This window comes from Streptomyces sp. YIM S03343, assembly GCF_054729195.1.
This window is the reverse complement of record NZ_JBPUKX010000001.1, coordinates 6,683,842-6,739,978: the sequence shown is the minus strand read 5'-3', so window position 1 is coordinate 6,739,978 and position 56,137 is coordinate 6,683,842. Positions and strand designations below refer to the sequence as shown.

Sequence of the window (56,137 nt, the reverse complement as noted above, 5' to 3'; positions counted from 1 at the left end):
CATCTGGCTGGTACTCCTGGCCCTGACGGTAGCCGGTGGCTGCGACATGGTGAGCGGGATCTTCCGGGGCGTGATGTGGAACCAGACCATCCCGGACGAGCTGCGCGGTCGGCTCGCCGGGATCGAGCTGCTGTCCTACTCGGTCGGCCCGACCCTGGGCCAGGTCCGCTCGGGCGGTATGGCGGCATGGCTCGGCGTGCGGGCCTCCGTATGGTCGGGCGGGCTGCTGTGCGCGGGCGCAGTGGGGTTGCTGGCCCTGGGCCTGCCGAAGCTGATGACGTACGACGCCCGCACGAACGAACACGCGGTGCGCCTGCGCGAGCGGTGGAACGCGACGCACCCTGAGCCGGCCCCCCGCCCCTGATCACTCATCGCTCTCGCGCACCGGGCTGTCGTGCCACCGGGGATCGTTCTCCCACTCCAGATTGCGCTCGCGGGCGGTCTCCATGGCGTGCTGGGCCTCCTCGCGGGAGGCGTACGGCCCGAAGCGGTCCTTGGCGGGACACTCCGGCCCCTCCTCGACCTTCTTGTGCTCCAGGCAGTAGAACCACTCACCGGGCTTCCCGGCCGTCCGCTTCTTGAACAGGGCCATGACCAGCTCCTCTCGCCACCCACATATTCCCCCACGCCCCCTGGTTAGACTCGCTGGCATGTCAGGCCAGTCACTGCTCGTGCCCGGGGAACTCTCCCCCATCCGTCAGGTACCGGGGAACATCCGCCGCCCCGAGTACGTCGGCAAGCCCGCACCCACGCCGTACACCGGCCCGGAGGTACAGACCCCGGAGACGATCGAGGCGATGCGGACCGCCGGCCGGATCGCCGCGCGGGCGATGGCGGAGGCGGCGAAGATCATCGCCCCCGGTGTGACGACGGACGAGCTGGACAGGGTGGCGCACGAGTACATGTGCGACCACGGCGCCTACCCCTCCACGCTGGGCTACCGGGGCTTCCCCAAGTCCCTGTGCACATCGGTCAACGAGGTGATCTGCCACGGCATCCCGGACTCGACGGTGCTGAGGGACGGCGACATCGTCAACCTGGATGTGACGGCGTACATCGGCGGGGTGCACGGCGACAACAACGCGACGTACTTGGTGGGCGAAGTAGACGAGGAATCAAGCCTGTTGGTGGAACGCACCCAGGAGGCCCTCACCCGCGCCATCAAAGCGGTCAGGCCGGGCCGCCAGATCAACGTGATCGGCAGAGTGATCGAGTCGTACGCGAAACGCTTCGGCTACGGCGTGGTACGGGACTTCACAGGCCACGGCATCAACTCGTCCTTCCACTCAGGCCTGATCATCCCCCACTACGACAGCCCACACGCGACGACGGTCATCCAGCCCGGCATGACCTTCACGATCGAACCGATGCTGACGTTGGGCACCCACGAGTACGACATGTGGGACGACGGCTGGACGGTCCTCACCAAAGACCGCAAACGCACGGCCCAGTTCGAACACACCTTGGCGGTAACGGAATCGGGAGCGGACATCCTGACCCTCCCGTAGTGATCCCCCACGCCGGACCACTACCTGCCCTCCGTTGCTCTGCACGAAGGGCAGATTCTCGTCGGCCGTGGTCAGCGCCACCGGCGCCGCCTCGATCGCGGCGACCGTGCGACCGCGGCGGCGTCGCTGGCCTTCGGTTCTTCAGCCAGGCCGTCAGACGGTTCTGGCCGTTCCAGTACAGGTGGCCGGAGACTGATATCCCGTCAGCAACACCAGCGATGCCTTGGAGGCGCTGTGTCGAAGGCGCGTTGCAAGGCCGGGAAGTGCTCCAGCATCTGGGCGCGCATCCGGTTGGTCGCTGGGGTGCGGTCCGCAGCCATCTCGTGGCGGCGGGCGGTGAGGATCCGCAGGTCAACTGCGATCTCGTTGCTACCTCCCGCCGACTGGCCTGATCATGGACTACTTGAATATTACATTTCCATTACATTCAGCGGGGGGCGTGAGAGCGTCCATCCAGAATCCACGGGGACGACAATAGCTACTTCTCGGTAGATTCTGGAATCTGATTGTTGGTCAAATCAGACGCTAAGATCATGTTAGCTTGGTCCAGACCGAGCTGGACCGAAGAAGCAAGATGTCGCATACCTGCCGTGTGTGATGATTCGTAAACCTGCACTGCTGACAGTGGTCTTTGTGAAACTCCCCATGCCGGACGCCCTTTGCCCGGCACGAACAGGGGAGGGGTCGCTGATGCGACACAGATACAGGCCAACGCACACAACGGTCGTCACCGCGGCGCTGCTGGTGCTGGCCCTGGCCGGTGGTGCTTTATCAACTGTCGGACAGGCTGCCGCCGATGACACGCCCTCGGACACCGCTGCTTCGGCTGCGACCGAGCAGCGGGACTTCGGTCCTGCGGAGGCCGCCGATGAGAGCACGGCTCGTGTGCTGGCCCAGGCCGAGAACCGCCGTATCGAGATCCTCTCGGAGCGTAACGAGACCGGCTCCACCTATGCCAATCCCGACGGTACGCTCACCGCAGAGGCGTTCGCCGCTCAGGTGCGGGTGAAGAAGGACGGCAAATGGGAGGACATCGATACCACGCTGTCCGACACCGGTGCCGACCTCACGCCGGAGACCGCGGCCGCGGACATCGCGGTCTCCGACGGCGGTGACACCCATCTGGCCTCGGTGTCGGACGACGACAAGACCTTTGGGCTCGGTTGGGAGGACAAGCTGCCGACTCCCACGGTGGACGGCGACACCGCCTCGTACGCGCTCGGCGGGGGCGAGACGCTCCAGGTGACCGCTCTGCCCCAGGGATTCTCCCAGAGCGTGCTCCTCGACCGGGCGCCGGACGGACCGGTGTCGTACCGAATCCCCCTGGAACTGCACGGACTCCGCCTCTCCGAGGCCGACTCGGGGCACCTGCTGCTCAAGGACTCCTCCGGCGACCTGGTGGCCGAGGCGCCCGCGCCGATGATGTGGGACTCCAGCAAGGACGGGCTGTCCGGCGAGCCGGAGAACCAGGCCCGGGTGGACGCCGACATCGAGACCGCCGCCGACGGATCGCAGACCCTGGTCCTCACGCCGGACGCGGACTTCCTGGCCGCGGCCACTTACCCGGTGGCAGTGGATCCGACCTCCACCCTCGCGGTGACCACGGACACCTGGGTGGCCACCAACTACACCGACTCGCAGGTCTCTTCGACGGAGTTGAAGTCGGGGACGTACAACGCGGGTTCTACCAAGGCCCGTTCGTACCTGAAGTTCGACGTCTCTGACTTCGCGGGCAAGCACATCACCGACACCAACCTGGCGCTGTACTCGTACTGGTCCTCCTCGTGCTCGACGTCGGGCGCGGGCACCCAGGTGCGGCAGATCACCTCGTCCTGGTCCTCGTCGAGCGTCACCTGGGACGACCAGCCCTCGACAACCACCACAGGAGCCGTCACCAACACCGCCGCCAAGGGCTACTCGGATGACTGCCCAGCCGGAACGATGAACTTCGACATCGACGACATCGTCCAGTCCTGGGCCGACGGATCCACGAACTACGGGATCCAGGTTCGGGGCGCGAGCGAGACCGACTCGCTGACCTGGCGCCGCTTCCGGTCGGCGAACTACGCCTCCGGCGACAACTCCGCCGAGCCTCACCTGACCGTGACGTACAACTCGTACCCCAGCACGGCCACACAGATCCTTCCCTTCGCCTCGGCCGTCACCTCGGACGCCACTCCCACCCTCCGGGCCCGTGCGACGGACGCCGACTCCGACCAACTCCGCTACACCTTCGAGGTGTGGGACAGCGGGCTGACGACCCGGAAGACCACCGGCAACTCCAAGTACGTGCTGTCCGGCCGGATCGGCACCTGGACTTCCGGGACGCTGGCCGCGGGGACCTACAAGTGGCGGGTCAAGGCGTACGACACGACCGACCTGTCGAAGGCATGGTCGGCCTGGCGGACCCTGACCGTCGATCCAACGGCTCCGGCCGCGCCCGTCATCACCAGCAGCAGCCACGGCTCGTCCGCCAACTGGTATGCGGCGGACGACTTCACCGGCACGCTCAGCGCCGACGACATGAGCGGCATCGACGGGTATGCGGTCAAGGTCGACAAGAGCCCGGCCACCAGTGCGGGTACCACGGTCACCCAGACCTCCGCAACTGTGTCCGCCACGGACCGGACCGACGGCACGTGGTACGTCCACGCGGCGGCCAGGAACGCGGCAGGACTGTGGTCACCGACCCAGACCTTCCCGTTCAATGTCGACACAACGGCCCCGGGCACGGCGACCGTCATGTCGTCCACGCACCCACTGAGCGCGTCCACGTACGCGAGCCGGACGGCCTCCTTCACCTGGACCGCCCCGAGCGACACCTCCGGTGTGTCCGCGTACGCGGTCACCGTGGACCAGAGCGGCTCGACGCTGCCCAGCAGCACTGATACCACTCAGAGCGCCGCGTCCTTCACCAGCACGGTGAGCGGCGACGGCACCTGGTACCTGCATGTCCGGGCCAGGGACAAGGCAGGCAACTGGTCCGCGTCCGCCGCCCACTACGCCTTCACGGTCGACTCCACCCTGGGCCTGCTGCCGGCGGTCACTTCCTCCACCCACCCCGACCAGACGGCCGCCTACACGGCGACCGGCTTCAAGGCGACGTGGACGACCAGCGCCGCCGCGGCCGGCTACAGCTGCACCGTGGACTCCAGTGCCACCACCGTCCCGGACACCACGGTCGGCTCCACGACCGCGAGCTACACCGGCACCGTCGCGCAGGGCACCTGGTATCTGCACGTCCGCGCCGTCAATTCGGCCGGCGCCTGGGGCCCCGCGGCCCATTACCGCTTCACCGTCGACACCGCCGCGCCCGCCGCGCCCACGGTCTCCTCGCCGGACTTCCCGGACGACGCCTGGGCCGGTGACGCGGGCGACACCGGGACGTTCACGCTGACGTCCGCCGACAAGGGCCTGGACACCTTCGCCTACACACTGGACGGCGGTACGGCCACCACGGTCGCCGCCTCCGCCGCGGCCACCACGATCGACCTGGCCCCGGCGAGCGAGGGCAGCCACAAGCTGACCGTGACCGCCACCGACAAGGCCGGCAACACCTCCGCCGCGACTGTCTACACCTTCCACGTCGGCGCCGCCGGCATCACTGCGCCGCTGTCCGGCGAGGAGATCGGCCACGCGGTCACCCTCACCGCGGCGGGGCCCACTGACCTGACCGGGGCCACCTTCCAGTACCGGCGCGGCGACAGCGACAGCTGGTCGGACATCCCGGCCTCCGCCGTCACCCTTGCCTCGGACGGCACCGCCGTCACCTGGCCGGTCGCCATGACCGACGGTGTCACCCCGGCGCTCACCTGGACCACCGACGGCGTCACGGACGACGGAGACCTCCAGATGCGAGTGACCTTCACGGGCGCCAATTCCCCGGCGCCCTCCGCACCCGTCGCCGTCCTGCTGAACCGGGTCGAGGTCACCGACGACGGCACCGACCTCGACAGCCTGGCCTCACCGACCTCCGTCGAGTCGTACGCCCTGGAGGCGGCCGAGGACCGGGCCCAGGCGTCCCCAGACGCCCTCGCACCGCCCTATCTCGACCAGGACACCGGCAAGATCGTCGCCCCGGTCACCGACAGCGACGCTAAGGCCGACGCCACTGCGACGATCTCCCTGACCGATATCCCGGTCGACGAGGGCGGCGACGACACCACGGTGGAGGACGCGGACGAGGCCGCCGACGGCACCACCACGACCGAGGACGACGTGGCCGACGCGGTCACCACCACCGACGCCACCGTGGTTCCCGCAACCAAAGTCGTCGACCACAGCCAGGCCGAACTCGACTCCATCGCCGACGAGGTCCTGCTGCTCGACGAGGATGACCTTCCCGGCGCCTCCGCACTCGCCAGTGCAGAAGTCGATGCCGAGACCGACAAGGTCATCGTAGAGATCGCCGCAGACAACGCCGAACTCGCCGACAGGCTTGGTCAGCGGTACGGCACCGACGCCGTCACCGTCCGGGTCAACCCCGGCGTCACCCAGATCGAGGAGACGTCGACCCGATGGACTGACAAGAACCCCTACAAGGGGGGAGCCGGCTACGAGTCTCACTGGTACGACGGAGACCAGAAGAAGAAATTCAATGTATGCACCACCGGCTTCGCTTGGACGTACAAGGGCAACCCTTACATCGTGAGTGCCGGCCACTGCACTTACGCCGACGGATACATGGACAGCTGGGACAACAGCGGCACCGACAACTCGGTCACCGTCGGCTTCGTCAACGTCGACAACTACGCCAACGGCAAGGGCTCTGTGAAACTCTCCGGCCAGAACTACTGGTCGGGAGACCTTTCACTGATCAAAGTCATCGAGAACAAGTACAACGTGTCCGCTCGCATCTACCAGCACGACAGTGTGATGCGACGGGTGGACAACCGGTTCACCACGCGGTCGTCGAAGGGACAGAAGTTCTGCACCGGAGGCGCCCGCTCCAGCGAGGTGTGCGGCTGGAAGGTGACGGAGACCAGTTTGCGATACAAGTACGCCAACGGGGACGTGGCGCACAACATAACCAAGGGCCAGAAGAACTCGGGATCGTGCCTCATCCACGGTGACTCCGGCGGCCCCGTCTACACCGTGAAGTCCAATGGGCACGTCAACGCCAAGGGCATCATCTCGGGTTCGGGCTGCGACTCCATGGATGACGACGGCGAGTGCAGCGACGCCTGGGACGGCAAGTGCACGGTGTACTTCACGGACATCGCACTGGCAGAGAAGGCACTCCCGGGAGGGGTCAAGAAGTGGTGAAACGAACGACCAGACTGGGAGTCCTCGCGATCCTGTCCACCGTGGCGGTGGCCACGTCGGCCTGCAGCAGCTCCAAGCCGTGCGCCGACGTCGGCGTCACATCGCAGATCGGCGTGATGTTCCTCCAGCAGGGCTATACCGACCTGGCTGGCGCCTCCTACGAGCTGTGCGCAGGGGGCAAATGCGTAAAGGATCAGCTCGAACAGGAAAACATCACGCAGGTGAGCCTGCGCCTTCCCGACGACGTGAACCCCGACCTCGGCACGGTCCACTTCCGAGTCACCCCGAAGGGAAGCAGCAGTCCCGAGATCGACGCTTCCTACGACGTGAAGCTCACGCGCCAGTCCGACGGCTGCGGCGGCGGCGCCTACAGCCAGGGTCTTGCCTTCACCAAAGAAGGCGGCCTCACCACGAAGATCCCGCCAAGTGTGACCACCGCCTGGCGGGATCACCTCAAGTCGCTGGCCTCACCCTCCGAATCCCGCTGACACACGCGCCCCTCCACAGCGGACAACCGGCTGTGGAGGGGCGCCGATCAGACCGGCACCCCGCTCCGCGTCGCCACGACGCACCTCATTATCCGACTCACTCCCCCACCCGTACGGCCAGCGGTTCCACCGGTGGCACGCGCAGCGGCGGGCCGTCATCGAGTTCCAGCACCACAACGCCGGGCCCGCTCTCCACGCCGACGACGGTCCGCCACGTGTTCCTGACCCGCACTTGCTGCCCGGGCAGGACCAGTACCGCAGCCGTCTCCCGCGTTTCGGGTCCGGCAACGATGTCAGAGGCTTTCAGCTCGGCGAAGACCGTCTTCCCGATCCCGCCCGGGCGCGCCTCGTAACCCCAGCGGTGCGCCAGAGCCGCCACGAGCAGCAGCCCCCGCCCACTCGTCTCGTCCTCACCCGGCTCCCGGACCTCGGGCGTGCCGACCCCGGCGTCGCTCACCTCGATCCGCAGCAGCCCCTCCGGCACCCGGCGCTCGATCCGCACCCCCACCTGCCGGTCACTCGGCACCGGCACGCGCAGGGCGTTGGTGACAAGCTCGGAGAGCACCAACTCGGTGTTGTCGAGCACCTCTTGCGCAACTCCCCAGTCACCGAGCACCGAGTGCAGCAGTGCCCGGGCTCTGGGAACGCTTCGGCGGCTCCGCGGGAGCAGGAAGGAAACCTCGTTCGGCGGGGTCATGGGGCAGTCTCCTCAAGGTTCGGAGTGGGTGACGAACCCCTCCCGGCACAACTCCCGACGGGGCACGCATTCCACAGGCTGCCCGCACCCGAATCGACCTCGCAACGTTGCGCAAGAAATCCGCGGCTTATCTCATCCTTTCGAGTGAGACCCGAATTCGGAGATATACGTCTCTGCTAAAAGGTAGGCATGAACACTCGAGCTACGACCGATCGCCCCTCCACCGTCCTGGGGCGGCAGTTGGGCGATGAGCTGCGCCGCCATCGCGAGGCCTCTGGCCTCACCACCGCTCAAGCCGCTGAGGCGCTCGACTGCACCAAGGGCAAGATCAGCCGTATGGAGAACGGCCGAGTTGTGGTGCGCACGCCGGACGTGGCGGCCCTGTTGCTTGCCTACGGGGTCAACGATCCCGAGACCCGCGAGCGGCTCACCCGTCTCACCAGAACGGCCAACCGACGCCGTCGAGAGGGATGGTGGCACCAGTACAGCGGCGTGCTGGCCGATACATACAAGGACTACATCGAGATGGAGTCAATCTGTCGGGAAATCAGAACATTCCAAGCTCAATTGATCCCCGGGCTGCTCCAGACTCCGGAATACAGCCGCGCTGTGACCGTTGCGTCGCGCGCGTGGCAGTCGTCCACGGAGATCGATCAGTTCGTTCAGGTGAGGGTCGCCAGGCAGCAACGGCTCACCGGTGAAACGTCGCTGTCGTTCTGGGCAGTGCTGGCCGAAGGCGTGCTCCACCAGCGGGTCGGGGGACCGGATGTGATGCAGACGCAACTGAACCATGTGATCGCCATGGCCGAGCGCCCCAACGTCACGGTCCAGATCCTGCCGTTCTCGCGCGGGGCACACTCAGGTATGTTCGGCCCGTACTTGCTGATGAGCTTTCCTCAGGAGACGGCGCAGGAACTCGTGCTGACAGAGATGCCCACAGGCAACCTCTGGATGGAGCAGGAGCCCCAAGTGACCTACTACCGGTCCCTCTTCGACGATGCGCGCACCGTGGCGCTGCCACCGACGGAATCGCTCGCACTCATCCGCCGCACCGCTGAGGAGTTCGTTGCATGAACCTCGAAGGCTCTACAACCTCCACCCTGGCCGAAGCTATATGGTCCAAGAGCAGCTACAGCGGCGGCCAGGGCGAGTGCCTCGAACTCGCCCACGGCATCGCTGCCCTCGCCCCCGTCCGCGACAGCAAAAGCCCCACCGGGCCGGTGATTCCCTTCACCCGGAATGCCTGGCGGGCCTTCGTTGCGCACCTCGGCTGAGACCCCACGCGCTGGATGGCGGTGAAACGATCTCCATGGGGTTCACTGCCAGTGATGCCCCGTCAACGCCCAGATCAGCGCGCCCGGAACAGCGGTCAGGGTGAACGCGGTTCCGCCCAGGAGGAGGGGGACACTGATGATCAGCACGAGTGGAGTGAGGAACAGGTCCATGGAAGTGATCAGCTTGGGATCGCTCCCCTCCACCAGCCACAGCCGACGTTTCGGCAGCGGCGCGAGGGACTCGCTGGGCACCCCGCGCCGATAGGTCAACTCCCGGCCGTCGCCGTCCACGTGGACGTAGCGCTGTTCCCACGGGTCGCCGCGGGAGAAGGACTTCTCGGTGCGGACGTACTCGGCCTCGACCCGACGTCCCTTGATAGCGCCCCGGATCTGGACGATCGGCACCGCGCTGATGATGAGCCCGCCAGCCGCGAGCCCCACCCCGACGTACGTCATGAGGAGACAGATGCCCGCCACCGTCCAGCCGGCCATGAAGCCCACCACCACACAGTAGACGGCCCCAGCCAGGAGACCTGCCCTCAGCGCCAACTGCCCCGGAGTGTAACGATCCCTCAGCCGCGGCTTCGCCCGGTCGCCCACGTCGGGCCGCCCGGAACCGGCCGTACCGGCCCGCCCGGACGGCTGCACAGCCCCGGAGCGCGGGAATGCCCGCGACGCCCTGTCGATCGCCGACCCGGTCGGCCGCCGCTCCGTTCGCCGCTCGCCCTTTGCCTCGCGGTCTTTCGGAGCACGAATCCTCGGCGTTCTGTCCTGCGCGCTCCGGTCCCGCTCCTCCTCCGCCCCCGCTTCGGTGGGCGCCGCTCCGACGAGATGGGCGTTGAGCCGGTTCAGCGCCGCGAGGCCCTCGTCCAGTTCCCGTCTCGCGAGCGCCGGGTCACGGACGGCCTCCAATGTGGCCTTCTCATAGGCGTCCAGGGCGCGGGCGAACTCGACGGCCATCACATGCGTGCTGCCCGGACGATCCGTGGCGAACGGATGCCCGGCCAGCATCTCGCCGAACACCGTCAACTGCCCATCGAAACGAGCGGTTTCCTCCCGCGCCCTGCGCCGCCGCTGCCCCAGTGACATCACCCGGCCATCATGCTCCTGGGGATCACTCGGGGCCAGTGCGTTCACCGGTCGGTACCTCGTCCCTCCTTCGGCAGTAGGTCCTGCGGATGGTGCGCGCTGCATCGCTGAACAGAAACGTGTGCTGATCAAAACAGTCCGCAAGACCGGCCCACATCAGGCGATAATGATCGTTAACTGACCGTGCGTATCACTTGGGGAGGTCTTGTGAGTCTGAGTCCGCGCGAGGTGTTTCTCCGGCTTGTTCATGGGGTCGCCGATGGGAACTTGAGCGAGTTGCCTGACCTGTACGGCGAGGTCACCGATGTCCGGCATCCGATGGCTACGCCGGAGTCCGAGCCGTTGACGAGTCGGCGTGCGCTCCGGGAGCACTTCACGGTGCCGCCGGAAGTTCGGGAGTCCTTGCCGAAGAGAAGTGTCGTCGATGTCGTCGTTCACGAGACCGCCGATCCTGAAGTGATCGTCGCCGAGTTCGCCTACGAGTTCATGTTGCCGGACGACTCCAAGGCCAAGGTGCCCTGCGTCTTCGTCATGCGTGTACGGGACGGTCAGATCATCGAGTCACGCGACTACATCGACCCGATCCGCACGTACACGGCACGCGGGGACCTCGACTGCCTCATGGCGTCGCTGCGCAAGGGCGTTTCCTGACTGCCCCTCAGGGAAGGGCGCCGACCGGCACCGCGACGGCGGCGGCCTCGGCCTCGGCCTGGGGGGTGATCGGGAGTTGCGGGGTGCGGAACCAGCCGAGGAGGCTGAGGACCGCGGCGGGGATGACCAGGTAGACCAGGAGGACGGTGAGGGCCTGCGTGGTTCCGTGGCCGTCGAAGTAGATCGTGTTCCGGAGGAGGATGTAGGCGTTGCGCGGTGGCAGGAAGGGGCCGATGTCCCGCCAGAAGCCCGGCAGGTAGGGGACGCCGTTGGCTCCGCCGGAGGAGGGATTGCCGAAGAGCATGACCACGATGACGGTGACGAGTGTCCCGGCGGCGCCGATGAGCTTTTGCAGGACGGCAGCGACGAAGGCGACGCCCGCCATGACCAGGGACAGGATGGGCCAGGTGATCCAGAACTTCCCGGCGGGGATGCCCTGGAGCCAGTAGCAGACGATGAGGTCGATCACGAGTGCCGCGAGCACCGCGTACGCGGCGAGGGTGGCCACGCGCCAGGGTCCTGTGGGTGTCCCGGTCACGGTGCGGAGCATGGTCGAGCTCATGTAACCGCCGATGAACAACGGAACCATCATCAGCGATACGACCAAGCCGAAGGGGTCTTTCTTCGCCAGGGGATGCGGTGCGTACTGGGTGACCGTGAGCGGTTGTCCCACGCTCTTCGCGGCCTTCTCGAAACTGACGGCGAGGTCCAGGGGCGCCACGTCGCTGAGAGTCGGTACGACAATGAGGGTGTTCGAGGAGGAGCCCGGGACAAGTGCTCCGTAGATCTTGCCCTCGTCGATCGCGTTCTTCGCGGCCGCTTCGTCCTTGTAGGAATGGACCTTCAGGGAGATGTTCTTCTGGGCGGCGGTCAGTACGGGGGATGTTCCTGTCACGCCGACCGGGAGGTCCGTTGCCACCGGTGAGTGGCCGGAGCTGGTGTAGTTCGCAGTGAACAGGCACTGCATGACTCCCGCGATGGCGAGCGCCACGAGGACCCGGACGAGCAGCGATCTGCCGGAGGCGTCGGACTGCGGGGTCCGGGACGCGGCGTGCGTGCCCGGCGAGGACTTCGTCCTGAAAGACCGCCAGCCCAGGAGGTTGATGACGAGGCCTCCGACGAGTGTGTACACGGCGAGGATGACGCAGGGCGCGGTGATGTTGTTTCCGCCGAAATACAGCACGTTGCGAAACAGGGTGACAGCGTTCTGCGGCGGGAGCACGACACCGATGTGCTGCCAGTAGACGGGCAGCATGTTCAGCCCGCTTCCTCCCGCGGAGGCTCCTCCCACGATGATGAAGAGCACGACGACCAGCAGGGTGCCGAGTCCGCCGATGAGTCTTTGCAGGGCTGCGGCAGCCAGCGCTACGGCAGCGGTCACGAAGAAGAGGCACGGCAGGAGCGGCCAGAAGTGGCTGTTGGAGAAGGCGCCGATCCCGGGCCCGGCGATCAAGTCGGTCACCAGGGCGCCGACGGCCGAGTAGGCGACCAGCGTGGTCACGCGCCAGGGGGCAGCCGCGGTCCTCGTCATTTTCTGCAGGAGTACAGCCGCCAGGTAGCCGCCGATGAGGACCGGGAGGAGGAGCAGGCCGGCGACTCCCCCGAGGCGGTCGCTCTGGGGCAGCGGCTTGACCGTCTGCACCGAGAGTGGCCGACCGAGCTTCTTCGCCGCTTCTACGAAGTCGGCCTCCAACTCCACCTGGCCGAAGAAGCTCTTGGCGGGAACCACGATCAGCTTGTCGCCCGCAGTTCCGGGAAGGTACGCACCGTAGAGCTTGCTCTGATCGATGGCGTCCAGCACCGCGGATTCATCCGCATAGCTGAACGTCTGGAGCGACACCTTCGACGTCACCGCGTTGACGACTGGAGAGGCACCGGTCACCCCGAAAGGCATATTGCGGGGGGCCAGGAGTTGCAGCGCGCTGATCAGGCAAAGGGCGAACAAGCTCTGCACAACCAGCACGATCCCCAGCGCGACCAGCATCTTCTTCAGCACAGGCGCACCCTTCGGCTAAGGACGGGCCTGTGCCCGACGGCTTCGACTTCGAACGGTGCCCACATGGGCACGCTAGGTTCGCCCAGACGCCACCGCACGCCCATGACTCCGAAAGGCCGGGGCCTGCAGTCGTCAGCGCGCCGCCGGTGCGCAGACGGCCGAGGCGAAGCCGCGCCCCGGCGTCGGCTTCAGCGCTCCAGGTACACCCGGCCCCCGACCTCCACCCAGCCCCCCGGCTGGGGTGCCGTGAGGAGTTGGGAGCCGGTGCCCTGGGTGATGTTCAGGGCGCGGCCCAGGCGGTCGGTGAGGAGGAGGGCGGCGGCGCCGGTGGCCTCGTCCTCCGTGATGCCGTCGTCGCGGCCGGGGAAAGCCCGCGCGCGGATGCGCCCGGCGGCCTCGTCCTGCCAGGCCCAGGCGTAGATCCACTCGCCGGGCGGCGGGACGGGCAGGGCCTCGACCTCGGCGGGGGTGGCGTACTGGCGCAGGGTGCGCGGCGGGGCCCATTCGGGGAGCGCCTCTATCCAGCTGAACTCGCCGTCCAGACGGGCCCCTACGACCCCGGCCGGAGTGACCAGTTCCGGCACGTCCAGCAGCCATGCCGTGCCTACGCAGGGGTGCCCGGCGAAGGGGAGGCGCAGGGTGGGGGTGTAGATGTCGATGGCCCCGCGCTCCGGGTCGTCTACGAACACCGTCTCGCTGAACCCCAGCTTCGCCGCGAACTCCTGCCGCTCGGCCTGGCCGGGGATCAGCGATCCGTTGCGAACGACGCCGAGTTCATTGCCGTAGCCACCGTTCGGCGCGCAGAAGACGCGCAGCACGTCGTACTCAGTCACGGAGGCATTGAAGCATCGACCGGCGGCGGTGCGTTCCGGTCGCGTGGGCGCCCGGGGTGCGATTCCGTGCGTGCCTGTGCGCCGTACGTCGGGTTTCGGCCGCGCGGGGAGACGGAAACGGACACCTCCCTGGGCACTTGACCCGCACTTTACCGTTTCATGGGGTTCGGTTTTGGTCGACGTGACCCTGCCGTGCTCATGCGGCGCCGATGAGAGCTGAATCACGGATTGGACGGGTATCAGTAAGGTGAGCCTCAGATAAGTTAGGCAAGCCTCACCACACCAGCGCGGGCCGCTCCGCGCGCCCGACACCGCACTTTCCGGAGCCCGTATGCGAGCCGCACGACTCACCGTCGTCTCCGCCGCCGTCACCACGGCGGCCCTGACCGCCGTCACCGGCTGCACCCAGAAGAGCACCGCCGAAGGCGCCGACGCCGTCCAGGTCACGGCCGCCGACTCCAAGTGCACGACCTCCGCCACGTCCGTACCGGCCGGGCACGTCACGCTGAAGATCGAGAACAAGGGCTCCAAGGCGACCGAGGTCGAGATTCTCTTCCCGGACGACCGGATCGTGTCGGAGAAGGAGAACATCGGACCCGGTACCAAGTACACGCTGACCGCCGAGGTCAAGGCGGGGGCGTACGAGATCGCCTGCCGGCCGGGGATGAAGGGCCACGGCATCCGGCAGAAGCTCACGGTCACCGGTGGCAGCGTCGCCGAGCGCGACCCCCGGCTCGACAAGGCCGTCGCCGCCTACCGCACCTATGTCGAGGAGGAGGCCGAGCAGACACTGCCCGAGGTCAAGACCCTGGTGAAGGCCGTCAAGGCCGGTGACCTGGCCGCGGCGAAGGCGGCGTACGCGCCCTCCCGCATCGGCTGGGAACGCACCGAGCCGGTCGCCGAGTCGTTCGGCGACATCGACCCCAAGGTCGATCTGCGCGAGGCCGACCTCGAGTCCGGCCAGACGTGGACCGGGTGGCACACCCTGGAGAAGGCCCTCTGGAAGGACAAGAAGATCGGCGCCGAGCAGAAGACGCTCGCCGACCGGCTGGTCACCGATCTGGAGGACTGGGAGGAGCGGGTCGGCAAGGCCGAGATCACCCCGACCTCCATGGCCAACGGCGCCAAGGAACTCCTCGACGAGGTCGCCACCGGCAAGGTCACCGGCGAGGAGGAGGCCTTCTCGCACACCGACCTCGTCGACTTCAAGGCGAACGTCGAGGGCGCCCAGAAGGCCTACGAGCTGCTCAAGCCGGTGGCGAAGGAGAACGACGCCGCCCTCACCACCGAGCTGGACAAGCAGTTCACCGCGCTGAACACGCTCCTCGACAAGTACCGCGCGGACAAGACGGACGGGACGGACAAGACCGGCAAGGACTCGTACGCCTTCGTCTCCTACGACACGGTCGGCGCCGGTGACCGCAAGGCCCTCTCGGACGCGGTCAACGCCCTCGCCGAGCCGCTGTCCAAGCTCGCCGCCGCCGTAGCGACGCAGAAGTGACCAGAAGTGACACGAGCAGGAGCGACAGGGACATGACGGTTACGCCAGACTCCGCCTCCGCCGGTCCGCAGACCCGTGGTGCGGCTCCCTCCCGGCGTGCGCTGATCGGCTGGGGCGGTGCCGGGATCGCACTCGGCGCCGCCGCGGCCGGGGGCGCGGTCGCGGTGGCCCGCGCCGGGGACGACATGGAGCCGGCCGCCGCCGACGGCGGCGCCGCGATCGCCTTCCACGGTGCCCATCAGGCCGGTATCGCCACCCCCGTGCAGGACCGGCTGCACTTCGCCGCGTTCGATGTGAAGACCGACGACCGCGCCGAGTTCGTCCAGCTGATGAAGGACTGGACGGCGGCGGCCCGCCGGATGACCGCGGGCAGGGCGGTCGGCGAGGGCGCCTACGGCGGTCTGGCCGAGGCTCCCCCGGACGACACCGGCGAGGCACTGGGCCTCAAACCGTCACGGCTGACGCTGACGATCGGCTTCGGGCCGTCCCTGTTCGACCGGTTCGGGCTGTCCGGGCGGCGCCCCGAGGCCCTGGCCGACCTGCCCGCCTTCCCCGGCGACAACCTCGACAAGGCCCGCACCGGCGGCGACCTGTGTGTCCAGGCCTGCGCCGACGACCCGCAGGTCGCGGTGCACGCGGTCCGCAACCTCGCCCGCATCGGCTTCGGCAAGGTCGCCGTCCGCTGGTCGCAGCTCGGCTTCGGCAAGACCTCGTCGACCACGCCCGACGCGCAGACCCCGCGCAACCTCATGGGGTTCAAGGACGGCACCCGCAACATCGCGGGCACCGAGACCGGGCGGCTCGCGAAGCATGTGTGGGTCGGTGACAAGGACAACGGCGCCCCCGGGGCCGCCTGGATGACCGGCGGGTCGTATCTCGTCGCCCGGCGCATCCGCATGAACATCGAGACCTGGGACCGTACCTCGCTCCAGGAGCAGGAGGACGTGTTCGGGCGCGACAAGGGCGAGGGCGCACCCGTCGGCAGGGCCAAGGAGCACGACAAACCGTTCCTGAAGGCCATGAAACCCGACGCGCATGTACGTCTCGCCCACCCCGACGCCAACAACGGCATCACCATCCTGCGCCGCGGCTACTCCTTCACCGACGGCACCGACGGCCTCGGCCGCCTCGACGCGGGCCTGTTCTTCCTGGCCTACATGCGCGACGTGCGCGAGGGATTCATCCCGCTCCAGCGCAAGCTGTCCGCCAAGGACGCGCTCAACGAGTACATCCAGCACGTGGGTTCGGCGGTCTTCGCCGTCCCGCCCGGTGTCCACGACCAGGACGACTGGTGGGGCCGGACCCTGCTGACCGAGGAGGCGTAGCCCGTGTTCTCCAACTACCTGATCGGCCTGCGCGAAGGTCTCGAGGCCAGCCTGGTCGTCTGCATCCTCATCGCGTACCTCGTCAAGACCGACCGCAGGGACGCCCTCAGGCCGATCTGGATCGGCATCGCCGCCGCCGTGACGATCTCCCTCGGCTTCGGCTCCGTCCTCGAATTCGGCTCCCAGGAAATGACGTTCAGGGCCCAGGAGGCCCTCGGCGGCTCGCTGTCCATCGTCGCGGTCGGCCTGGTGACCTGGATGGTGTTCTGGATGCGGCGCACCGCCCGGCACCTGAAGAAGGAACTGCACGGCAAACTCGACGCCGCCCTCGCCATGGGCACCGGCGCCCTCGTCGCCACCGCGTTCATCGCCGTCGGCCGGGAGGGCCTGGAGACCGCCCTGTTCGTCTGGGCGTCCGTCCACGCGGCCGGCGACGGCACCCCGCGCCCGCTGATCGGCGCCGCCCTGGGCCTGGCCACCGCGGTACTGCTGGGCTGGCTGTTCTACCGGGGCGCCCTGAGGATCAACCTCGCCAAGTTCTTCACCTGGACCGGCGGCATGCTCGTCGTCGTCGCGGCGGGTGTGCTGGCCTACGGCGTCCACGACCTCCAGGAGGCGGACTGGATCCCCGGCCTGACCAGCCTCGCCTTCGACATCAGCGGCACCGTCTCGCCGGACAGCTGGTACGGCGCGCTGCTGAAGGGCGTGTTCAACTTCCAGCCCGACCCGACCGTGCTCCAGGCCGTGGTGTGGCTGGCGTATCTGGTCCCGACGCTGGCGCTGTTCCTCGCGCCCTCCGGTTTCGCCGTACGCCGCGGCGGATCCCAGCCGGTGCCGCCGCCGACGGCCGAGGTACGCGACAAGGTCTGAGGCCGCGAAGCCACCGCTATGGGCATCGCGGTGTGTGGGTACGGCGTCCGCCGCCCTCCTCTTCCCGGTAGGGTTCGCCTCCGGGAAGGGGAGGGTGAAGGGACCCGATGACCACCAGGGACAGCGGACTTGACCGCCGTGGAAGGGCTGCCGCCGCGCACCCCGCCGTGCTCCGCGGGGGCAGCAGGACCACCGGCCGGAACGCGCTCCTCGCCGCCTCGCTCGCCGCTCTGTCGCTCACGGCGAGCGGCTGCGTGGTGGTGCACGGCGAGCGCGAGGTGCTCCCGGCCACCACCCGCGCCGAAGCCGCCGTGGCGCTGCGGGAGTTCACCGCCGCCTACAACAAGGCCGATGAGGCCTACGACAGTTCACTGGACGCCGGTCATGTCACCGGCGCGCTCGCCGACATCGACGGCGCCCGTCTCAAGGCCGGTCACATCAACAGCCCGAACGGCAACGCCTCGCACACCCCGCTGACGCTGACGGACGCGACGTACACCATCCCGAAGAAGGCCGGCTGGCCGCGCTGGTTCCTCGCCGACGCCAGGGGCAACAAGGGCGGCGACTCGCGCTGGCTGCTGGTCTTCACCCGTGACTCCCTGGACGAGCCCTGGCAGGCGGCGTATCTGACGCTCGTGGCGCCGGGCAAGGTACCGGAGTTCAAGAAGGACAAGGACGGCTGGGCCGAGGCCGTACCCGCCGCCTCCACCGAACTGGCCGTCGCCCCACGGGACTTGAGCCAGGACTACGCGACGTATCTCCAGAAGGGCGGCGACACCTTCGCGTCCGGCGCCCACACCGACGGCTGGCGCTCACTGCGCGCGAAGGCCGCCAGCAAGCCGGGGCTGGCGACGCAGTACCTCGACGAGCCGCTCACCGGCGGCGACTACGCCCCGCTCGCGCTGCGCACCGCGGACGGCGGCGCGTGCGTCTTCTTCACCACGCGCTACTACGCCAAGCAGACCGCCGCCACCGGCACCACCGTGCCCACCCCCGGCGACTCCGTGCGGGCGCTGACGAAGGGCGAGATCAGGCAGTCGCTGACGATGACGTTCGTCTCCAACGAGGTGGCCCTCGACCCTGCGAAGGGCGCCACCGCCCCGAAGGTGTCCGTGCTGGGGCGTATCGAGGGGCTCACGGCAGCCGAGGGTGCGTGACCCTGTCGCTCTGTGGCCCGGCCGGCTGCGGGTGGCGGAGTGGCGGGGTGGCGGGGTTCAGCGGCGCAGGGGCCAGGCGGGGGCCGGGTCGGACTCCTCGCCGACGTGGCGGGCGCAGGCGTCGGTGAGGGTCTCCAGAAGGCTCAGCGGGTCGGGCAGGGCGTGCTCGGGGCCGCGTACCCAGCGCACCGCGCGCTCGTCGTCGCCGGGCAGCCGGGCCGGGGGTACGAGGACGTAGGAGCCCCGGCAGTGCCAGCGCAGGCCGGGATGGTCCTCCATGGTCTCCGGGTGACAGTCGAGCTCGCACGGCCACCACTCATCCTCGTCCTCGGGGGTACCGCGGGTGAGGGTGAAGAACAGCAGGCGTCCGTCGTCGCTCTCGGCCACGGGGCCGACCTCGACACCGGCGGCATCCAGCCGCGCCAGCGCCTCCCGCCCGGCCTGCAGGGGCACGTCGAGGACGTCGTGCGTCATGCCGGTCGCGGTGATGAAGTTGGCCAGCGGCTGGTGTCGGGCCCAGCGTTCGATCTGGGCGCGGTCGGTGGTGGACTGCGTCTGCCAGGCGAAGGACACCGGGTGCCGGGCGGGGGTGGGACAGCCGACCCGCTCGCAGGAGCAGAGGGGGCCATCGGGGTAGGCGGCAGGGGCGAGCGGCAGACCGGCGGCGGCCACGGCGAGCAGCAGGGCTTCACGGCCGCCTTCGTCGGCGGCGACTTTGGGGCGGCGTCCACGCAGCCATTGGGTGAGCTTGCCCTGCCGGCCGCCCCGGCCGCCGAACGTCGCGCTCATCTATCCCCTCCGCCTCGCCGATCGCCACGCTGGCCGCCCGCCGAATCACGGACAGCACCCCCATGCTCCCACCTTCCCGTCCTCCCAGTGACCGGAGCCCACATCCGGGGCAGGAGGGGCGAGATCCACCAGGGCCGGGATCGGCGGTCATGTCAGCTTATATAGGGACGGAAGGCGGTGCGGGGCGGGGGTGGCGGGGGGCCGTCGAGTGGGCGGCTCCACAAACTCCCGGCAGGGCCCGGGAGCAACTTCCCGGCAGGGCCCGGGAGCACTCCAGGAACACCCCAGGAGCGACCCGGGGGCTTCCCCCTACTCTCGCCCGTCGCCCCATTCGTCGCCCCAGTCCACGTCCCGCGCCGCCCGGTAGAGGTCCCCGTGCCGCTTGGTGACCGTCCGCCGCTCCAGCCGCCCGTCGGCGCCGCAGAGGTCGAGCAGCACCTGGCCCTTGCGGATCTGCGGGCGCCGTACGACGCGTGCGGCGGCCGGGGTCGCCGGGATGCGGGTGGCGGCGACGTAGCTGAACTTCTCGTCCTCGTAGGCGAGGGAACCGCCCTTGACCTGGCGGTGCAGGGAGGAACGGCTGACGCGGGCCGAGAAGTGGCACCAGTCGGAGCCGGGCTCGATGGGGCAGGCGGTGCTGTGCGGGCAGGGTGCGGCGACGCGGAGGCCTGCGGCGATCAGGTGGTCGCGGGCCTCCATGACGCGGGCGTACCCGGCGGGGGTGCCGGCCTCCACGATCACCACGGTCTGCGCGGCGGCCGCGGCGGCGTCGACGAGGGCAGTGCGGTCGGACTCGGTGAGTTCGTTGAGCACGTACGACACCGTGACGAGATCAGTGCTCTCGATATCGATCGCCGCTCCGATACGAGAGCGCTGCCAGCGGACGTCGCGCAGGGCGGGGTGGGCGGCGGCGATCTCCCTGCCCAGCGCCAGAGCGGGCTCGGCCCAGTCGAGCACGGTCACCGGCCGCGTCCCGCCCCAGGTCGCACTGACCGCCCAGGTCGCGGCACCGGTCCCACCGCCGACGTCCACGTGACTCGCGGGCACCCACTCGGGCACCGCGTCGGCGAACGCGCCCAGTGCGGCGCGGACGGCCTCGAACGTGGCCGGCATCCGGTAGGCGGCGTAGGCGGCGACGTCGGCGCGGTCGCGGAGGATGGGGGCGGCGGTGGGGGTGTCCCCCCGGTAGGCGGCCATCAGCCTGTCCACCGCCTGAGCCGCCTGCCTGGGCGGCACCCCGTCGAGCACGGCGTCGAGTGCGGCACGCAGGGTGGCGGCGGTCGTCTCATCGGCAGGCACAGACACGTTCACCATGCGATTCTCTCAGGCGCGACCAGCCACAACGCACCCACGTCCAGCCTGTCAGAGCATGAGGAGCAGCCTTGTGTTCGGTACGAGCTTCCGGTTCACGCTGGTGCTCTGCACGAAGATCGTGTAGCCGTCATTGTGGTTCGGCCTGACGCGTACTTCCTCGTTCGGCAGGCCGAGCGGGGCTCGGGCTTCGGGCCCGGTGTATATCCGGTCGGTCTTCTTCTCCAGGACCGCGATCTGCTTCCGTGCCTGGATCTTCTCCGACTTGCTCAGCTGGTAGAACGCGCCACCGGTGCGGTAGGTGTGCCCGCTCTCGACGACCCATTCCCGGATGGCCGCGTCGCGGGCCACCGCGATCAGCTCGTACGCGGACGGATCGACCGGGGTGAGGCCGGCCGCCTTGATGGTGTTCTCGTTGACCGCTTCGGCGCCCGTGGAGAACACCGCTCGCGATCCCCGAATGCCCTTGGTGCGGCCGATCATGAACTTCTCGGTGGCCTGCTGGATGACCTGCCCGGCCTCTTCCAGACCTTGTGTGCTCGTGGCGTCCCAGATGGCGACGTTGTCCTTCGGGAAGCCGCAGTTCATGGCCTCGCGCTTGCCCATCTGGTCCGGCACCAGGACGGCCAGCGTCCAGTTGTCCTGCTGTGTGTCGATCATCTTGGTCACGGCCGTCACCAGTACCTGCGGATCCCTGGTCGGGGCATCCGGGCAGCGATGGCTCGCGTTCTCCTGTCCGTCGGTCAGCACGAACGTCAGGAAGCTGTGGTCGCCGTACAGCTGAGCGGTCTGCGCCAGCTCCCGCTGCGACTTCAGGGTGGCCGCCAGCAGGGCGGTCATTCCACCGGCCCGGTACAGTTGCTTCAAGGACGGCATCCGCAGCACGTCCTTGTCGTAGATGACGCACTCCACCTTGTCCGCGAACACGTACACGGTGACGCGGGTCTCCTGGTCCAGTTCCTTCGACCGGCGGGCAAGATACGCAATCTGCTGGTCGGCGACCTCGACGACCTTCCGGCTCAGGCCGGACATGGACGAACTGGCATCCAGTACAAGAGCAACATGATTGATGTAGTTCTGGGTTCCGGACATGGCGTCTCCCCGTCTCTCCGGCCGTCTTCCCGGCCCGATGCACCTACCGTCTCACCCACCACTGACAATCGATCACGGCTCCCGGGCGGGCCATGAGTTGCGCGTGAGGCGCGAGCCACTCGTGGAAACCCGGCTCCTCAGGCGGCCTCTCGGGCTGCGGCTCGCTTCCGCGGCTGGGCGGCTGGGCGGCTGGGCGGCTGGGCGGCTGGGCGGCTGGGCGGCTGGGCGGCTGGGCAAGCCATACAGCCGACGCCGGCAGCAACCCCCCAGGGGCGCGGGGCTGAGGCGATGTGCGGCTCCGCCGCGTGGGCGCGACCAGCCACAACGCACCCGCACCCGCACCCGCACCCGCCATCGGCGAATCCGCACCCGCACCCGACAAGAGCCCGCCCACCGCTAGGTGCCCCGAACCGCCCGAGCCAGTCGCGTAGCCAGCGCAGCGCGAGGCGTACTGTCCGGCCGTCGGCGCCGCGGATGCACGACGTTGGCCAGCAGCACCAGGAACGTGTCGGTTCCCCGGTCGAGAACCAGCGACGTCCCCGTGAACCCCGTGTGCCCCGCGGCCCTCCGCCCCGCCAGTTCCCCCATGAACCAGCGCTGGTCGACGGCGAACCCCAGCCCCGGCGGCGCCAGCATCAGCTCCACGAAGTCGGCGCCGAGGATGCGGGCGGGCCCGTAGGAGCCCCCGGCGAGCAGCGCGCGACAGAAGACGGCGAGGTCGCGGCCCGTGCCGAACAGCCCGGCATGTCCGGCGACCCCGTCCAGCGCCCAGGCGTTCTCGTCGTGGACGACGCCTCGGAGCATCCCCCGGTCCGCCTTGGCCCACGGCCGACGCTGGTCCTCGGTGGCCGCCGCGCCGGGGCAGGGCCCGAAGCCGGTCGCGGTCATCCCGAGCGGCCGGGTGATGCCGTCGCGGATCAGGACGTCGAGCCCACGGCCGGTGACACGTTCGAGGACGTACTGGAGCAGCAGCATGTTGAGGTCGGAGTAGCAGTACGCACCGGGCGGCGCGCTCGGCGGCTCGGCACGCAGCAGTTCGAGGCGGGCGGCGTCGTCCGGGCAGTCGTAGAGCGGGAGTTCGGGGCGCAACCCAGAGGTGTGGGTGAGTAGTTGCCGTACGGTGATGCCGTGCCGGGCGGCGGCCTGGAAGTCGGGCAGGTAGTCGCCGACGCAGGCGTCGATACCGAGGGTGCCGCGTTCGATCTGCTGCAGGGCGGCGACCGCGGTGAACAGTTTGGTGAGGGACGCGAGGTCGAAGGGCGTGGCGACGGTCGCCGGGACCCGTTCGGCGTCCGGCAGTTCGACGCCCCGGTCGCGCTCCGGGTCGTAGGACGCGTACCGGACGGCGTACCCGGACGCCTCCTCGACGGCGAGGACGGGGCCGCGTCCGGCGACCACGACGGCGCCCGCCGCCCAGGGCCGTTCCCCGGCGGTGAGGGCGTGGAACTCGGCGACGAGCCCGCTCAGCCCGCCGGGGTCGAGTCCGGCCCGCTCCGGTGTGTCGTTGCGCAGTCTCGGCGTGCTCAGCTGTCCTCCCCCAGGCTCCGGACGGCGTCCCGTCGCGCGCCGGTCCGTTCGACGGCCCGCACGGGTCCTTCGCCGTTGTCCCGTTCGGTCTGCCGTTCAGTGTCCCGTTCGTTCCAGGGACGGCACATTCCCACGAAGCACGCCAGTGCCACCAGTGCGCCCGCCAGTTGGACGACGGCCATCGGGACGGCGGTGTGCTCGCCCGCGACGCCGACGAGCGGGGAGGCGACCGCACCGACGAGGAAGGAGCAGGTGCCGAGCAGCGCGGCGGCGGATCCGGCGTGCTGCCGGGTGCGCAGCAGGGCGAGGGACTGGGCGTTGGGGAGGGTGAGGCCCATCGCCGACATGAGGACGAACAGCGCGGCGGCGAACGGGCCGAGCCCGGTGTCGCCGAGCGCGCCGGTCGCCATCAGCAGCAGGGCGGTCGCCGCGAGGACGATCACCGTGAGACCGGCGGCGAGCACCTTGTCGAGACGGACCCGGCCGACCAGCACCCTGCCGTTGATCTGCCCGGCGATCACGAGCCCGACCGAGTTGATCCCGAACAGCAGGCTGAAGGTCTGCGGTGAGGCGCCGTAGATCTCCTGGACCACGAAAGGGGACGCCGATATGTATGCGAACAGCGCGGCGAAGGCGAAGCCGCCGGTCAGCATGTAGCCGGTGAAGGGCAGGTCGGCGAGCAGGCCGCGCATCGAGCGCAGGGCGTGGGGCATGCCCCCGGAGTGCCGCCGGTCGGGCGGCAGGGTCTCGGGCAGCCGCGCCCACACCAGTGCCGCGAGTGCGAGCCCCACGGCGGCGAGGACGGCGAACACGCCCCGCCAGTCCGTCACCCGCAGGATCTGTCCGCCGATCAGCGGCGCCACGATCGGGGCGACGCCGGAGACCAGCATGAGGGTGGAGAAGAAGCGGGCCATGGCGAGGCCGTCGTAGAGGTCGCGGACGACGGCACGGGCGATGACGATCCCGGCGGCGCCCGCGAGTCCCTGCGTGAGCCGTACGGCGACCAGGAACTCCGCGTTCGGCGCCAGCGCGCACAGCACGGTCGCCAGGACGTAGACCGCGAGGCCGGTCAGCAGCGGGCGGCGGCGGCCCCACCGGTCGCTCATCGGGCCGACCACCAGTTGCCCGAGCGCCATGCCGGCGAGGCAGGCGGTGAGGGTGAGCTGCACGGTCGCGGCGGGCGCGTGCAGGGAGCGGGTGACCTCGGGCAGCGACGGGAGGTACATGTCCGTCGCAAGCGGGCCCGTGGCGGTGAGACCGCCGAGGACGAGGGTGACGAGCAGTCCGGTACGGCGGTGCCGCACAGCGGAGTCGTACGGCTGTGGCGTCCCGCCCTCGGGCATGCGGTCACTCCCTCTCAGGTTCTCCGGTTCTGCGGTCTTGCCGCGGCTCTTTCCGGACCTATGCTCTCAGTTCGAACACAGTGTCGATGTCAGGAGTGAGGGTGGGGTCCGGCATGACGGAGCGGAAGGTGCGCTGGGGGATCCTGGCGACCGGGTGGATCGCGGCGGCGTTCGCGGCGGATCTGGTGGATCTGCCGGACGCGGAGATCGTGGCGGTGGGTTCGCGTTCGGAGGCGTCGGCGCGGGCGTTCGCGGACCGGTTCGGGGTCGAGCGGGCGTACGGCGACTGGGGCGCCCTCGCGGCGGACGACGACATCGATGTCGTCTACGTCGCCACCCCGCACGCGGCGCACCGGGCGGCGGCGGGGATGTGCCTGGCGGCCGGGCGGAATGTGCTGTGCGAGAAGCCGCTGACGCTGAATGTGCGCCAGGCGGAGGAGCTGATCGCACTGGCGCGGGAGCACGGGAGCTTCCTGATGGAAGCGATGTGGATGTACTGCAACCCGGTGATCCGTCGGCTGACGGCGCTGGTGGCGGACGGGGCGATCGGTGAGATCCGCACCGTGCAGGCGGACTTCGGCCTGGAGGGGCCGTTCCCTCCGGCCCACCGGCTGCGGGACCGGGCGCAGGGCGGGGGCGCGCTGCTGGATCTGGGCGTGTATCCGGTGTCGTTCGCCCATCTGCTGCTGGGGGAGCCGTCGGACATGACCGCGAGAGCACTGCTCTCGGACGAGGGCGTCGATCTCCAGACGGGAGCACTGCTCTCCTGGGAGAGCGGCGCTCTCGCTTCGGTGCACTGCTCCATCGTCGGCGGTACGGCGACCTCGGCGTCGGTCACCGGTTCGCGCGGCCGCATCGACATCCCCGACGGCTTCTTCCACGCCGACCGCTTCGTCCTGCACCGCGCGGGCCGTGACCCGGAGGAGTTCACCGCCGACCCGGCCGACGGCCCCCGCACCAGTTTCCGGCACGAGGCGAGGGAGGTCATGCGCGCACTGCGGGCGGGCGAGACCGAGTCGCCTCTCGTCCCCCTCGACGGCACCCTCGCGGTGATGCGCACGCTGGACGCGCTCCGGGAGCGCATCGGGGTGCGCTATCCGGACGAGGAGCGGCCGGAAACCGTCAACTTGTCAACTTACACAAGCGGAATTTGAACATCCGCACCATTGCCCCCGATAGCGGGCTTATGCTCAACTCTCCTACACCAGAGCTTCACAGTTGGAGCACTGGCGTTCCGCCAGCCACACCGAGGGGGGAGGGGGCAGCCGTTCCACGGCACCGGGTGGGGGGTGTGCCTCGCGAGGGACCGCGAGGCACACACCGGCGCACGTGGAACGGCTGCCGCATCCGTCCGAGCCCGGCGCTAGCCGCGGGCAATCGTGCCGCTGCGGGGGTCCCCCCTGCTCGAAGAGCTTGGGGGAGGCACGGGTGGGCGCGGCGGCACCCCGCCAACGCCGGGCTGCGAAACCCCACCCCACCCACGCCGCTGCCGTGTCAGGCACCGTCCCCTTCGACACCGGCCTCAGCAGGGCCAACCTCCGCAGCCGCAGCACCGGCACCGGCACCGGCACCGGCACCGGCAGACGCCGTAGCACCAGCAGCACCCGCCCCCGCAGCGCGCACCCGCCTCCGCAACACCCACGCCCCGCCGGCCACCAGCACCGCCGCCCCCGCAACCCCCTCCAGCACCCGTCCCGCCGACGCCCCGCCACCCGACGTACCGGCCGCGCCAGCCGCCCCCGCAACCCCACTCGAAGCCCCCGCAGTCGCCGACGGGCTCACCGTGGACCCGCCCTCACTGAGCGGCTCCACCAGCGTCCCCACAGCCCGCGCCGAACGCCCCTTGCCGAAGCCCCAGTCGAGCAGCGCGGCGGTCTCCTCGTAGACGGCGTTGCTGCCGCTGGTGGGGTGCATCACGGTGACCAGCAGGGTGCGCCCGCCGCGGGTGGCGGCGCCGGTGAAGGTGTTGCCGGCATGGCTGGTGTAACCGTTCTTCACACCGATCAGCCCGTCGTAGACATCCAGCCCCCAGGAGCCGGTGAGGAGGCGGTCGGTGTTCTGGATCTGGAAGGTTTTCTTCTTCCCGGCCGGGAAGTCGGCGGTCCTGGTGGCGCAGTAGGCGCTGAAGTCGTCGTCGGCCAGTCCGTGCCGGGCGAAGAGGGTGAGGTCGTAGGCCGAGGACAGCTGGCCGGGGTGGTCGAAGCCGTCGGGGCTGACCACATGGGTGTCGAGGGCCTGGAGGTCCGCGGCCTTGGCCTGCATCTGGGCGACCGTGTGCGCGACACCGCCGTTCATATGGGCGAGGACATGCACCGCGTCGTTGCCGGAGCGAAGGAAGACGCCCTGCCACAGCTGCTCGACGGTGTAGGTGATGCCGGGTTTGACGCCGACGAGGCTGGAGCCGGACGGGATGCCGGCGAGGTCGGCGTCGGTCACGGTGTGCTTCTCTGTGCGCGCGAACTTCTCCAGCACCGTGTCGGCGAACAGCATCTTCAGGGTGGACGCGGGCGCGAGCCGCCGGTGCGCGTTGCAGGCGGCGAGCACCTCTCCGGTCTTGCAGTCGGCGACCAGCCAGGCACGGGCGGTGATCTTCTTGGGCAGTCCGTCGGTGTCGAGCGCCTGGATGCCGGTACGGGCCAGCCGGGCGCCGCCGATCACGGTGGTGGCGGCGGCCCGGGCCGAGCCCGCGGCGGAGGCGGACACCGAGCGTGCGGCGGAGGCAGACACGGAACCCGCGGCAGAGGCGGGCACGGATCCCGCGGCGAAGGCCGGAGCGGCCCCGGCAGAGAGGGCTGCCGGGACCACGGGTAGGGCGGCGGCCGTGAGCCCCAGGACGGCACGCCGGGAGAGCGGAGAGGAATCGCGCATCCCGGGACCGTACACCGCATCCAACAGGGGTTTCCTGGCAGGAGGCCGTCAACAGGGTAAGAATCGACTGTCTTACGAAAAGGTCATCCCCTACCCCGTTTTCTCAGCCGCGACACATCCTTTACTCAGCCTGACTCAAAGGTTTCTCCATAGCTTGTGGCCGCGCCCACAGCGGGCGCCAAGAACCTTCGAGGAACGGGATGTTTGGCATCTATCTCAAGCGCGAGCTGGGCCGCCGCAAGAAGGCTGCCCTGGTCATCGCACTGGGTCTGGCGCTCGGTATCGCGCTGGTCATCACCGTCAACTCGGTGTCGGCCGGCATGACACAGGCCCAGGACAAAGTCCTGAAGTCGCTCTACGGCCTCGGCACCGACATGACGGTCACCAAGGCCCAGTCCGCGCCGAAGGCCGGCAGCTCCCAGGGGCCGAGCTTCAAGTTCGACGCCAAGTCCAGCAGCAAGACCTCGCAGAGCTCGGACCGTGTGATGACGCAGGGCGGTCAGACCCTGAAGTCCTCGCTGGTCGAGAAGGTCTCCGCGCAGAAGGGCGTGGCGAGCGCGGTCGGCGCCCTGACCCTGAACGTCACCAAGGTCGACGGCTCTTTCACCCAGGGCAAGGCGCAGAGCTCCAGCGGCAGTAGCAGCAGCCAGCAGCAGGGCCAGGGCCAGGGCCAGGCTCCCAGCGGTGCCAGCACCGGCCAGCCCCAGGTGCAGGGCGGCGGCGCCGACTTCAACGTCAACAGCTACACCGTGGCGGGCGTCGACGTCACCAACCTGAAGCTCGGCCCGCTGGCCACCATGGAGATCACCTCCGGAAAGACCTTCACGTCGTCCCAGACGAACAGCAAGGTCGCGGTGGTCAGCAAGTCGTACGCCAAGACCAAGAAGTACAAGGTCGGTTCGACCTTCAAGATCTCCGGAACCAGGTTCACGGTCATCGGCATCGCCACGCCCAGCAGCAGCGAGTCCAGCACGAACGTCTTTCTGCCGCTGAAGCAGGCGCAGTCGCTGGGTGACGTGAAGAACAAGGTCACCACGATCTACGTCAAGGCGACCGACTCCAAGCAGATCTCCACCGTGAAGAAGGAGATCCAGGGCAACATCTCCGGTACGACGGTCACCACGTCCGCCGATCTGGCGTCCACCGTGTCGGGTTCGCTGTCCACCGCCTCCAACCTCGCGACCAGCGTGGGCAAGTGGCTGTCGATCGCGGTGCTGGTCGCCGCGTTCCTGGTCGCCGCGCTGCTGACCTCGTCGGCGGTGTCGCGCCGGGTGCGTGAGTTCGGCACGCTGAAGGCGCTGGGGTGGCCGAGCCAGAGGGTGACCCGGCAGGTCGTCGGCGAGTCCATCGTGAACGGTCTGCTCGGCGGCGCCCTCGGTATCGGCCTGGGTCTGGCGGCCGCCTACACGGTCACCATGATCAGCCCGACCCTGACCGCACAGCTCGGCAGCTCCAGCAGCAGCGGCGGCGGGATGGGCGGTCCCGGGGGCGGCGGTCCCGGCCAGCAGTCCACGGCCAACACCCTGGACATCGCCCTGACGGCACCGGTCTCGGCGACCACCATCGCCCTCGCCGTGGGCCTGGCGGTCACCGGCGGCCTGATCGCCGGCGCCATGGGCGGCTGGCGGGCGTCGCGGATGCGGCCGGCGGACGCGCTGCGGAGCGTGTCGTAGCCGACAGGCACCCAGCCGCCCGGCCGCCCAGTCGCCCAGTCGGCCAGTCGGCCAGTCGGCCAGCCCCCAGGCTGCCCAGATGCCCGGTCGCCCGGCTGCCCGGCCCCTGAGCAGGGGTGCCGCTTCCACTCCCCCCGGGACGCGGCACCCCACCCCTTCTCTTCCTTCTTCTCGATCTTCACTCATGGAGCACCCATGTACAGACTGACCGGCGTCACCAAGCGCTACACACGGGGCAAGGAGACCGTCGAGGCACTGCGCGGCGTCGACCTCACCATCGAGGACGGCGACCAGCTCGTCATCCAGGGGCCGACCGGCGGCGGCAAGTCCACCCTGCTCCAGATGATCGGCGGCCTCGACCGCCCGTCGGAGGGCAGTGTCGAACTGGACGGTGTGAACCTGGCCGCGATCAGCGAGGCCAAGCTGACCCGGCTGCGCGCCGAGAAGATCGGGATCATCTTCCAGGCGTTCAACCTGATCCCGACGCTCACCGCGCAGGAGAACGTCGAGACGGCCCTGGTCCCGCTGGGCATCAAGCCCGCCGAGCGCCGTGAGCGGGCGGCGGAGGCGCTGCGCTCGGTCAACCTCGGGGAGCGGCTGAAGCATGTGCCGTCCGAGATGTCCGGCGGTCAGCAGCAGCGCGTCGCGATCGCGCGTGCCCTGGTGAAGAAGCCCAAGGTGCTGCTGGCCGACGAGCCCACCGGCAACCTCGACGAGGGCACCCGCGACGACATCATGGGCCTGCTGGAGGGCCTGTGGCACGAGTACGGCCTGACGTTCGTCATGGTCACCCACGACTCCTCCATCGCCCGCCGCGCCCCGCGCCTGGCCACCATCAAGGCGGGCCAGATCAGCCTGACTGAGCAGGGTGCGGGCGCAGGCGCGGGCGGGGGGCGCCACGCGGGTTCGGGTGCGGGTGCGGGTGCGGGTGCGGGGCAGGCGTACGTGGCTCAGCAGCCGCACAGCGCACCGCAGCAGCCGTACGTCCCGCAGCAGTTCGGCGCTCCGCAGGGTTACTGACCCTCCCCCGGCGGCGACTTGGGCCGCTCACCTCCCAGGATCCGGTCGCTCTCGGCCGGTTGCCCGGAGGTGAGCGGCCCTTTCGCGTGGGGGCCTGCGCGAGCGTACGGTCTCTTCGCCACTCGGATGGCTCAGGCGAGCGGGCCGGGCGGGGGGCGGGGTGCGATGGTGAAAGGGCGCACGACCTGCTGTGCTGTCCACTGCCTGCGCCGGGAGTCAAGGTGAGCGATTACAACCGACGAGACCTGGGTCTGCTACTGCTCCGGCTCGCCACCGGTGGGGTGCTGGCCGCACACGGGACGCAGAAGCTGTTCGGCTGGTTCGGCGGGGGCGGTATCACGGGGACCGGCCAGGCCATGGAGTCGATGGGCTACCGGCCCGGCCGTGCCAGCGCGACGGCAGCCGGGCTCGCAGAGGCGGGCGGCGGCGCCCTGCTCGCGCTGGGCCTGGCCACCCCGGCCGCGGGTGCGGCCGCCGCCGGGGCCATGGCGGGCGCGGCGGCGGTGCACGCTCCGGCCGGCTTCTTCGCGGCGGAGGGCGGCTACGAGTACGCCGCGAGCCTGGGCCTGGCGGCCACCGGTCTCGCCGTGGCGGGCCCCGGCCGGCTCTCCCTCGACCACGCGCTGCGCCATGTCTTCGACCGCGGCTGGATGGTCCCGGCGGCGCTGGCGATGACCGGCGCGACGACCGCGATCGTCGTCGGCATGCGCAACCAGCGGGTACGGCGGCAGCAGGAGGGCGAGCAGGAGGCCCTGTTCGAGGAGTGACGGTCGCCGCTCCCCGGGCAGGGATGGGTCCCCGGGCAGGGGCGGGTCCCCGGGCAGGGGCGGGTCCCCGGGCAGGGGCGGGTCCCCGGACCGGGGCGAGCCCGGTCGTGACAGGCTGCGGCCATGAGCGATCAGCACGACATCGATGACGACGTACACGCCATCCACGCCCTCAACAACGACATCGACGCGGCCGAACCGACCGACCTCTGGACCACCGTGGACGCGCTGTGGCGCTGGCTGGAGGTGAGCCGCGCCTCCGATGGCACGCACGAGGGCGCGAGCGGCACCCGGGAGGCCCTGCTGCTGCGCATGCTGAAGCTGTCGGAGGAGGTCGGCGAGGCCGCACAGGCGGTGATCGGCGCCACGGGGCAGAACCCGCGCAAGGGCGTGACGCACAGCTGGGAGGACGTGGAGGCCGAACTGTGCGACGTCGTGATCACTGCCCTGGTGGCCCTGCGCACCCTGACCCCGGACACCCGGGAGGTGTTCATGGGCCACCTGGCGAAGGTGGCGGCGCGCTCCGTCACACCGCCTCGCGGGTCAGCGCACGAAAGGCCCGCTTGCGCTGGCGGATGAGGACGAGCGGGGCGTGCGGCACACCCAAGGCGGCGTAGATGCGGTTGGTGATGGCGAAGGCGAGCGCGAGGATGCCGGAGCGGAAGCCGGTGCCGTACTGCGCCGGGGTCAGTTCCTCGGCCCAGCCGGAGACACGGTAGCCACGCCCGCCGGCATCCGGGACGACCTGCATGACGAGTACGCCGCCCTTGCTGCGCACCCGCCACGAGGCCCCGCCGGCGCCGTCCCGCTCGGCCGGGACAGCGCCCCGGTTCAGCACCCGCCCGACCACCGAGGACGTGGCCCGTCCGCCGACGGCCACGATGGTGTCGAGCGGCAGATCGACATCGACGTACTCGGGTGAACTGGCCTTGGCGCCCAGCGACTTCTGCCAGACGATGCCGCCGATACAGACGCCCAGCAGCACCACCACGAACAACGAGAATCCCACTGCCCCACTCACTCCTTGCACCGGACCGACACGTCGTCGCGCAGCACACTCGGTCCGCGCGTCGTCAGGTGTCCCGGGTTCGCGGAATCTGCTTCATCCGCCGTGCCGGATCCGTACTATCTGGTCGACTTATCTGTCTGCCATTTCGGACATGGCCGGATCGGCACCGGGACCGCAGGAGGCTGCTCCATGACCCGACGGACCCGACCGGCCGGACTGCCCCGACCGGCCGAACCGACCGAACTGACCGGACGATTAGGGGCGATGGCCTCCCCCGATCGGCACCCCGCGCGAAGACACCTCGCGCGGCTGCCCCGGACCACCGCCCCGGAAGCACCGTAGGGTGCGCGGGCGGCGGGAAGGCCGTGCCTTGCAGAGCACCAGGGCGGCTGCAATAAATCCGGGGACGACGATGACGAAGGCAGGACGCGGCCGCCCGCCAAGCCCGGCCCGCGAGCAGCCGGGGACGACACCGGTCGCACGGCGCACCGCCTGGCTGCTGCGTGTGAACCGCTACTACGGCACCGCGGAGGAATGGACCCGGGGAAGCACCTTCGCGAAGGCCTTCCAGGGCGGCGCGTGGCCGCACCCGGTCGACCCGAGCCGCATCTCCCGCTGGGAGAATGCCCAGAGCCCCCTCCCCTACCAGGCCGTACGCCGCTACGAGGAGTTGCTGGAGCTCCCGCCCCGCCTCCTGACATCGGCCATCGACACGGTCAACCGCTACGCGACCCCCGCCTGCGGCGCGAGCCCCCTGCTGCCTCGTCCAACCCCGGACGAGGACCCGTCGACGACCGCCCGCACCGCGGACCTGCTGGACGCGGTGACGGGCCGGACCACGGTGACGGCGGCAGACTGGGACGACCTGACGGCCGCCCTGGCCGCCCGCCCGGACGTATGGCTGCGTGCCGGCGACTGGTCGGCACTGTGCACACGCCTGCTGACCGAGACGCTGATCTCGGACGGAGCGGCGTGGAAGCAGCGCTTCGAGGCGATGAGCAGACTGTTACGCCACCCGACAGCCGACCGCTACGCGGTGAGTGCCTGCGCGGAGGCAGCCGTACCCGGCAACCAGGGCTTGGTGGAAACGGTCTGCCTGCTCGATACCAGCGCCCACCCGGAAGCCGCCCGCCAAGTCCTGACCCAGCTCCACGACCCGGTGAACGACGACGCGTTCTACGGCGCCCTGCTGGCCTGCGTCCGCAAGATCCCGGACGGCCACTTCACCGCCGTACAGCTGGCCGAAGTGGCGTCGATCTGCACGGAGTTACTGCACGACACGAACGTCCGCTACGACGACGCAAGAGCGTTGGCAGCGGTCCTGATCGCAACGATCCCGAAGCCGAACTTGCCCCCCACCACCCACCGAACAGCCGCAGCGCACACCCACCACCCGGACGGGACGACCTGCGGGGCGACCCAACCACCCCCGGACGAAGCCCTGCTGACCCGCATCACCCAGACCACGCTGGCCGCACTCCCCCGCGAGATGCCCCGCTTCGACGACGACATCCTGCGCAAACTGGTGCGGGAAACCCTCTACGCCCGAGTATCAGACGTCCGCATGCACGCAGCCCTCTTGCTCGCGGCAACCCCGTACCGCACCCCCCTGGCAAGGGCGTTGAAAACCCGCATCACCCGCCAAAGCCCCCCACACCCCCACCTGTTGCTACGCCTCCTCTCCGCCCTCCGCAACCTCAACGCGGACGCGGAACGCCCCTGGGCCGAACACCTGGTCCTGCACCCCAACACCTCACCCCCGATAGCCAACGCGGCAGCCCAGGCCCTGGCCCACCTGGGCGGCCGGAGTGACGACACCTTCTGGACATCGGCCCTGACCCGCTACACCCCCCGTTCCCCCGTCACGACACCCTCCACCGAACGCATCCTCAGCACCCTGATCTACGCGTTGGGCATGAAGGGCGACACCACCCACCTCACAACCCTCTCCACCACACCAGCCCTCCCCCCAACCCTCCGAGCCCAGGCCCGCTGGTGGACAACCCTCCCCCACTCCGTACGCTTCGGCGCCCCGGACCGCCCACCGAGCCAAGCTCAGGGGACCAACGCCGGGTGAGTGTCCTGCAAGAGGCCAGCCGACGCTCCCGGCAACACTTCTCCCAGCCTCTCTATCGACAAGCACCGCAGACAAATGCGGTTCAATCGGTTGCGACAGATTCCGATCGAACGGTCACCCCGCCCGCCGACAGGCGGATCCGCCGCCGGTCGCCGGCGATGTCAGCCGCGTGTGACGTTCGCGGTGAGCAGCCGCAGCAGGTGCTTGGCCGTGGCGTCCTGGTCCGGGGTCAGGGCCATGGCCTCGGCGATGGCCGGGGGGACCCGGCTGGCCGACTCCCGGAGGTTCGCGCCGGACTGTGTGAGGCGTACGGCGACAGAGCGCTCGTCCTCGGTACGCCGTTCGCGGCTGATCAGGCCGCCGGCCTCCAAGCGCTTGAGCAGCGGGGAGAGGGTGCTCGATTCCAGGTGGAGCGCCGTGCCCAGCTCTCGTACGGATATGGAGTCCTGCTCCCACAGCACCAGCATCACCAGGTACTGCGGATAGGTCAGGCCGAGTTCGTCCAGGAGCGGGCGATAGCGGGCGATGACCGCCCGTGAGGCGGCGTAGAGGGCGAAGCACAGCTGGTCCTGGAGCAGGAGGGAAGCCGGTTCGGCGGCTTGGTGCGGGGCCTGATCCATGGCTTTCGTCCCAACGTCCGGCAATCGTCCCGGGCCGATCCTACGCTTGCAGGCGCCCGCGACTCCATACCGCTCGATTTAGTTGCGCACGACTTAATCGCGCAGTACGTTTCTGTGGTGCCCGGACGACAAGCCGGGCCGCATGGCAGCCGTCATCACCGTGAGGAGCTACCCCATGTCCACGTCCGAGACCACGACCCGCCCGGTGCTGGAGCCCGCCGCCGCAGCCTTCGCCGAGGCCACGGCCAACCCGCCCTACCTCTTCGATCTCGGTCCCGTCGAGGGCCGTAAAGCCGTCAACGAGGTGCAGTCCGGTGAGATCGGCAAGCCGGAGGTCGACGAGGAGTGGGTGACGGTCGAGGGCGGCCCCACCGGATCGGTACAGGTCCGCATCGTCCGGCCCGCCGGCGCCGAGGGGACACTGCCGGTGATCGTCTACATCCACGGTGCCGGATGGGTGTTCGGCAACGCCCACACCCACGACCGCCTGGTGCGCGAACTTGCGGTCGGCACCGGCGCCGCGGTCGTGTTCCCCGAGTACGACCTGTCCCCGGAGGCCCGTTACCCGGTCGCCATCGAGCAGAACTACGCCGTCGCCCGCTGGGTGGTCACCGAGGGCGCCGCCAAGAACCTGGACGCCACCCGTATCGCCGTGGCCGGCGACTCCGTGGGCGGCAACATGTCCGCCGCGCTGACCCTGATGGCCAAGGAACGCGGGGATGTCCCGCTGGTACAGCAGGTCCTCTTCTACCCGGTGACCGACGCGAGCTTCGACACCGGCTCCTACCACCAGTTCGCCGAGGGCTACTTCCTGCGCAGGGACGCCATGCAGTGGTTCTGGGACCAGTACACCACCGACGCGAAGCAGCGTGCCGAGATCACCGCATCTCCGCTCCGTGCCACTCCCGAGCAGCTCGCCGGGCTGCCTCCGGCCCTGGTCATCACCGGCGAGGCCGATGTCCTGCGCGACGAGGGCGAGGCGTACGCCGCCAAGCTCCGCCAGGCCGGAGTCCCGGTGACCGCCGTGCGCCATCAGGGCATCATCCACGACTTCGTCATGCTCAACGCCCTGCGCGAGACCCACGCCGCGGAAGCCGCGATCAACCAGGCCGTCACCACCCTGCGGACAGCCTTCGGCACCGCGTGAGGCCGTGCCCTGCGGCTCCAGCGGCCGCAGGGCACACCCGTAGGCGGGTCGATCAGCCGGTGCGCCCCTTACCGGGTGCCTTCCCGGCCACTTCGCACGGCGCCTTTCCCGATGCCGCGGGGGCAAGCCACACCTGACTGGCCGCCAGCTTCAGGGGCGCCCGGTGCTGGGGGTCCCACAGAACCGCCGTCCCTCCCGAGACGCCGAAGGAGAGGTACGGGGTGGCCGGATGCAGGGACGGGCCGTCTCCGGACAGTTCACCGACGGCGGCAACCGGCCGCACACAGGTCCACTGCTCCCACTGCTGTGCCCTGCGGCTCGACTCGGAACCACAGGGCACAGCCATGCAAGGGCAGTTCAGTGTGATGGTTCAACCGCGAACCCGACGAACGCGGCCCACGCCTCGCGACGGCACCGCGCACCGCGCACCGCTGACAGCCCCCACTCGACCCCGACCGCCGACCGCTCTCCGTCGTCAGTGCGTCACACCGGCAACCGGGGCCCGGCGGCCTTCGTCTCCTGCAAGATCCGGTTTTCACCCGTAGGCGATCGTGCCGTCCTCGGCCATGCTCGGGTGGATCTTTGTGGGCCCGTACTCGTCGATGTCCGAGGGCCGCGGAGTCTCCGGCCCGTCCGGGCCGAGACGGAGCATGCGCTCGATCCGGCAGATCCGGAAGACACGGTCGTCGACACGGAAGTCATCGGCACGGTCGAGCGCCCGGAACTCCGCGGCCGCCCTGGCGTAGCGGGCCTTCTTGGTGGCGTCGTACTCGTACAGCATGGCCCAGACCTCGTCCATGCCGTTGTAGAGCATGCGCCGTGCCTCGTGCGGGGTGGCCATGAGCCCGCCGTACGGCCGCCACGCGGACTCCTTGCGCTCGGCAACACCGAATCCGGTGGGCAGCAGCACCGGTTCGGGGTGGCTGGAAGCGGCCCGCTCGGAATCGGAGCGCACATCGGCGGGAAACCGGGAGCCGGTGTAGACAAAGCCCCGCAGCCCCAGCCGAAGCGCCGCCGCAGAAGGCCCTTCGTCCTGATGAGGAGCGAGACGGAAGCCGACATCCCGGGACGGAGTGTCACGCGCCTGCCGGTCCCAGGACCGCACGACCGGCTCCGGATCGGTGGGCCGGGGCGGTTCAGGCCCGTCATCCGCGATCCGGGCGAACTCGTCCCCGCGCACCACCCGGTACCGCACCCCGCACGCCTCGACCTCGTTGACGGCCTCCCGGTCCAGCACATCGACAGCCGCCAGCAACTCCCGCCGTACGGCGGGGTCCTCGGTGTCGTCCTTGGCCTGGAACCACAGATGGGAATTGAGCCCGTCCCGAGCCATCTGAGGCATCCCGTCGACCACGGGTTTGAGTACTCGCCACTCTTCCCCCACGGCAGGATCCTGCACGGCGATCCCGAACACCGGCCCGCGCAACGCGAGACTCGGATACCGCAGGGACGCCTCCACCGCATCGGCCTCCCGCACCCACGCGGCGGGGTCGTCCCTGCGGACCAACTCCTCATGCAGCGCGTCGATCTGTCGCCGCCAGTCATCACTCATGCACGTATTGTCGCGACCGACGGGTGCGAAGTCGACCAGAACGACTCAAGAAGGCGTTGTGTCGAACGACTGGCCCAGACATGACTGTGCCTCGTTGCTCGACTCAGAGCCACGAGGCACGGTCACGCAAGGGCAGTTCAGCGTGGCTGTTCAACCGCGAAACCGACGAACGCTGCCCAGGCGCCCGTCGCAACAGCCAGTCCAGGGCGAGACGTTTCCTTGGAGTCCCGGACGAAGACAGTACGAAGGCCGCTTGCCACCTGGACGCACTCTCCGCCCTCCTCACTGCTGTAACTGCTCTTTATCCAGAGCAGCCGAGGATCCGCCTGCCCGATGTTCTCGGCTCTCACAGCTCCCCCAGCACCTTCTCGACGTACGCCATGGATTCCTGAGGTGTGAGTGCCTGTGCCCGCAAGCTGCTGTACTTGGCTTCGAGCCCTCGCACGGCGGCCCGTTCGGTGTGCACTCGACTCACGTTCTGCACCTCAACGTACGCGATCCTCCGCCCTTCTTTGGTCTCGATCAAGGTGAACGGGCCAGCCATACCGGCGTTCTGCTCACGGTCCAGCAGCATCAGCTGGATCTCGACCATCCTGTTCGCGCCGACCAGAAGCAGGGGTCGCGGAATTCCGCGACCCGGCCCCGACCTGCGCGGTCGTCCCGTCCAACGGCTCCACGCGCGGTCCCGCGGGGGGCCGCTGGCGCCCTGCCACGCCGGGGCGGCGGCGTCAGCGGCCGCCGTGCGGCCGCGACCTCCGCGCCGCCAGGAACACCAGCGCGCCGCCCGCCACCAGCAGGACGGCGGTGCCCGCCCGCAGCAGGACTCCGTCCGCGCCCGTGGAGGCGAGCCCGCCGCCGGTCGTCGTCCCGCTCCCGGTTCCCGCCCCGGAGCCGGACGGGCTCGCGGTGGCCGTGGCCGTGGCTGTGGCCGACGGGGACGCGGAGGTGCTGGGCGAGGGGCTGGACGTCGCCGATCCGGTGGCCTTCACCGCGATCGCCGCGGTGTCGTTCGCCGCGTCGTCGTCACGATTGGGGTACTTGGGGTTCTCCACCGCCCGCACGCTGCCCCGCGCGCCGGGGACGACCCGGTCGATCCGCACCGTGAACTCCTGGGTCACGGAGTCGCCCGGCCGGAAGTCCGCGTCGTCGATGACGCAGGTGTAGCTCTTCGCGCCGGCCTTGCCCGGTGTGCAGTTCCACAGCGGCCCGGGGTCGCCCTGCTCGCCGGGGCCGGGGGCGCCGGTGATGGTGGTGCCGGCGGGCGGGGTCACCACGAACGTGCCGGAGATGCCGGGGTCCGACCACTGGTAGCCCATGAGGCCCGGCCCGTTGTTCCGCACGCCCACGGTGATGCTCACCGTCTCGCCGACCTTGCCCTCGACCGTGCCACCGAGCGCCTGGTAGTCGGCGTGCTGGGTGGTGGCAAAGGTGCCGTACCCGGAGCCGGTGAATCCGGAGCCGGAGGCGACGGACTTCAGGCCGAGCGGCGCGCCGGCGCCGGTCTCGGGGAAGTCGGACGGGTCGAAGGAGTCGGGCGCGGTGCCGCCGACCGGCCACACGACGTAGGTGTTGTAGCCGTACATCGTGTCCTTGGAGGCGGTGTGGCGCAGCGGCGCGTCCGTCTCGTAGGCCGCGCCGGGCGCGACCGGGGTGTCGAACCGGCACCAGGCGCCGGCGTCGGGCCGGTCCGAGTAGTGGCAGTTGGAGTGGTCACGGGCGAGAGAGACGCCTTCCGAGTCCTGCACCAGCAGCATGACGCCCTTGCCGGCGGGGGCTGTGCCGGTGTTGGCGAAGGCCGGGGTGCGCTCGAAGACGGCGCCGGGCGCGATGCCCTTCAGCGCCGGGTAGGGTCGGCTGACGAGCTTGGGCCCGCCGACCAGGACGTCCGTCCTCCCCGTCACGGTGGCCGCGTCGGATGCGGTGGCGGTGTAGGTGATGGCACCGGTGTCGCCCGCCTTGGCGGCCGCGGTGGGTTTCAGGAAGAACGGGTCGATCCCCTCCTTGCCCGACAGCGGGCCCACGTCGCATCTCACCTTCAGGGTGCCGGTGCTCACGCAGTCCCCTACGACCACCATCGTCGCCTTCCCGGCGAGGGACGACGCGTCGACCGCGACCGAGACGTCATGGGCGTTGCCGCCCGAGGCGGTGATGCCGAGGTCCAGGTTCGGGCCCTCGCCCTTGGTGGGGAGGTAGTAGTTCTCCTGGGCGTTCAGGACGAGCGTCGTTCCGGCGGCATGCGCGGCCGGGGTCGCGACCGCCATAGCGGCGCTCGCGAAGGCGGCGGCGGCCGCTGTCCGCCATGTTCTGCGTATTGTCAGCACACCACGTAGACACGCCGGAACACCGGAAGGTTGCGCCCGAGCATCCGTCAGCTGACGGACGAGTGCCGCTCTGGGAACCTCTCCAGAGCACCCGAACCAGCGACAGCCGACGGCCAGAAGTTTCACCGGGAAGCTGCACAGACCAGCGCGGGATCCCCACATTCCTCGACCGCTGGCTCTGGTAGTTGCTCGCGGCGCCGTCGCCCGGCTCGACATCGATGTCGAGCCGGGCGACGGCGCCAAGGACCTCGACTCCCAGAACGACTACACGGTCCTTCAGATCCGCGCAGAGAACACCACGGACTTCTCCGTGAGCGGTGACGCCGTCTCCGGCGGCGCTATGCGAAGTGTCCGTCCGAGTACTCCACGCCACGGTTCTCGTACAGGGCATCGGCGACTTCTATGAGGTAGTCGGCGAACGACGGCCACACGCCCAGCTTGGGGATGCCGGCCTCTGTAACTGATCCGGGGGCCTGAGTATTTGTACTCAGGCCCCCGGCCATCGATCAGGGAAGTCTGTAGGCATGAACACCCCCTACGCGGAACCTGGGCCTGTAGTACCGCGGGTATCCGGAGCGGCGGCCACCGGAGCGGTACTGGCCTACGGTGCCTGTGTTTTCTTCTCCTGGGTCAAGCATCACAGCAACCAGGCATGCGAGACGACGGACGGCATCTGCTTCACCTGGTGGGATGTCGCCGTCATCCCCCTCACGTTCGCGACGGCTCTGATCACTCTGATCGTCGTCTACAAGCAGTTGGGCATCAGGCCACGGCTTGCGGTCATCCCGCCCACGCTCCTGCTGTCGCCCTTCCCTCTCACCGCCGCCCAGGCAACCGCGGGCTGGTGGGCTGCGGCCATCACGGGCGGAGCGTGGGCGTCCTTCCTCGCGCTTGCCGCGTGGAGCCGCTACAGAATCCTGGGCCTCACCGCCGCAGCTGTACTCCTCCTCGCATCCCTTGGCGTTCTGTACCGCTGACCACCTGAGCTTGACTCAGTCGGGGACCGGCGACGACGGGACTGGAACTTGAAGGGGCAGTCGGACCGTACGCTTTCGATGCCCGACGCAGCCGAAGATCTCCGCGGTTCCATGTCTGGTGCCTACTCAAAGGCAGGGTCGCAGCTGAGGTCGGCCTCGGCTTTCTAGTGCTGTGACCGCCAGGGTTCACCGGCCTGGGGCGTGTGTCTTCCTTTGGCCGAGCAGACGTTCAGGAGCACTCGCGCAAGGGAACCGTCGCAGGAACGCAGCGCGTCACACGTCGGCGGATGAGCCTTGTCGTCGGGAGAGGGACAGCCTGCGTCGCTCTCGGTCGATCTCGGTGACGACCACCGTGATCTCGTCGCCGACCTTGACGACATCTGCTGGAGTCTCCACCGGTGTCCAGGCGAGCTCGCGCAGGTGAACCAGTCCCTCGATCCCGTCGGCGACCTGGACGAAGACGCCGAACGGGATCAGCTTGGTGACCTGGCCGGGCAGTTTCTGCCCCACCGCGATGGTGTCGGCGAATACCTGAAAGGGGTCCGGCTGTGTGGCTTTCAAGGACAGTCTGGCCTCCAGGTTCCATGTGTCGAACTGGAGGAACTCGCATGAGACGCGCTGCCGGACCTGCACGACGTCGGTGGCTGCCTCGAAGCATCGCCAGGACAGTTCAGCGAAGGAGATGAACCCGACACCAGGGAAGACCGGATGGTCGGGTCCGTCGTCCAGCGCCACGAACACACCGAACCGTTCGATCGCTGTAACGGTGCCGGAAAGGAACTCGCCGCGGTGCAGTGACTCCAGGAATGCCCAGAGTTCTGGGTTCTCAGACGGTCCACCCATCATGCTCCCAGCCTTTCACGAGGAGCTGCGCACTGGGTAGGAAGTGCGCTCACGCTGCGGTCTTGAGGGGACGTCCGCCCCAGCGGATGCCTTTCTCGCTGCGGATGCGGGCGCGTTCCTTGCGTTCGGCGGCGATCCGCAGGGCAAGCGGCAGACGGGCGCACAGGTGTGCCAGTTCTGCAAGTCTGTCGCCGTCGTCCTCGGGTCGATAGCCCTTCGTGACCGCGCGCAGCAGAGCGACTGCCTCCGGCTCCGGAAGCGTGCCAAGGGTGATCCTGTGGGCGCCGTCACGCACCGAGAGACCCGCCAGGCGGGCTGCGGCTGGTGACCACAACGAGGCTGTCTCCTCCGCCGGGGAGCGGCGGCCGGACTTGGCTGACCGTGGCCGCATTGTCCAGGAGGATCAGGACCCGGCGGTCGGCGATCAGTGAGCGGTACATCGCTGCTGCGTCGTCGACGTCCTGAGGAACCTCGGCCGCCCACGAACCGCACGGTGGGCAGGCGTGGCGGTCCGGGGCTGTCAGAGACCTGACGGATGACTGGAGAGCCAACTGGTGTGCCGATCGCGCATGCGGTCCCGTTCCTGCGGTGTGGCGAGAAAGACGTCGGCGCCACCGTCGTAGGGGTGGTGGATGCGCGCATCCGAGTGTCGGTGACGAGGACCCCCGCCATCTTGTCGTCGGCGATTTCACGGAGCAACTCGTCGATGCATCCACGTTGCCAAGGTCGGCGGGCGGCAAAGAGGTGACAGTAGGTGGGGAACTCCGGCTCTGGATCGTCCTCCACCAGCAGACTCTGCCAGTTGCCGGCCTCGGGCTGGAGCGGCCGGACCTCGGCCTGTGTCGCCCAGTGGGGAGTGATCACGTATACGTCTGTGCCGGCGAACAACTCGTCGAGGACGGTGTTGTAACGCTCCAGGACGACGTCGTACTCGCTCTCGTTCTCTGCGTACCGCTTGGACTCCGGCAGGCTGTGAAAGCGCACCCAAACATCTCGATACGGGTCACGAAGCTTATAGCCCACTGGAGGGCAATGGGCCCAACGCTGCTGCCACAGCTCTGTCAAAGCCGTCCGCCCGCCTCCAGACACCTGCTGCACTCGCCCTCTCGTGGATGGCCCGTATCGACGACCATGATGCCCGGCGCCCACTCGCCAAGAGAGTCGACCCCTCCATCCCCGCCCAGGACCCCATCACTACCCGGCACCACCCGCCTGCTCACCCCGGGAGAACAGCCGGGTTCCGCACCTGGCTGAACTCGCTCACCACCGGCGGCTTCGCCGGAGGGACGCTGAGCAGGGCGGCGTCAGCGGCGTGTGCGGTGCATGGTGATGTCCCGGATGTCTGTGAGCCACTGACGCAGCGATACGCCCTCGGGCGGGTAGACCATGAGACCGAGACTCTTAGCGGCACGGTCCAGTTCGGCGTCCGTTTCGGTCAGGGAGAGAAGAGACTCGAGTTCCTTGACCAGTTCAGCCAGCGATTCTTCGTCGGTCAGTGTGAAATAGTCGTCGAGTGCTTCACGATGCGATGCATAGAAGCGGGGGAATTCCTGGTTGAAGTGGGCACCGAGCAGCATCCGGGTCTCGGGGAATTGCTTCCTCCATTCCCAGCCGGTCTGCGGGAGGCGCGACTGCGTAGGGGCTCCCCCGCGCGCGATGCGTTCGAGATGGGAGCGGATGATGGCGAGGCACTGCTCGACCGTGCTTCCGGCAGGTGGGTTGATGTGCGGCAGGAGGTCCACGTCATCAGCGATCTCGTCGCTGAACAGGCCGGTCCGCAGAAGATCATCGATCTCCGCGATGACCGTGTCCAGGGTTCCAGGTGCTCGGACGGCCTGTCGCATATACGCCTGGAGGGCCACACCAGCCTGATCGGGGGTGTCCGTGAAAGAATTCCCAGTGTAGGTGTAGGAATCGAGCAGTTCCTGCAGTGCAGGGAATCGGAAATCCCTGTCCAGGAATCCCTCGGGGTAGGTCACGACTGGTCCTTGCGCTCAGGGGATGGGATAGGAGGTGTGGATACGGTAACCGCTCGGCATGTCGGGATCACGGCGCAGGAGGAGCAAGACCTTGTGCACGTTGTGGGGGCCCGTTCCGCGGATAAAATCTTCACGGGACATGCTACGACCGGTGACTTCGTCCCCGAAGTCCCACTCGACCTCAATCTGCCTCCTTGTGGTGTTCTCGAGCCAGCGCCTGACGTCGTGCTGTCGCTCAATGAGCGCGCGGTCGGCGAAGTCCTGAGCGGCCTCCGGACTGATGTAACTCGAACTACCGCCGATTCCTCTCTCTGCTCGCATGCGGGCGCGGAGTTCCCGGTCGGTCTTCTCGACGTGCTTGGCCAGCGTATGGGCATTCTTCTGCCCTTCGTCTCCTGCAAGATCCGCGCGGTACTTGGGTTGCAGCCGGCCCTTGCGCTTGCTGCGCGGCCAAGCGCTGGGTTCCCCGTCGCCGTTCATGAGCAGGCCGAGATCATCGGCGCCGGCGGTCACGCCTCCGGGCATGGCCAGTTCAGGGCCCAAGGACGGCATGGGGACGCCCCCGAGCAACTGCGTCCAACCGCCTGCCTCGCGGGCGGCCCGGACAGTCGCTCCTGCACCACCGAAGCCACCGCCCAGTAGCGCGCCGTACACCCCGGCCTCCCGGGCTTCGTCGAGGCTGAGCCCGCTCTTCTGCTCGCCGGTGGCCATGGCGATGGGCTGGGTGACGGCGAGGTCGACGGTGATGGACTCGACACCGGCGAAGGCGGCGGTGGCCAAGGTGGTGCCTGCGATGGCTGCGACCTCGGTGGAGACCGCGACGCCCAGGGTGCCGGCGAGTTCGGTGACCGTTGCCGCTGCCGCCACGGCGGCGCCCTCCGAGATACCTGCGGTGAAGATGGCCAGGGCCGTGCCCCCGACGATGGTCGCGCCTACTATCTCCAGCTCGTGCTCAAGCTTCTTCCTGGCTCCGTGCACGGCATCGGCGTACGCGTCCAACGCCTTGGCCATGGCGTGGGCGCCGTCGATGAGGTCCTGCAGCCACCCCTTCTTGTTGTAGTAGTAACGGCGCCAGTACGGGTCGTCGAAGGCTGAGATGGCCTCACCCTTGTTGTGCTCGATGATCGTGCGGGCGGCCTTGTTCGCAGCAGCCGTGACATCCTCAACGTCGTCCGCGAAGTCCCGCCAGGCCTTCGCGGCTTGGCGCAGCTTGTCCTCGTCCGCGTCGGGCCACCACATCCCGGTGAGGTCCTGGACGACCTTCCGGGCCTTGTCGGCGACGCTCACTGATCGTCGCCCTTGGCGTCGTACTCGTCGTGAGGGCCGACATTGATTTTTGCGAACATGGCCCGGACCAGCTCTTCGTTGTCGATGTGGCCGTCGGCCATGTCCGACATGGCGAGGTGGATGCTGGCCAGGCCCTGGGTGAGGATCTTCGTAGCGCCCTCGATCTGATGAAGGCGGGGACCGTACGCTTTGTGGAAGGCCGTCCCCTGGTCGTCGTCTCCCCACGCGGACCCTGCCTCGGCAAGCGCGAGCTTCAGTTTGTGGAGCGCGCGGCCGAGCGCAACGCTCTCGGTGTCGAAGGCGGGTGCGGTCGCCTTCAGATCAGCGATCTTGATGTGAAGTATCTCGGCGCTTTCGCCCATGACTTGCGTCTGCCCTCCGTCGGCTGCCCGGGCCTACGGCCCTAGCCACGCAGTGATGTTCACGACCGCGATCAGGGCAAAGGGCAAGCAAAAGTCACTTCGGAGGAGGGTGTGACCAAGTTCTGATCTGATGGATCACCAGGAGCGGCGAGACGAGGACACAGGCAGGACAACCCGCACGTGCGAGCCGTAGTGGATCGGCTACCGTACATCACACTCAGACGGAAAGCCGCGCCGCCTGAGCGGTGGTGATCCGCTCGATCAGCGCCACGGCCAGCACCCCGGCGGGGAGAGCCACAACGGCCGCCGTCACGTAGACCGACGGACCGCCGGCCTGGGTCACGATCCCCGCCCCGACCGACTTGAGCAACCACGCCGCCCACCAGACATCGACCAGCCAGGCAGTGCCCGTGACCCCGCTGGCCCGCCAGATGTCGGCCGTCACCCGGCGTGGAATCCACCACATCGCCACCGGGATGAACCACCCGCCGACAGCGAAGCCGGACGGGTGCTTCTGCGTACCTGGCGCAAAGAGCTCGGCGTTGCGCCGACACCGCCGGAACCACACCAGGAAGCTGACAACCGATCCGGTGACTGTCCAGAGCAGAATTTGTACCGCGACTTGGAATCCCGGCATCTGCGACCCACCTGCTGCGCCGATGACGAGTTGCACGGCGGTCTGCGCCGCGATGAAGACCTGCGCGACCCTGGCCGCCAGCCGGGGAGCGGTGATCGTGCCCCGGTCGGCTGAATCAGCCAGGGGCGGAGTGTCGCCGACTGTCGAAGACATCATGACCCCCATTCCATGAGGTTCGGATACAGACCGAAGGCCAGGAAGTCCGGGCGGGGGGGATATGTCGTTCGTCTCCACAACGGAGGGCACTCCTTGAAATCGGTGTCCTGGCAATTGCATGAAGGTGCCGCATTGTTGATGAACGGTCGTGGCCCGGTCAACATGGTTTCACCTCACATCGCCTACTGCACCCACCCAAACGCCGACACTCTCCGTCGTAGACGCCTCACGCCTGGTCACCGGCAGTCATCGGGCGCAACGGTGGACGCATGCACAGCGCACTCACCCCCGCCGCAGCCCTCACCAACCCGCCTGCTTCCCCGCACGAGTTCGAGTTGTGCTTCACCTCCAGCCCCCGGGGGCGCGCGGCTCGCCCGTCGGCTGGTCGCGCACCGGCTGCATGACTGGGGGTACCCCTACAACACCACCGTCAACGAGACAGTCACCCTCATTGCCGTCGAAATCTGCGCGAACACCGTGACCCACGGGACAGTGCCGGGGCGGGACTTCCATCTGCGGCTGTCACTCGCACCGGGGACGATCCGGATCGAGGTGTCGGGCTTGAGCGCCCCCTCGCTCGGCCATCAGGCCGCACGAGAGGCACGCTTTCGAGTGGCCGGCTTGTGGGGGCTTGTGGGCCGGCCACGCTGAGCGGCCGCGGTGGCGACGATCGGGTGACCGCTCGTTATGGAGGCAACCGGGCCTTCGGCGGTTTCGCGAAGGCAGGCCACAGTGATCAACAGACGGGACGTATTGCGGGCATGCACCCTCGGCGCCGGGGCGGTGGCTCTGACGGCGTCGCCCGATGCGGCCGCGGCAACCGAGGCAGCGGGGTCGGTCAGCCGTCGGGACTGGGAGCGGCTGGCTGCGTCACTCTCCCCCGGCGCCACCCTCTACCGGCCGCGAACCCCGGGCTACCCTCCGCTGGCGATCCCGTTCAACCACCGGTACGCCGGGACCCACCCCGCCGGAATCGTCGCCTGCGCCACCACGAAGGACGTGAGCGAGGCAATCCGCTGGGCCCGCGCGGTGGGGCTGCCCGCCGTGCCTCGTACCGGGCTGGGACACAACTACGCCGGCTACTCCACCACCACGGGCCTGCTGCTCAACATGAGCCGGATGAAGAGCATCGTCTCCACTCCGCGGCAAAGAGCCGCCCGCGCCCGGGCATACGGGCCGATCAAGGTCGTCCATGACGCGGGCACCGTCACCGTCGGGGCCGGGGTCACCAACGGCGACCTGCACCCGCTGCTCGAGGACCAGGGCATGTTCGTACCGACCGGCCGCTGTCCCTCGGTCGGGGTCGCGGGGCTGGTGCTGGGCGGAGGTATCGGCTTCAGCGACAAGATGTTCGGCCTGACCTGCGACCGGCTGGTCGCCACGACCGTCGTGCTGGCGGACGGCCGGGTGGTCGAGGCCGGTGAGGATTCGGAGCCCGATCTGTTCTGGGGCTGCCGGGGCGGCGCGGGCAACAACTTCGGGGTGCACACCTCGTTCACGTTCCAGTACGAGCAGTTCCAGGGCGACGTGGGGTTCTACCAGTTCCGCTGGAGCCTGGACTCCGTACTGCCGGTGATGGCGGCCACACAACAGATCGTCAAGGACACCTTGGACAACAAGCGGTTCCACTGCCGCCTCGGCATCGGCACCCACGGGCGGACCCGGGACGAGATCCGCACGAACGCCAATGTCAATGTAATCGGCCAGCACTACGGAACCATCGATGAGCTGCGGGCGATCCTCACCCCGCTGCTTGCCATCGGCACGGCCGACGAGCGTGCCCGCAACCGCGCCGCCGTCCGGGAGGTCACCCCGGCCCAGGCGAGTACGCTGCTCAGCGCCACCACTCCCGTGGAGAAGTTCGCCTCCAAGTCAGGGATCCTGACCTCCCGGACACTCCTCACCGACAAGCAGGTCAGTGCCGCAGCCGAGCAGCTTCTCGCCTGGCCGGGCAGCGGCAACGAGGACGGAGCCGGGTTCGCGATGTTCGCGCTCGGCGGCGAGATCAACCAGGTGCCACCGGAGGCAACCGCGTTCGTGCACCGGGACGGCGTGTTCATCCTGGCCGCCGAGACCTCCTGGGCGGACTGGGACAGCCCCGATGTCGCCGCCGCCAATCTGCGCTGGCTCCAGGATTTCTACGACGCCATCTTCGACGGCGCGCCCCCTGAGCGCTCGTACCAGAATTTTCCCGATCCAGAGCTGAGGGACTGGCGCCAGGCGTACTACGGTGCGAACTACCCCCGGCTGATCCACGTGAAGCGGCAGTACGATCCGAGCCGCTTCTTCGACTACCCACAGGCAATCGGCTCCTGATGGGCCTCCGAGCCCGGCTCGATTCGTAGGTCCTGCGGAGGGCGACCAGAAGCGATGCCGCCGCCCGCGCGTCCTCGCTTTCACCGGAATTGACAACGACTACAACAACGACAACAACGACCTCTGTTGGCCGCACCGGAGCAGGCCCGGCCGTCGGCCGCCGACAAGGCGTGGCTGCCCGCCGATGTCCTCGCGCGCATCGCGCAGCAGGCCGCCGACCTGCTCGACGCCGAGGTGTGCGGCCACTGCGCGAGGAGTCCGTACGCGCGGCCAACAAGTACGGCGCCTTCGCCTGGGCGGAGACCTGGTGCGACACGACTCCTTACTAGCAATCACGTGGCCGGGCCGACCCGTTCAACGCCATGCCGGCGCGAACGCCGGGGCTCTCACGCAAACCCACCGGTAAACCCGTAGGCGCGCTCGACCTTGGCCACGTGGAGTGAGAACGAGGCATACCAGTGCTCGCGTCCGTGTGCTCGGGCCAGGGCGTGTTCTGCGTGATCCCGCCAAGCGGCGATCGAGTCCAAGTCCCTCCAGTACGACACCGTGATCCCCAGGCCGTCCGCACCGCGAGCGGAATCGACACCGAGGAATCCCGGCTGATCGGCGGCCAGTTTCATCATCCGCTCGTTTCTCTCGCCGTAGCCGTTGTCGCCGGCGGTCCGCACGGCGGTGAACACCACGGCGTAGTAGGGCGGGTCGGGCAACGACGCGGGCGCTGGTTCGGTCACGGAGGTCCTCCAGCAGACGGCATCGGCAGTATCGCCTCGAACGATCTCGCGCACCCACCTGATCTGACAACCCTGCTGTCGGGTTACTCGACCCGCGTTCCCGGCGGGGCCGTCCTCGCGGCAACGAGGCTCTTCCCGGGTGTGCGGCCCTTCGTACGGGCATGGCTGGGCATGCGCCGGGCATGGGCAGGGCATGGCTGACGCGATGACAGGGCGTAGGTGAGGGGGTGGGCCAGCAGCCGCCGCCCCAGCTCACGCGGATCGGCCGTGTCGCATTCGACGGTGGCGCGGGCGACGGCGTCCGTGCTTGCCGGGATGTGCGCAGGGTCGGGCAGGGCGGCCAGCTCCGCGGGCGACGGCAGCGGCAGCGGCAGGGAGCGGTCGACGGGCGACAGGAACTCCTCAGCGTCCCGTCGGTCCTCCCCCACCACCGCTTCCTCGGGGAAGCGCGTCCCGAACACCTGGGAGGCCACCCTCAGCATGGCCCCGGGGCCGCCTGCCGGGCCGCCCGACCCCAGGGTCGCGGAGGTCGCCACCGGACAGACGTATGGGGTGAACTCGGCCGGATACCAGTCCAGGTGCCGCCGCCAGCCGTCCGCCACCGGGCGGAACGGCCGCCTGATCCGCAGGCACGGCCCCCGGAAGAGGCCGTCGGCGGGGTCACTGAGGAAGTCCTCCAGCACCTTCTGGGTATCGGGCTCGGCCAGCGGCGAACGTCGTCGTCAGATACTCGACCGTCGTCTCACGCAGTATCTGCGCGGCCAGTGTGGGCCTCATGACACGCCATCGCCCCCGTCTCCCGTGTCCCCGCGGTCCGCTACGGCCACCGGGGCGCCCGGGGACCATACCGGCCGCAAGTGATCACGCCCACTTTACGACCGGGCACTGATCACGCCCACTTTACGACCGGGCACCGGCAGTGCCCCCGGTTCACCCAGGTTCCGGCAGCCCGGTCACCGGCTCAGGGAACGTGACGGTAGACCTCGCGGCGATTGCCGACGGCCAGGACCCACACGATCAGCCGGCCGTCCTCGATCGTGTAGACAACTCGGTAGTCACCGACCCTCAGACGCCAGCGGGCGCTGTGCCCCTGGAGGGCCTTGATGTCGAAGGCCGTGGTGTCGTCCCGGTCCATCGCCTTCTGGAGCTCGGCGAGGCGGTGGAGAATCCGCAGGGCGTCCGGACGCGGGACCTTGAGCATGTCCCGCTGTGCGTGCGGAGTGAACCGCGTGACGTACCCCATGTGCGGTCACTCCCCACGGGTCCGGAGCAGCGCGGCCATCTCCTCCAGCGAGACCGACCCTTCCGTGCCCTCGGACTCCGCCTCGTCCGCCAGCCGGTTGAGCCAGACCTCCTCCGCGTCCTCGGCGATCCGCCGCAGACGCTGGTACTCCTCGATGTCGACGACGACGGCTTCCTGCCTGCCACGCCGGGTGATGATCGTCGGCGTCTCCTCCCGGTGGGCCCGGTCGATGACGTCGGCGAGGTGACTGCGGACCTCGGCCATGGATTCGACTACCGGTTCACTCATGTCACGAATGTAGCAGATGTACATCAGACGCTTCCGGCGGAAGACTCTCGGCGGGGAGCAGGTACTCCGTTCTCCAGCCGAGAGTCAACCGCTCAGCGTCGGCCTCCGCAGCCGCGACCGCAGCCGGATCGCCGAAAAGCTGCGAGAGCCGGTCGTCAGCCCCGACCCGATCACCGACGACCAGCCGCTCCCTGCCCAGGGCCTGCTCGAACTGCTGCGCTCGGTGGACCCGCAGGTGTGAGGAGCGGCTTCCGCCGCGTGTGCCCAGCAGGTCACGAACGGGCCCCGCCGGTCCGATTCCGATCGGCCATGGTGCCGAAGGCCCCGCGCGTCGGCTCGCGGCCTTTGGCACCATGGCTGATCTACAGCGGGCCGATGCGCTCCACAAAGAACCGGCCCCCGTCGGCCAGCAGAGGCACGGCTCCCGTACTGAGCACGACTCCCACGAGGAAAAGCACCACGCCCAGCAGCGCATGGGCGAAACAGCTCGAGGCGTGCGAACGCCCCGGCTTTGAACGCCCGACCCGTTTCCGACCGCGTCTGTCCGGGGCGTGTGGGGAAGGAGCACACTACCGACGTCGGTCACATGCGGAGCCCCGCCCCGGCCGAGAAATGAAGCGCTTCCCCGCGGCAGCCCTTCGGAACCGGCCCGGTCGCGGGAACCGCCGCCCGGTGCGAGCCGTGGTTTCTGATGCGGAGTGCGCCGGGTAACAGGAACCGGAGGCACGGGATGAGAACCAGAACGGGCACCTCGGTCCGATCAATCAGCTGGGAGCGGCTCTCCTCGGCTGGATGACCCACTGAAAACCGGTCGGCGGACGCGAGGACTCTGGCACCGGCTGGAATGGGTGGATGAGACCCCCAAGGAACGGGTTGGGGCCTTCCGGCCGCCGGGCCGACCAGCCGCCCTGCCGTTCCGGCGCGCTGTACGCACCGCCGCCGCCCAAGATTCCGGGCCTGCCTTCACAGACGCTTCATACGAGCGCCGGTGGTTGCTTCATGCCGCGCTCCGATGCTGGTGAACACATCGGGATACGAGCCAGGGAGCCGAGGGCGATGAAGCTGAACCGTAAGAACGTGACGCGAGGAGTGGTGGCGCTCGGGGTCGCCGGAGCGCTGGCCGGTGGTGTCGGTATCGCGCAGGCGGCGACCGGCGCCCCGGGCTCGCCCTCCGCGAGCACGACGTCCGCCGCGTCGGGCCGCCTGTGCGGCGATGGCTACGGTGGCATGCATGGCATGGCGTTCGGCGACCACGCGCCCATGAACGCCGCGGCGAAGTACCTCGGCCTGAGCCTCACCGACCTGCAGAACCGGATGCACGAGGGCAAGACGCTCGCGGACCTCGCCAAGGCGCAGGGCAAGTCGGTGTCCGGGCTCAAGAACGCGATGGTCGCGGCGGTCGAGAACAAGCTCGACGACAACACCTCGCTGACGGCCGAGCAGCGGAAGACGATTCTCGCGCAGGTCAAGAGCCGCATCGACGCCATGGTGGACACCGCCCGTGGGTCCATGGGCGGGTCCATGGGCGGGTCGATGGGTGGGTCGATGGGTGGGTCGATGGGTGGATCCGGCCGTGGTTCCGGCAATGGATCCGGTGCGGGATACGGCTCGATGGGGATGCGGATGGGCGGCATGTGACGTGGGCGGCATGTGACGTCGGCCGCCCCGGCCGCTTTCCGGGGCGAGTCGTTGTACGCGGCCAGGCAGCCGTGCATACGGTGCTGCCTGGCCGTGGTGTCGTTCGAGGAGTGAGGGCAGGCCCATGCCGCGGGTGCTGGTGGTCGATGACGAGCCGCATATAAGGAGAGTCCTGCGGGGCTATCTGGAGGCGGACGGTTTCGAGGTGGCGGAGGCCGCCGACGGAGAGGCGGCGCTCGCCGCGCTCCGGGGCGAGCCGCCCGACCTGGTGCTGCTGGACGTGATGCTGCCGGGGATCGACGGCCTGGAGGTGCTCCGGCGGCTGCGCGGCTTCAGCGACACCTACGTGATCATGGTCACGGCGAGAGCGGAGGAGGTCGACAAGCTCGTCGGACTCGGCGTGGGCGCGGACGACTACGTGACCAAGCCGTTCAGCCCGCGTGAGGTCACCGCCCGGGTGAAAGCGGTGCTGCGCCGCGGCCGGGGTGCGCATGCCGGCCAGGACGCACCGCTGCGTTTCGACGGCTTGACCATCGAGCCCGCAGGCCGCGAAGTGACGGTGGAAGGGAAGCCGGTGACGCTGTCGAGCCTCGAGTTCGACCTGCTCACCGCGCTGGCCGACGCGCCGGGCCGGGTCTTCTCCCGCGCGCAACTGCTGCAGCGCGTATGGGGTTACGACTTCTACGGCGACGAGCGCGTCGTCGACGTCCACATCCGCAGTCTGCGCGCACGGCTGGGCGACGACGCGGGCGATCCGCATCTGATCGCCACCGTGCGCGGCGTCGGCTACAAGTTCGTGGGCCGGCCGCGATGAGGACGCGTCTGCCCCTGCGGCTGTTCGTCTCCCATACGGCTGTGGCCGTGGTCGGCGCCCTCGTGGCCTATCTGACGGTACGGCTGCTCGCCCCGCACCTGTTCGACCAGCGCATGGGGATGATGAACGGGAACGGCCACATGTCCGGCATGGGCGGCCAGGCAAACGGGGCGCAGGTGCACGACGCCTTCCGGACCGCCCTCGACACCGCCCTGCTCGTGGGCGTCCTGGCCGGTGTCACCGCCGCCGGAGTCCTCGCGGCATTCGTCACCCGCCGCCTGCTGCGCCCGCTCGATGCCGTGCGCACCGCGACCCGGCAGATCGCCGCCGGACGATACGACGTCGACGTCCCGCTTGCGTCCGAACCGGAACTGGCCGCGCTGGCAACCGACGTCAACACCCTCGGGCACACGCTGGCCGAGACCGAGACACGGCGCACCCGACTGCTCGGCGACGTCGCCCACGAGATGCGCACCCCCCTGACCGCACTCGACGGCTACGTCGAAGGCCTGATCGACGGTGTGTTCACCGCGAGCCCGGACACCCTGGCCTCCCTCAGCGAGGAACTGCGCCGACTGCACCGGCTCGCCGACGACCTGTCCGGCCTGTCCCGCGCCGAGGAACAGCGCGTCGATCTGCATCTCGTCGACGCCGACCTGGCGGCTCTGGCCCGACGCGCCGCCGCCCGACTCGCGCCGCAGTTCGACGACGCGCACCTCACCCTGGTCGTCGACGCCGACACGGTCGTACCGGTACGCGCCGATCCGGACAGGATCACCCAGATACTGACCAACCTGCTGGGCAACGCCCTGCTCGCCACCCCCGCCGACGGCACCGTCACGCTCACCGCACGCTGCTGCGACGGCCGTGGCGAGGTCGCGGTGACCGATACCGGCGTGGGTCTGGCCGCAGAGGACGTCAAGCGCGTCTTCGAGCGCTTCTACCGTGCACCCGGGCAACCCGGGCAGTCCCGCCGGTCCTCCGGTTCCGGCGTCGGCCTGACGATCGCCCGCGGGATCGCGCGTGGGCACGGCGGGGATGTCACGGCGTCGTCGCCGGGGCGGGGGCGCGGCGCGAGCTTCGCCCTCGTGCTGCCGCTGCACCCCGGTTCTTAACGGCTGTGGCCGGGCCGCCGCCACGGTCAGCCTTCAGCCCGCACGCGGCAGGGTCTACCCGTGGAGGGGGTATTCCGCCCATACGGTCTTGCCGGGGCCGTCCGGGCGGGGGCGCCAGTCCCAGCGGGTGGCCAGGCCGGACACCAGGAGCAGACCGCGGCCCGAGTCCTCCGTACCGACGACCTCCGGGGTGCCCGACCGCCGCGGGAGACGTTCGGCGCGGGTGTCGGTGACCTCCACGCGGACGGTCCCGGAGCGGGGCTCGACGCACAGCCGCACACGGAAGTCCCGGCCGGGGACGTGCCCGTGCAGGACGGCGTTCGACGCCAACTCCCCGACGATCAGCACGATGTCGTCGTGCGGCTCGGTGCCGTACCGGACACCCCACTCATCCAGGCGGAGCGCGGCCAGGCGGCGGGCGAGGCGGGCGCCGCGCGGGGTGGAGGTGAACCGCATCTCGAACGTGCGGTCCGTCGTGCGGTCTGCGGGTGGCAAGGGGCCGATGGGGCCGATGGGGGCGGTGAGTTCGGTGGTGCCGGTGAGACTGGCGGGTTTGTTCGTCATGCCGAACAGAGTGCGGCCCGTGGCGTAGCGTTACGAGTGGTGACGCACTGACTCCGGCCTGTTGTCGGTGCGGTGCGTCGACGAGTACGAAACGCACGGCGTGACGACGTCCCACTACGGGGCGTTGGCCGGGGGAGGCGGTGGTTCATGACAGAGCGTACGAGTGAGGTTGCGGAGGCCGTAGCGGCTCCGGACAGCGGCGTTACGGCGGTTGTCGGCGTCGCGGACGAGTGGGACAGCGACGACGGAGGCGGGCGACGGCCCGAGAACAGTGTCGTGAAGGGCGTGGTCCTGGCCTTCGGGCAGACCATGAAGACACTCCGGCTCCGAGCGGGCCTGGACCGCGCCGAGTTCGGACGCCGGATCGGCTACTCGCCCGCGACGGTGGCCTCGTTCGAGCAGGGGCGCAGGATCCCCTCGCCAAGGACGATCGACGAGTCGGACGTGGCGCTGGACGCGGGCGGGTTGCTGTGCCTGTGGAAGGAGGAGCTGGAGAAGGCACAGTATCCGGTGTTCTTCCAGGGGATGGCGGCGCTGGAGAAGGAGGCGGTTGAGCTCGTTTCGTACAGCATGCCGGTCCTCAACGGCCTGCTCCAGACCCCGGAGTACATGAGGGGGCTGCTTGCCATGAGGCGTCCTCCCCTGGACGAGGAGACCGTGGAGCAGCGCGTGGGATCACGGCTGGCCCGGCAGGACATCTTCGATCGTCGCCCCGCGCCGTTCCTGAGCTTTGTGCTGGACGAGTCGCTCCTGCGGCGCCCGTACGGGGGCAAGCAAGTGCTGCGTGGGCAACTGGAGCACCTGCTGCTGATCGGCCAGAAGCGCAATGTCGAGATCCAGGTCATGCCACTCGACCGTGAGGACAACGCCGGCGTGAACGGGCCGTTCACGGTCGTCACGCGCAAGGACGGGAAGAAGTTCGTCTACGCCGAGGCACGCGGTGTCGGCTCTCTGCAAACCGACCCGGAACAAGGGGTTCTGGCTGGCGCGCTTTATGGGATTATCCGGTCACAGGCTCTCAGTCCGCGAGAGTCAACGGAGTTCATCGAAAGGTTGCTGGGATCGCTATGAATGGTGCCGAGTCCTCGACCGTCGCCTCCGGCCTCGCCTGGTTCAAGAGCAGCTACAGCGGAACCGAGGGCGGCGAATGCGTAGAGGTCGCAGCTGCTACGGCAGTTGTGCACGTCCGGGACTCCAAGAACGTCACCGGCCCCGTCCTCACGGTGTCGCGTGAAGCGTGGACGGGGTTCGTCGAGCTGGCCTCGCCAGAGCGGGACATCTGACGCTCGTACGACCGCGGGAGCCCTGCCGGGTCGGTTCCGACGGCAGGGCTCCCGCGTCCGTACTCCCCTCTCGTTCATGCCAGATCAGCGGTAGCGGTTGACGGTCTGATCTCGGGCGGACTGGTAGATCTGGC

Annotated in this window: 53 protein-coding genes and 5 pseudogenes (2 of these 58 running past the window's edge); 26 read left to right on the top strand and 32 right to left on the bottom strand. The window is 69.1% G+C overall.

Annotation, left to right across the window (positions count from 1 at the left end):
• Positions 1-364: pseudogene (locus tag ACSYGN_RS29835) on the top strand (MFS transporter); it begins 996 nt to the left of the window's first position.
• Here the strand turns inward: ACSYGN_RS29835 and ACSYGN_RS29830 are convergent.
• Positions 365-592, bottom strand: a complete 228-nt coding sequence (locus tag ACSYGN_RS29830; protein WP_460401009.1) for a hypothetical protein — start codon at positions 590-592, stop codon at positions 365-367.
• A gap of 58 nt (positions 593-650) precedes the next feature.
• On the opposite strand from ACSYGN_RS29830, the gene map reads away from it, so the two are divergent.
• From map to ACSYGN_RS29815, 3 genes are all read left to right on the top strand, one after another.
• Positions 651-1,508, top strand: a complete 858-nt coding sequence (gene map / locus ACSYGN_RS29825) for a type I methionyl aminopeptidase (RefSeq protein ID WP_460401007.1) — start codon at positions 651-653, stop codon at positions 1,506-1,508.
• Positions 1,509-2,198: 690 nt separating this feature from the next.
• Positions 2,199-6,773 carry a DNRLRE domain-containing protein gene (locus ACSYGN_RS29820; RefSeq protein WP_460401005.1) on the top strand — a complete coding sequence of 1,525 codons (4,575 nt, stop codon included), beginning with the start codon at positions 2,199-2,201 and terminating at the stop codon, positions 6,771-6,773.
• Positions 6,774-6,814: 41 nt separating this feature from the next.
• A complete protein-coding gene (locus tag ACSYGN_RS29815; protein ID WP_460401003.1) occupies positions 6,815-7,261 on the top strand; it encodes a hypothetical protein in 447 nt (148 codons plus the stop codon).
• A 97-nt stretch (positions 7,262-7,358) separates the two neighbouring features.
• Here the strand turns inward: ACSYGN_RS29815 and ACSYGN_RS29810 are convergent, their stop codons facing one another.
• A complete protein-coding gene (locus tag ACSYGN_RS29810) occupies positions 7,359-7,958 on the bottom strand; it encodes an ATP-binding protein (protein WP_460401001.1) in 600 nt (199 codons plus the stop codon).
• A 189-nt stretch (positions 7,959-8,147) separates the two neighbouring features.
• Here ACSYGN_RS29810 and ACSYGN_RS29805 point away from each other — a divergent pair, with 189 nt between their 5' ends.
• Both ACSYGN_RS29805 and ACSYGN_RS29800 read left to right on the top strand, forming a co-directional pair.
• Positions 8,148-9,032 carry a helix-turn-helix domain-containing protein gene (locus tag ACSYGN_RS29805; protein WP_460400999.1) on the top strand — a complete coding sequence of 295 codons (885 nt, stop codon included), beginning with the start codon at positions 8,148-8,150 and terminating at the stop codon, positions 9,030-9,032.
• Positions 9,029-9,232 (top strand): DUF397 domain-containing protein, encoded by a 204-nt coding sequence (locus ACSYGN_RS29800; protein ID WP_460400997.1) that lies wholly within the window; start codon positions 9,029-9,031, stop codon positions 9,230-9,232. The genes ACSYGN_RS29805 and ACSYGN_RS29800 overlap by 4 nt, the downstream gene beginning before the upstream one ends.
• 42 nt (positions 9,233-9,274) lie before the next feature.
• Here ACSYGN_RS29800 and ACSYGN_RS29795 read toward each other — a convergent pair whose 3' ends face one another.
• Complete coding sequence (locus tag ACSYGN_RS29795) at positions 9,275-10,369, bottom strand: hypothetical protein (protein ID WP_460400995.1); 1,095 nt, start codon at positions 10,367-10,369, stop codon at positions 9,275-9,277.
• Positions 10,370-10,504: 135 nt separating this feature from the next.
• On the opposite strand from ACSYGN_RS29795, the gene ACSYGN_RS29790 reads away from it, so the two are divergent.
• The gene (locus ACSYGN_RS29790; protein WP_460400993.1) at positions 10,505-10,972 is read left to right on the top strand and encodes a nuclear transport factor 2 family protein; all 468 of its coding nucleotides are present in this window, start codon (positions 10,505-10,507) and stop codon (positions 10,970-10,972) included.
• 7 nt (positions 10,973-10,979) lie between these two features.
• Here the strand turns inward: ACSYGN_RS29790 and ACSYGN_RS29785 are convergent, their stop codons facing one another.
• Positions 10,980-12,968, bottom strand: a complete 1,989-nt coding sequence (locus tag ACSYGN_RS29785) for an ABC-2 transporter permease (protein WP_460400991.1) — start codon at positions 12,966-12,968, stop codon at positions 10,980-10,982.
• A 188-nt stretch (positions 12,969-13,156) separates the two neighbouring features.
• The gene (locus tag ACSYGN_RS29780) at positions 13,157-13,801 is read right to left on the bottom strand and encodes a PhzF family phenazine biosynthesis protein (RefSeq protein ID WP_460400989.1); all 645 of its coding nucleotides are present in this window, start codon (positions 13,799-13,801) and stop codon (positions 13,157-13,159) included.
• Between the two features lie 331 nt (positions 13,802-14,132).
• On the opposite strand from ACSYGN_RS29780, the gene efeO reads away from it, so the two are divergent.
• From efeO to ACSYGN_RS29760, 4 genes are all read left to right on the top strand, one after another.
• Complete coding sequence (efeO, locus tag ACSYGN_RS29775) at positions 14,133-15,302, top strand: iron uptake system protein EfeO (protein ID WP_460400987.1); 1,170 nt, start codon at positions 14,133-14,135, stop codon at positions 15,300-15,302.
• Between the two features lie 32 nt (positions 15,303-15,334).
• Complete coding sequence (efeB, locus tag ACSYGN_RS29770) at positions 15,335-16,627, top strand: iron uptake transporter deferrochelatase/peroxidase subunit (RefSeq protein WP_460400985.1); 1,293 nt, start codon at positions 15,335-15,337, stop codon at positions 16,625-16,627.
• Positions 16,628-16,630: 3 nt separating this feature from the next.
• A complete protein-coding gene (gene efeU, locus ACSYGN_RS29765) occupies positions 16,631-17,497 on the top strand; it encodes an iron uptake transporter permease EfeU (RefSeq protein ID WP_460400983.1) in 867 nt (288 codons plus the stop codon).
• A gap of 107 nt (positions 17,498-17,604) precedes the next feature.
• Positions 17,605-18,654: a hypothetical protein gene (locus ACSYGN_RS29760; RefSeq protein ID WP_460400981.1), complete on the top strand. Its 1,050-nt coding sequence runs from the start codon at positions 17,605-17,607 to the stop codon at positions 18,652-18,654.
• A 57-nt stretch (positions 18,655-18,711) separates the two neighbouring features.
• On the opposite strand, the gene ACSYGN_RS29755 is transcribed toward ACSYGN_RS29760, so the two are convergent.
• The 5 genes from ACSYGN_RS29755 to ACSYGN_RS29735 form a co-directional block, all read right to left on the bottom strand.
• The gene (locus ACSYGN_RS29755) at positions 18,712-19,443 is read right to left on the bottom strand and encodes a bifunctional DNA primase/polymerase (protein ID WP_460400979.1); all 732 of its coding nucleotides are present in this window, start codon (positions 19,441-19,443) and stop codon (positions 18,712-18,714) included.
• A 309-nt stretch (positions 19,444-19,752) separates the two neighbouring features.
• Positions 19,753-20,757, bottom strand: a complete 1,005-nt coding sequence (locus ACSYGN_RS29750) for a small ribosomal subunit Rsm22 family protein (protein WP_460400977.1) — start codon at positions 20,755-20,757, stop codon at positions 19,753-19,755.
• Between the two features lie 48 nt (positions 20,758-20,805).
• Positions 20,806-21,846, bottom strand: coding sequence for a vWA domain-containing protein (locus ACSYGN_RS29745; protein WP_460400975.1), 1,041 nt, complete (start codon positions 21,844-21,846; stop codon positions 20,806-20,808).
• 396 nt (positions 21,847-22,242) lie between these two features.
• A complete protein-coding gene (locus ACSYGN_RS29740) occupies positions 22,243-23,373 on the bottom strand; it encodes a serine hydrolase domain-containing protein (RefSeq protein ID WP_460403819.1) in 1,131 nt (376 codons plus the stop codon).
• Positions 23,370-24,716, bottom strand: a complete 1,347-nt coding sequence (locus ACSYGN_RS29735) for a multidrug effflux MFS transporter (RefSeq protein ID WP_460400973.1) — start codon at positions 24,714-24,716, stop codon at positions 23,370-23,372. The genes ACSYGN_RS29740 and ACSYGN_RS29735 overlap by 4 nt, the downstream gene beginning before the upstream one ends.
• Positions 24,717-24,829: 113 nt before the next feature.
• Between ACSYGN_RS29735 and ACSYGN_RS29730 the strand changes: the two genes are divergently transcribed.
• Complete coding sequence (locus ACSYGN_RS29730) at positions 24,830-25,870, top strand: Gfo/Idh/MocA family protein (RefSeq protein WP_460400971.1); 1,041 nt, start codon at positions 24,830-24,832, stop codon at positions 25,868-25,870.
• Positions 25,871-26,210: 340 nt separating this feature from the next.
• Here the strand turns inward: ACSYGN_RS29730 and ACSYGN_RS29725 are convergent, their stop codons facing one another.
• Positions 26,211-27,584, bottom strand: coding sequence for a D-alanyl-D-alanine carboxypeptidase family protein (locus tag ACSYGN_RS29725; protein WP_460400969.1), 1,374 nt, complete (start codon positions 27,582-27,584; stop codon positions 26,211-26,213).
• Between the two features lie 200 nt (positions 27,585-27,784).
• On the opposite strand from ACSYGN_RS29725, the gene ACSYGN_RS29720 reads away from it, so the two are divergent.
• From ACSYGN_RS29720 to ACSYGN_RS29705, 4 genes and pseudogenes are all read left to right on the top strand, one after another.
• A complete protein-coding gene (locus ACSYGN_RS29720) occupies positions 27,785-29,257 on the top strand; it encodes an ABC transporter permease (protein WP_460400967.1) in 1,473 nt (490 codons plus the stop codon).
• Positions 29,258-29,452: 195 nt separating this feature from the next.
• Positions 29,453-30,124 (top strand): annotated as a pseudogene (locus ACSYGN_RS29715) (ABC transporter ATP-binding protein); the annotation flags it as partial.
• 374 nt (positions 30,125-30,498) lie between these two features.
• Positions 30,499-31,044 (top strand): DoxX family protein, encoded by a 546-nt coding sequence (locus tag ACSYGN_RS29710; protein ID WP_460400965.1) that lies wholly within the window; start codon positions 30,499-30,501, stop codon positions 31,042-31,044.
• Positions 31,045-31,167: 123 nt separating this feature from the next.
• Positions 31,168-31,623 carry a MazG-like family protein gene (locus tag ACSYGN_RS29705; protein WP_460400963.1) on the top strand — a complete coding sequence of 152 codons (456 nt, stop codon included), beginning with the start codon at positions 31,168-31,170 and terminating at the stop codon, positions 31,621-31,623.
• Here the strand turns inward: ACSYGN_RS29705 and ACSYGN_RS29700 are convergent.
• Positions 31,571-32,053 (bottom strand): hypothetical protein, encoded by a 483-nt coding sequence (locus ACSYGN_RS29700; protein WP_460400961.1) that lies wholly within the window; start codon positions 32,051-32,053, stop codon positions 31,571-31,573. The genes ACSYGN_RS29705 and ACSYGN_RS29700 overlap by 53 nt on opposite strands.
• A 412-nt stretch (positions 32,054-32,465) precedes the next feature.
• Here ACSYGN_RS29700 and ACSYGN_RS29695 point away from each other — a divergent pair, with 412 nt between their 5' ends.
• Positions 32,466-34,130: a hypothetical protein gene (locus tag ACSYGN_RS29695; RefSeq protein WP_460400959.1), complete on the top strand. Its 1,665-nt coding sequence runs from the start codon at positions 32,466-32,468 to the stop codon at positions 34,128-34,130.
• Between the two features lie 161 nt (positions 34,131-34,291).
• Here the strand turns inward: ACSYGN_RS29695 and ACSYGN_RS29690 are convergent, their stop codons facing one another.
• Positions 34,292-34,750, bottom strand: coding sequence for a MarR family winged helix-turn-helix transcriptional regulator (locus tag ACSYGN_RS29690; RefSeq protein WP_460400957.1), 459 nt, complete (start codon positions 34,748-34,750; stop codon positions 34,292-34,294).
• A gap of 175 nt (positions 34,751-34,925) precedes the next feature.
• On the opposite strand from ACSYGN_RS29690, the gene ACSYGN_RS29685 reads away from it, so the two are divergent.
• On the top strand, positions 34,926-35,897 hold the full coding sequence (locus tag ACSYGN_RS29685; RefSeq protein ID WP_460400955.1) for an alpha/beta hydrolase: 972 nt from the start codon (positions 34,926-34,928) through the stop codon (positions 35,895-35,897).
• Between the two features lie 52 nt (positions 35,898-35,949).
• On the opposite strand, the gene ACSYGN_RS29680 is transcribed toward ACSYGN_RS29685, so the two are convergent.
• The 5 genes and pseudogenes from ACSYGN_RS29680 to ACSYGN_RS29660 form a co-directional block, all read right to left on the bottom strand.
• Positions 35,950-36,243, bottom strand: coding sequence for a hypothetical protein (locus ACSYGN_RS29680; protein WP_460400953.1), 294 nt, complete (start codon positions 36,241-36,243; stop codon positions 35,950-35,952).
• Between the two features lie 189 nt (positions 36,244-36,432).
• Entirely contained in the window at positions 36,433-37,449 is a 1,017-nt protein-coding gene (locus ACSYGN_RS29675) for a DUF5954 family protein (RefSeq protein WP_460400951.1), read from the bottom strand.
• Positions 37,450-37,586: 137 nt separating this feature from the next.
• Complete coding sequence (locus ACSYGN_RS29670; RefSeq protein WP_460400949.1) at positions 37,587-37,799, bottom strand: DUF397 domain-containing protein; 213 nt, start codon at positions 37,797-37,799, stop codon at positions 37,587-37,589.
• Positions 37,796-38,083 (bottom strand): annotated as a pseudogene (locus tag ACSYGN_RS29665) (Scr1 family TA system antitoxin-like transcriptional regulator); the annotation flags it as partial. The gene ACSYGN_RS29670 and the pseudogene ACSYGN_RS29665, both read right to left, overlap by 4 nt.
• 94 nt (positions 38,084-38,177) lie before the next feature.
• Positions 38,178-39,710, bottom strand: a complete 1,533-nt coding sequence (locus tag ACSYGN_RS29660) for a hypothetical protein (RefSeq protein WP_460400947.1) — start codon at positions 39,708-39,710, stop codon at positions 38,178-38,180.
• A 584-nt stretch (positions 39,711-40,294) separates the two neighbouring features.
• Between ACSYGN_RS29660 and ACSYGN_RS29655 the strand changes: the two genes are divergently transcribed.
• On the top strand, positions 40,295-40,747 hold the full coding sequence (locus ACSYGN_RS29655; protein WP_460400945.1) for a hypothetical protein: 453 nt from the start codon (positions 40,295-40,297) through the stop codon (positions 40,745-40,747).
• A gap of 273 nt (positions 40,748-41,020) precedes the next feature.
• Here the strand turns inward: ACSYGN_RS29655 and ACSYGN_RS29650 are convergent, their stop codons facing one another.
• The 8 genes and pseudogenes from ACSYGN_RS29650 to ACSYGN_RS29615 all read right to left on the bottom strand — a co-directional run bounded on the left by ACSYGN_RS29650 (position 41,021) and on the right by ACSYGN_RS29615 (position 46,020).
• Positions 41,021-41,590, bottom strand: a complete 570-nt coding sequence (locus ACSYGN_RS29650; protein WP_460400943.1) for a S1 RNA-binding domain-containing protein — start codon at positions 41,588-41,590, stop codon at positions 41,021-41,023.
• A 121-nt stretch (positions 41,591-41,711) separates the two neighbouring features.
• Positions 41,712-42,030, bottom strand: a pseudogene (locus ACSYGN_RS29645) (tetratricopeptide repeat protein); the annotation flags it as partial.
• 80 nt (positions 42,031-42,110) lie between these two features.
• Positions 42,111-42,224, bottom strand: a complete 114-nt coding sequence (locus ACSYGN_RS29640) for a DUF3885 domain-containing protein (protein WP_460403817.1) — start codon at positions 42,222-42,224, stop codon at positions 42,111-42,113.
• 68 nt (positions 42,225-42,292) lie between these two features.
• Positions 42,293-42,574 (bottom strand): annotated as a pseudogene (locus ACSYGN_RS29635) (DUF3885 domain-containing protein); the annotation flags it as partial.
• Between the two features lie 320 nt (positions 42,575-42,894).
• Positions 42,895-43,569 carry a contact-dependent growth inhibition system immunity protein gene (locus ACSYGN_RS29630; RefSeq protein ID WP_460400941.1) on the bottom strand — a complete coding sequence of 225 codons (675 nt, stop codon included), beginning with the start codon at positions 43,567-43,569 and terminating at the stop codon, positions 42,895-42,897.
• A gap of 15 nt (positions 43,570-43,584) precedes the next feature.
• The gene (locus tag ACSYGN_RS29625) at positions 43,585-44,856 is read right to left on the bottom strand and encodes an RNase A-like domain-containing protein (RefSeq protein ID WP_460400939.1); all 1,272 of its coding nucleotides are present in this window, start codon (positions 44,854-44,856) and stop codon (positions 43,585-43,587) included.
• Positions 44,853-45,218, bottom strand: coding sequence for a hypothetical protein (locus ACSYGN_RS29620; protein WP_460400937.1), 366 nt, complete (start codon positions 45,216-45,218; stop codon positions 44,853-44,855). The genes ACSYGN_RS29625 and ACSYGN_RS29620 overlap by 4 nt, the downstream gene beginning before the upstream one ends.
• 217 nt (positions 45,219-45,435) lie before the next feature.
• Positions 45,436-46,020, bottom strand: a complete 585-nt coding sequence (locus tag ACSYGN_RS29615) for a DUF4328 domain-containing protein (protein WP_460400935.1) — start codon at positions 46,018-46,020, stop codon at positions 45,436-45,438.
• 723 nt (positions 46,021-46,743) lie between these two features.
• Here ACSYGN_RS29615 and ACSYGN_RS29610 point away from each other — a divergent pair.
• Positions 46,744-48,327, top strand: coding sequence for an FAD-binding oxidoreductase (locus ACSYGN_RS29610; RefSeq protein WP_460400933.1), 1,584 nt, complete (start codon positions 46,744-46,746; stop codon positions 48,325-48,327).
• A gap of 386 nt (positions 48,328-48,713) precedes the next feature.
• Here the strand turns inward: ACSYGN_RS29610 and ACSYGN_RS29605 are convergent, their stop codons facing one another.
• The 4 genes from ACSYGN_RS29605 to ACSYGN_RS29590 all read right to left on the bottom strand — a co-directional run bounded on the left by ACSYGN_RS29605 (position 48,714) and on the right by ACSYGN_RS29590 (position 50,589).
• Positions 48,714-49,058, bottom strand: coding sequence for an antibiotic biosynthesis monooxygenase family protein (locus ACSYGN_RS29605; protein WP_460400931.1), 345 nt, complete (start codon positions 49,056-49,058; stop codon positions 48,714-48,716).
• Positions 49,059-49,141: 83 nt separating this feature from the next.
• A complete protein-coding gene (locus ACSYGN_RS29600; protein WP_460400929.1) occupies positions 49,142-49,741 on the bottom strand; it encodes a hypothetical protein in 600 nt (199 codons plus the stop codon).
• 278 nt (positions 49,742-50,019) lie between these two features.
• Positions 50,020-50,301, bottom strand: coding sequence for a type II toxin-antitoxin system RelE family toxin (locus ACSYGN_RS29595; RefSeq protein WP_460400927.1), 282 nt, complete (start codon positions 50,299-50,301; stop codon positions 50,020-50,022).
• Positions 50,302-50,307: 6 nt separating this feature from the next.
• Positions 50,308-50,589, bottom strand: coding sequence for a type II toxin-antitoxin system Phd/YefM family antitoxin (locus ACSYGN_RS29590; protein WP_460400925.1), 282 nt, complete (start codon positions 50,587-50,589; stop codon positions 50,308-50,310).
• A gap of 16 nt (positions 50,590-50,605) precedes the next feature.
• On the opposite strand from ACSYGN_RS29590, the gene ACSYGN_RS29585 reads away from it, so the two are divergent.
• The 4 genes from ACSYGN_RS29585 (at position 50,606) to ACSYGN_RS29570 (ending at position 54,156) form a co-directional block, all read left to right on the top strand.
• A complete protein-coding gene (locus ACSYGN_RS29585; RefSeq protein WP_460400923.1) occupies positions 50,606-50,830 on the top strand; it encodes a hypothetical protein in 225 nt (74 codons plus the stop codon).
• Between the two features lie 815 nt (positions 50,831-51,645).
• Positions 51,646-52,227, top strand: a complete 582-nt coding sequence (locus tag ACSYGN_RS29580) for a hypothetical protein (protein WP_460400921.1) — start codon at positions 51,646-51,648, stop codon at positions 52,225-52,227.
• A gap of 124 nt (positions 52,228-52,351) precedes the next feature.
• On the top strand, positions 52,352-53,041 hold the full coding sequence (locus ACSYGN_RS29575) for a response regulator (protein ID WP_460400919.1): 690 nt from the start codon (positions 52,352-52,354) through the stop codon (positions 53,039-53,041).
• Positions 53,038-54,156, top strand: coding sequence for a sensor histidine kinase (locus ACSYGN_RS29570; RefSeq protein WP_460400917.1), 1,119 nt, complete (start codon positions 53,038-53,040; stop codon positions 54,154-54,156). Before ACSYGN_RS29575 ends, ACSYGN_RS29570 begins: the two co-directional genes overlap by 4 nt.
• A 54-nt stretch (positions 54,157-54,210) precedes the next feature.
• Here ACSYGN_RS29570 and ACSYGN_RS29565 read toward each other — a convergent pair whose 3' ends face one another.
• A complete protein-coding gene (locus tag ACSYGN_RS29565) occupies positions 54,211-54,720 on the bottom strand; it encodes an ATP-binding protein (protein ID WP_460400915.1) in 510 nt (169 codons plus the stop codon).
• A 147-nt stretch (positions 54,721-54,867) separates the two neighbouring features.
• Here ACSYGN_RS29565 and ACSYGN_RS29560 point away from each other — a divergent pair, with 147 nt between their 5' ends.
• Positions 54,868-55,791 (top strand): helix-turn-helix domain-containing protein, encoded by a 924-nt coding sequence (locus ACSYGN_RS29560; protein ID WP_460400913.1) that lies wholly within the window; start codon positions 54,868-54,870, stop codon positions 55,789-55,791.
• Positions 55,788-56,003 (top strand): DUF397 domain-containing protein, encoded by a 216-nt coding sequence (locus ACSYGN_RS29555; protein WP_460400911.1) that lies wholly within the window; start codon positions 55,788-55,790, stop codon positions 56,001-56,003. The genes ACSYGN_RS29560 and ACSYGN_RS29555 overlap by 4 nt, the downstream gene beginning before the upstream one ends.
• An 84-nt stretch (positions 56,004-56,087) precedes the next feature.
• Here ACSYGN_RS29555 and ACSYGN_RS29550 read toward each other — a convergent pair whose 3' ends face one another.
• Positions 56,088-56,137, bottom strand: the 3' end of a protein-coding gene (locus ACSYGN_RS29550; RefSeq protein WP_460400910.1) for a hypothetical protein. It continues 355 nt past the right edge of the window; the window shows 50 of its 405 coding nt (coding positions 356-405); its start codon lies beyond the right edge, outside the window; the stop codon is at positions 56,088-56,090.

Excerpts from the sequence above, each read along its gene's own strand:
- ACSYGN_RS29760 (WP_460400981.1), top strand. The coding sequence starts at position 17,605 with ATGACCACCAGGGACAGCGGACTTGACCGCCGTGGAAGGGCTGCCGCC.
- ACSYGN_RS29690 (WP_460400957.1), bottom strand. The coding sequence starts at position 34,750 with ATGGATCAGGCCCCGCACCAAGCCGCCGAACCGGCTTCCCTCCTGCTC.
- ACSYGN_RS29730 (WP_460400971.1), top strand. The coding sequence starts at position 24,830 with ATGACGGAGCGGAAGGTGCGCTGGGGGATCCTGGCGACCGGGTGGATC.
- map (WP_460401007.1), top strand. The coding sequence starts at position 651 with ATGTCAGGCCAGTCACTGCTCGTGCCCGGGGAACTCTCCCCCATCCGT.
- ACSYGN_RS29820 (WP_460401005.1), top strand. The coding sequence starts at position 2,199 with ATGCGACACAGATACAGGCCAACGCACACAACGGTCGTCACCGCGGCG.
- ACSYGN_RS29745 (WP_460400975.1), bottom strand. The coding sequence starts at position 21,846 with ATGTCCGGAACCCAGAACTACATCAATCATGTTGCTCTTGTACTGGAT.
- ACSYGN_RS29805 (WP_460400999.1), top strand. The coding sequence starts at position 8,148 with ATGAACACTCGAGCTACGACCGATCGCCCCTCCACCGTCCTGGGGCGG.
- ACSYGN_RS29555 (WP_460400911.1), top strand. The coding sequence starts at position 55,788 with ATGAATGGTGCCGAGTCCTCGACCGTCGCCTCCGGCCTCGCCTGGTTC.
- ACSYGN_RS29705 (WP_460400963.1), top strand. The coding sequence starts at position 31,168 with ATGAGCGATCAGCACGACATCGATGACGACGTACACGCCATCCACGCC.
- ACSYGN_RS29675 (WP_460400951.1), bottom strand. The coding sequence starts at position 37,449 with ATGAGTGATGACTGGCGGCGACAGATCGACGCGCTGCATGAGGAGTTG.
- ACSYGN_RS29595 (WP_460400927.1), bottom strand. The coding sequence starts at position 50,301 with ATGGGGTACGTCACGCGGTTCACTCCGCACGCACAGCGGGACATGCTC.
- ACSYGN_RS29560 (WP_460400913.1), top strand. The coding sequence starts at position 54,868 with ATGACAGAGCGTACGAGTGAGGTTGCGGAGGCCGTAGCGGCTCCGGAC.
- ACSYGN_RS29685 (WP_460400955.1), top strand. The coding sequence starts at position 34,926 with ATGTCCACGTCCGAGACCACGACCCGCCCGGTGCTGGAGCCCGCCGCC.
- ACSYGN_RS29615 (WP_460400935.1), bottom strand. The coding sequence starts at position 46,020 with ATGGGGGTCATGATGTCTTCGACAGTCGGCGACACTCCGCCCCTGGCT.
- ACSYGN_RS29620 (WP_460400937.1), bottom strand. The coding sequence starts at position 45,218 with ATGGGCGAAAGCGCCGAGATACTTCACATCAAGATCGCTGATCTGAAG.
- ACSYGN_RS29585 (WP_460400923.1), top strand. The coding sequence starts at position 50,606 with ATGTACATCAGACGCTTCCGGCGGAAGACTCTCGGCGGGGAGCAGGTA.
- ACSYGN_RS29725 (WP_460400969.1), bottom strand. The coding sequence starts at position 27,584 with ATGCGCGATTCCTCTCCGCTCTCCCGGCGTGCCGTCCTGGGGCTCACG.
- ACSYGN_RS29570 (WP_460400917.1), top strand. The coding sequence starts at position 53,038 with ATGAGGACGCGTCTGCCCCTGCGGCTGTTCGTCTCCCATACGGCTGTG.
- ACSYGN_RS29810 (WP_460401001.1), bottom strand. The coding sequence starts at position 7,958 with ATGACCCCGCCGAACGAGGTTTCCTTCCTGCTCCCGCGGAGCCGCCGA.
- ACSYGN_RS29755 (WP_460400979.1), bottom strand. The coding sequence starts at position 19,443 with ATGAGCGCGACGTTCGGCGGCCGGGGCGGCCGGCAGGGCAAGCTCACC.
- ACSYGN_RS29580 (WP_460400921.1), top strand. The coding sequence starts at position 51,646 with ATGAAGCTGAACCGTAAGAACGTGACGCGAGGAGTGGTGGCGCTCGGG.
- ACSYGN_RS29720 (WP_460400967.1), top strand. The coding sequence starts at position 27,785 with ATGTTTGGCATCTATCTCAAGCGCGAGCTGGGCCGCCGCAAGAAGGCT.
- ACSYGN_RS29750 (WP_460400977.1), bottom strand. The coding sequence starts at position 20,757 with ATGGTGAACGTGTCTGTGCCTGCCGATGAGACGACCGCCGCCACCCTG.
- efeO (WP_460400987.1), top strand. The coding sequence starts at position 14,133 with ATGCGAGCCGCACGACTCACCGTCGTCTCCGCCGCCGTCACCACGGCG.
- ACSYGN_RS29590 (WP_460400925.1), bottom strand. The coding sequence starts at position 50,589 with ATGAGTGAACCGGTAGTCGAATCCATGGCCGAGGTCCGCAGTCACCTC.
- ACSYGN_RS29650 (WP_460400943.1), bottom strand. The coding sequence starts at position 41,590 with ATGGGTGGACCGTCTGAGAACCCAGAACTCTGGGCATTCCTGGAGTCA.
- ACSYGN_RS29565 (WP_460400915.1), bottom strand. The coding sequence starts at position 54,720 with ATGACGAACAAACCCGCCAGTCTCACCGGCACCACCGAACTCACCGCC.
- ACSYGN_RS29830 (WP_460401009.1), bottom strand. The coding sequence starts at position 592 with ATGGCCCTGTTCAAGAAGCGGACGGCCGGGAAGCCCGGTGAGTGGTTC.
- ACSYGN_RS29655 (WP_460400945.1), top strand. The coding sequence starts at position 40,295 with ATGAACACCCCCTACGCGGAACCTGGGCCTGTAGTACCGCGGGTATCC.
- ACSYGN_RS29800 (WP_460400997.1), top strand. The coding sequence starts at position 9,029 with ATGAACCTCGAAGGCTCTACAACCTCCACCCTGGCCGAAGCTATATGG.
- efeB (WP_460400985.1), top strand. The coding sequence starts at position 15,335 with ATGACGGTTACGCCAGACTCCGCCTCCGCCGGTCCGCAGACCCGTGGT.
- ACSYGN_RS29575 (WP_460400919.1), top strand. The coding sequence starts at position 52,352 with ATGCCGCGGGTGCTGGTGGTCGATGACGAGCCGCATATAAGGAGAGTC.
- ACSYGN_RS29695 (WP_460400959.1), top strand. The coding sequence starts at position 32,466 with ATGACGAAGGCAGGACGCGGCCGCCCGCCAAGCCCGGCCCGCGAGCAG.
- ACSYGN_RS29660 (WP_460400947.1), bottom strand. The coding sequence starts at position 39,710 with ATGGCGGTCGCGACCCCGGCCGCGCATGCCGCCGGAACGACGCTCGTC.
- ACSYGN_RS29735 (WP_460400973.1), bottom strand. The coding sequence starts at position 24,716 with ATGCCCGAGGGCGGGACGCCACAGCCGTACGACTCCGCTGTGCGGCAC.
- ACSYGN_RS29680 (WP_460400953.1), bottom strand. The coding sequence starts at position 36,243 with ATGGCTGTGCCCTGTGGTTCCGAGTCGAGCCGCAGGGCACAGCAGTGG.